Source organism: uncultured Phascolarctobacterium sp. (assembly GCF_934190775.1).
Lineage (GTDB): Bacteria > Bacillota > Negativicutes > Acidaminococcales > Acidaminococcaceae > Phascolarctobacterium_A.
The window spans coordinates 1-57,671 of record NZ_CAKPTG010000014.1 but is presented as its reverse complement, the minus strand read 5'-3'; the positions used below and the strand labels follow the sequence as shown (position 1 = coordinate 57,671).

50 protein-coding genes, 1 tRNA gene, 4 riboswitches and 1 other annotated feature (1 of these 56 running past the window's edge) are annotated in these 57,671 nt (G+C 45.9%); of the genes, 42 read left to right on the top strand and 9 right to left on the bottom strand.

The window, feature by feature from the left end; genetic code table 11:
• Nucleotides 1-293, bottom strand: partial view of an AAA family ATPase gene (locus Q0G26_RS08340; RefSeq protein WP_293829803.1) — the start only. The gene continues 1,294 nt to the left of window position 1, outside the view; only the first 293 of its 1,587 coding nucleotides appear in the window; its start codon is at nt 291-293; its stop codon lies beyond the left edge, outside the window.
• Nucleotides 294-454: 161 nt separating this feature from the next.
• On the opposite strand from Q0G26_RS08340, the gene Q0G26_RS08335 reads away from it, so the two are divergent.
• The 13 genes from Q0G26_RS08335 (at nt 455) to meaB (ending at nt 16,353) form a co-directional block, all read left to right on the top strand.
• Nucleotides 455-901 carry a hypothetical protein gene (locus tag Q0G26_RS08335; RefSeq protein WP_293829801.1) on the top strand — a complete coding sequence of 149 codons (447 nt, stop codon included), beginning with the start codon at nt 455-457 and terminating at the stop codon, nt 899-901.
• Nucleotides 902-904: 3 nt separating this feature from the next.
• The gene (locus Q0G26_RS08330; RefSeq protein WP_293724131.1) at nt 905-1,192 is read left to right on the top strand and encodes a hypothetical protein; all 288 of its coding nucleotides are present in this window, start codon (nt 905-907) and stop codon (nt 1,190-1,192) included.
• A gap of 102 nt (nt 1,193-1,294) precedes the next feature.
• Nucleotides 1,295-1,369, top strand: a tRNA-Gly gene (locus Q0G26_RS08325).
• A gap of 177 nt (nt 1,370-1,546) precedes the next feature.
• Nucleotides 1,547-2,830, top strand: coding sequence for a trigger factor (gene tig, locus Q0G26_RS08320; RefSeq protein WP_293829799.1), 1,284 nt, complete (start codon nt 1,547-1,549; stop codon nt 2,828-2,830).
• Between the two features lie 36 nt (nt 2,831-2,866).
• A complete protein-coding gene (clpP, locus tag Q0G26_RS08315) occupies nt 2,867-3,460 on the top strand; it encodes an ATP-dependent Clp endopeptidase proteolytic subunit ClpP (protein ID WP_009144839.1) in 594 nt (197 codons plus the stop codon).
• 25 nt (nt 3,461-3,485) lie between these two features.
• A complete protein-coding gene (gene clpX, locus Q0G26_RS08310; protein ID WP_293829798.1) occupies nt 3,486-4,733 on the top strand; it encodes an ATP-dependent Clp protease ATP-binding subunit ClpX in 1,248 nt (415 codons plus the stop codon).
• Between the two features lie 125 nt (nt 4,734-4,858).
• Nucleotides 4,859-7,192, top strand: coding sequence for an endopeptidase La (lon, locus tag Q0G26_RS08305; RefSeq protein WP_293829797.1), 2,334 nt, complete (start codon nt 4,859-4,861; stop codon nt 7,190-7,192).
• On the top strand, nt 7,185-7,835 hold the full coding sequence (gene yihA, locus Q0G26_RS08300; protein ID WP_293694025.1) for a ribosome biogenesis GTP-binding protein YihA/YsxC: 651 nt from the start codon (nt 7,185-7,187) through the stop codon (nt 7,833-7,835). The genes lon and yihA overlap by 8 nt, the downstream gene beginning before the upstream one ends.
• A 5-nt stretch (nt 7,836-7,840) precedes the next feature.
• Nucleotides 7,841-8,878: an AbrB family transcriptional regulator gene (locus Q0G26_RS08295; RefSeq protein ID WP_293829795.1), complete on the top strand. Its 1,038-nt coding sequence runs from the start codon at nt 7,841-7,843 to the stop codon at nt 8,876-8,878.
• Nucleotides 8,879-9,512: 634 nt separating this feature from the next.
• Nucleotides 9,513-9,688, top strand: a riboswitch (cobalamin riboswitch).
• A 397-nt stretch (nt 9,689-10,085) separates the two neighbouring features.
• Nucleotides 10,086-10,508, top strand: coding sequence for a hypothetical protein (locus Q0G26_RS08290; RefSeq protein WP_293829793.1), 423 nt, complete (start codon nt 10,086-10,088; stop codon nt 10,506-10,508).
• Nucleotides 10,509-10,746: 238 nt separating this feature from the next.
• Nucleotides 10,747-12,972 (top strand): acyl-CoA mutase large subunit family protein, encoded by a 2,226-nt coding sequence (locus tag Q0G26_RS08285; protein ID WP_293829792.1) that lies wholly within the window; start codon nt 10,747-10,749, stop codon nt 12,970-12,972.
• Nucleotides 12,972-15,167, top strand: coding sequence for a methylmalonyl-CoA mutase (gene scpA, locus Q0G26_RS08280; RefSeq protein ID WP_293829791.1), 2,196 nt, complete (start codon nt 12,972-12,974; stop codon nt 15,165-15,167). Before Q0G26_RS08285 ends, scpA begins: the two co-directional genes overlap by 1 nt.
• A 10-nt stretch (nt 15,168-15,177) precedes the next feature.
• Nucleotides 15,178-16,353 (top strand): methylmalonyl Co-A mutase-associated GTPase MeaB, encoded by a 1,176-nt coding sequence (gene meaB / locus Q0G26_RS08275; protein ID WP_210684981.1) that lies wholly within the window; start codon nt 15,178-15,180, stop codon nt 16,351-16,353.
• A gap of 327 nt (nt 16,354-16,680) precedes the next feature.
• Nucleotides 16,681-16,813, top strand: a riboswitch (adenosylcobalamin (AdoCbl) riboswitch).
• Between the two features lie 349 nt (nt 16,814-17,162).
• Here the strand turns inward: meaB and Q0G26_RS08270 are convergent.
• Nucleotides 17,163-18,095 carry a LysR family transcriptional regulator gene (locus tag Q0G26_RS08270; RefSeq protein WP_210684980.1) on the bottom strand — a complete coding sequence of 311 codons (933 nt, stop codon included), beginning with the start codon at nt 18,093-18,095 and terminating at the stop codon, nt 17,163-17,165.
• Between the two features lie 301 nt (nt 18,096-18,396).
• Here Q0G26_RS08270 and Q0G26_RS08265 point away from each other — a divergent pair, with 301 nt between their 5' ends.
• The 3 genes from Q0G26_RS08265 to Q0G26_RS08255 all read left to right on the top strand — a co-directional run bounded on the left by Q0G26_RS08265 (nt 18,397) and on the right by Q0G26_RS08255 (nt 20,509).
• Complete coding sequence (locus Q0G26_RS08265) at nt 18,397-18,576, top strand: hypothetical protein (RefSeq protein ID WP_293821792.1); 180 nt, start codon at nt 18,397-18,399, stop codon at nt 18,574-18,576.
• 441 nt (nt 18,577-19,017) lie between these two features.
• Nucleotides 19,018-19,215, top strand: coding sequence for a hypothetical protein (locus tag Q0G26_RS08260; protein WP_021720459.1), 198 nt, complete (start codon nt 19,018-19,020; stop codon nt 19,213-19,215).
• 16 nt (nt 19,216-19,231) lie between these two features.
• The gene (locus tag Q0G26_RS08255; RefSeq protein ID WP_293811456.1) at nt 19,232-20,509 is read left to right on the top strand and encodes an SLC13 family permease; all 1,278 of its coding nucleotides are present in this window, start codon (nt 19,232-19,234) and stop codon (nt 20,507-20,509) included.
• 531 nt (nt 20,510-21,040) lie between these two features.
• On the opposite strand, the gene Q0G26_RS08250 is transcribed toward Q0G26_RS08255, so the two are convergent.
• From Q0G26_RS08250 to Q0G26_RS08235, 4 genes are all read right to left on the bottom strand, one after another.
• Complete coding sequence (locus Q0G26_RS08250) at nt 21,041-21,370, bottom strand: AzlD domain-containing protein (RefSeq protein ID WP_293829790.1); 330 nt, start codon at nt 21,368-21,370, stop codon at nt 21,041-21,043.
• Complete coding sequence (locus Q0G26_RS08245) at nt 21,367-22,062, bottom strand: AzlC family ABC transporter permease (RefSeq protein ID WP_293829789.1); 696 nt, start codon at nt 22,060-22,062, stop codon at nt 21,367-21,369. Before Q0G26_RS08245 ends, Q0G26_RS08250 begins: the two co-directional genes overlap by 4 nt.
• Nucleotides 22,063-22,136: 74 nt before the next feature.
• Complete coding sequence (locus Q0G26_RS08240; RefSeq protein ID WP_293829788.1) at nt 22,137-23,204, bottom strand: LacI family DNA-binding transcriptional regulator; 1,068 nt, start codon at nt 23,202-23,204, stop codon at nt 22,137-22,139.
• A 48-nt stretch (nt 23,205-23,252) separates the two neighbouring features.
• Nucleotides 23,253-23,981 (bottom strand): glycerophosphodiester phosphodiesterase, encoded by a 729-nt coding sequence (locus Q0G26_RS08235; protein ID WP_293829787.1) that lies wholly within the window; start codon nt 23,979-23,981, stop codon nt 23,253-23,255.
• 256 nt (nt 23,982-24,237) lie between these two features.
• Between Q0G26_RS08235 and Q0G26_RS08230 the strand changes: the two genes are divergently transcribed.
• The 4 genes from Q0G26_RS08230 (at nt 24,238) to glpK (ending at nt 28,921) form a co-directional block, all read left to right on the top strand.
• Nucleotides 24,238-25,272, top strand: a complete 1,035-nt coding sequence (locus Q0G26_RS08230; protein WP_293829786.1) for a C4-dicarboxylate TRAP transporter substrate-binding protein — start codon at nt 24,238-24,240, stop codon at nt 25,270-25,272.
• Nucleotides 25,273-25,386: 114 nt separating this feature from the next.
• The gene (locus tag Q0G26_RS08225; protein WP_293829785.1) at nt 25,387-25,869 is read left to right on the top strand and encodes a TRAP transporter small permease; all 483 of its coding nucleotides are present in this window, start codon (nt 25,387-25,389) and stop codon (nt 25,867-25,869) included.
• Nucleotides 25,869-27,146 (top strand): TRAP transporter large permease, encoded by a 1,278-nt coding sequence (locus Q0G26_RS08220; RefSeq protein ID WP_210684972.1) that lies wholly within the window; start codon nt 25,869-25,871, stop codon nt 27,144-27,146. The genes Q0G26_RS08225 and Q0G26_RS08220 overlap by 1 nt, the downstream gene beginning before the upstream one ends.
• Nucleotides 27,147-27,418: 272 nt before the next feature.
• Nucleotides 27,419-28,921 (top strand): glycerol kinase GlpK, encoded by a 1,503-nt coding sequence (gene glpK, locus Q0G26_RS08215; RefSeq protein ID WP_293829783.1) that lies wholly within the window; start codon nt 27,419-27,421, stop codon nt 28,919-28,921.
• 187 nt (nt 28,922-29,108) lie between these two features.
• On the opposite strand, the gene Q0G26_RS08210 is transcribed toward glpK, so the two are convergent.
• Complete coding sequence (locus Q0G26_RS08210; RefSeq protein WP_293829781.1) at nt 29,109-29,897, bottom strand: transporter substrate-binding domain-containing protein; 789 nt, start codon at nt 29,895-29,897, stop codon at nt 29,109-29,111.
• A 156-nt stretch (nt 29,898-30,053) separates the two neighbouring features.
• Nucleotides 30,054-30,998, bottom strand: a complete 945-nt coding sequence (locus tag Q0G26_RS08205; protein ID WP_293829779.1) for a cation diffusion facilitator family transporter — start codon at nt 30,996-30,998, stop codon at nt 30,054-30,056.
• 75 nt (nt 30,999-31,073) lie between these two features.
• A riboswitch (NiCo riboswitch) is annotated at nt 31,074-31,168 on the bottom strand.
• A 295-nt stretch (nt 31,169-31,463) separates the two neighbouring features.
• Here Q0G26_RS08205 and Q0G26_RS08200 point away from each other — a divergent pair.
• Nucleotides 31,464-32,243 (top strand): transporter substrate-binding domain-containing protein, encoded by a 780-nt coding sequence (locus tag Q0G26_RS08200; protein ID WP_293829777.1) that lies wholly within the window; start codon nt 31,464-31,466, stop codon nt 32,241-32,243.
• Nucleotides 32,244-32,382: 139 nt separating this feature from the next.
• On the opposite strand, the gene Q0G26_RS08195 is transcribed toward Q0G26_RS08200, so the two are convergent.
• On the bottom strand, nt 32,383-33,357 hold the full coding sequence (locus Q0G26_RS08195; protein ID WP_293829776.1) for a M14 family metallopeptidase: 975 nt from the start codon (nt 33,355-33,357) through the stop codon (nt 32,383-32,385).
• 254 nt (nt 33,358-33,611) lie between these two features.
• Between Q0G26_RS08195 and Q0G26_RS08190 the strand changes: the two genes are divergently transcribed.
• The 21 genes from Q0G26_RS08190 to Q0G26_RS08090 all read left to right on the top strand — a co-directional run.
• Nucleotides 33,612-34,919, top strand: coding sequence for an MATE family efflux transporter (locus Q0G26_RS08190; RefSeq protein WP_293829775.1), 1,308 nt, complete (start codon nt 33,612-33,614; stop codon nt 34,917-34,919).
• A gap of 124 nt (nt 34,920-35,043) precedes the next feature.
• Nucleotides 35,044-35,175: riboswitch (adenosylcobalamin (AdoCbl) riboswitch) on the top strand.
• An 85-nt stretch (nt 35,176-35,260) separates the two neighbouring features.
• The gene (gene nikB, locus Q0G26_RS08185) at nt 35,261-36,202 is read left to right on the top strand and encodes a nickel ABC transporter permease (protein ID WP_293829774.1); all 942 of its coding nucleotides are present in this window, start codon (nt 35,261-35,263) and stop codon (nt 36,200-36,202) included.
• 6 nt (nt 36,203-36,208) lie between these two features.
• On the top strand, nt 36,209-37,045 hold the full coding sequence (gene nikC, locus Q0G26_RS08180; protein ID WP_293829773.1) for a nickel transporter permease: 837 nt from the start codon (nt 36,209-36,211) through the stop codon (nt 37,043-37,045).
• A 77-nt stretch (nt 37,046-37,122) separates the two neighbouring features.
• On the top strand, nt 37,123-38,688 hold the full coding sequence (locus tag Q0G26_RS08175; RefSeq protein ID WP_293829772.1) for an ABC transporter substrate-binding protein: 1,566 nt from the start codon (nt 37,123-37,125) through the stop codon (nt 38,686-38,688).
• 25 nt (nt 38,689-38,713) lie between these two features.
• On the top strand, nt 38,714-39,508 hold the full coding sequence (locus Q0G26_RS08170; protein ID WP_293829771.1) for an ABC transporter ATP-binding protein: 795 nt from the start codon (nt 38,714-38,716) through the stop codon (nt 39,506-39,508).
• The gene (locus Q0G26_RS08165; protein WP_293693031.1) at nt 39,498-40,478 is read left to right on the top strand and encodes an ABC transporter ATP-binding protein; all 981 of its coding nucleotides are present in this window, start codon (nt 39,498-39,500) and stop codon (nt 40,476-40,478) included. The genes Q0G26_RS08170 and Q0G26_RS08165 overlap by 11 nt, the downstream gene beginning before the upstream one ends.
• Before the next feature lie 1,238 nt (nt 40,479-41,716).
• Nucleotides 41,717-44,089 (top strand): heavy metal translocating P-type ATPase, encoded by a 2,373-nt coding sequence (locus Q0G26_RS08160; RefSeq protein WP_366517761.1) that lies wholly within the window; start codon nt 41,717-41,719, stop codon nt 44,087-44,089.
• Between the two features lie 243 nt (nt 44,090-44,332).
• Nucleotides 44,333-44,542: a FeoA family protein gene (locus tag Q0G26_RS08155; protein ID WP_363186546.1), complete on the top strand. Its 210-nt coding sequence runs from the start codon at nt 44,333-44,335 to the stop codon at nt 44,540-44,542.
• Nucleotides 44,543-44,559: 17 nt separating this feature from the next.
• Nucleotides 44,560-44,781 (top strand): FeoA family protein, encoded by a 222-nt coding sequence (locus tag Q0G26_RS08150; RefSeq protein WP_021720435.1) that lies wholly within the window; start codon nt 44,560-44,562, stop codon nt 44,779-44,781.
• 13 nt (nt 44,782-44,794) lie between these two features.
• Complete coding sequence (feoB, locus tag Q0G26_RS08145; RefSeq protein ID WP_293829766.1) at nt 44,795-46,942, top strand: ferrous iron transport protein B; 2,148 nt, start codon at nt 44,795-44,797, stop codon at nt 46,940-46,942.
• A 14-nt stretch (nt 46,943-46,956) separates the two neighbouring features.
• Entirely contained in the window at nt 46,957-47,127 is a 171-nt protein-coding gene (locus Q0G26_RS08140; protein WP_009144802.1) for a hypothetical protein, read from the top strand.
• A 1,269-nt stretch (nt 47,128-48,396) separates the two neighbouring features.
• The gene (locus tag Q0G26_RS08135; RefSeq protein WP_293829765.1) at nt 48,397-49,608 is read left to right on the top strand and encodes an OFA family MFS transporter; all 1,212 of its coding nucleotides are present in this window, start codon (nt 48,397-48,399) and stop codon (nt 49,606-49,608) included.
• Between the two features lie 182 nt (nt 49,609-49,790).
• Nucleotides 49,791-50,354 (top strand): hypothetical protein, encoded by a 564-nt coding sequence (locus Q0G26_RS08130; protein WP_293829763.1) that lies wholly within the window; start codon nt 49,791-49,793, stop codon nt 50,352-50,354.
• Nucleotides 50,355-50,499: 145 nt separating this feature from the next.
• Nucleotides 50,500-51,039, top strand: a complete 540-nt coding sequence (locus Q0G26_RS08125) for a hypothetical protein (protein WP_293829761.1) — start codon at nt 50,500-50,502, stop codon at nt 51,037-51,039.
• 146 nt (nt 51,040-51,185) lie between these two features.
• Entirely contained in the window at nt 51,186-51,725 is a 540-nt protein-coding gene (locus tag Q0G26_RS08120; protein WP_293829759.1) for a hypothetical protein, read from the top strand.
• 222 nt (nt 51,726-51,947) lie between these two features.
• Nucleotides 51,948-52,229 carry a hypothetical protein gene (locus Q0G26_RS08115; RefSeq protein WP_293823864.1) on the top strand — a complete coding sequence of 94 codons (282 nt, stop codon included), beginning with the start codon at nt 51,948-51,950 and terminating at the stop codon, nt 52,227-52,229.
• A complete protein-coding gene (locus tag Q0G26_RS08110; RefSeq protein ID WP_210683839.1) occupies nt 52,222-52,458 on the top strand; it encodes a hypothetical protein in 237 nt (78 codons plus the stop codon). The genes Q0G26_RS08115 and Q0G26_RS08110 overlap by 8 nt, the downstream gene beginning before the upstream one ends.
• Nucleotides 52,442-52,723: a DUF4160 domain-containing protein gene (locus Q0G26_RS08105; protein WP_210683840.1), complete on the top strand. Its 282-nt coding sequence runs from the start codon at nt 52,442-52,444 to the stop codon at nt 52,721-52,723. Before Q0G26_RS08110 ends, Q0G26_RS08105 begins: the two co-directional genes overlap by 17 nt.
• A 130-nt stretch (nt 52,724-52,853) precedes the next feature.
• On the top strand, nt 52,854-53,348 hold the full coding sequence (locus Q0G26_RS08100; protein WP_293829757.1) for a hypothetical protein: 495 nt from the start codon (nt 52,854-52,856) through the stop codon (nt 53,346-53,348).
• Nucleotides 53,349-53,376: 28 nt separating this feature from the next.
• The gene (locus Q0G26_RS08095; RefSeq protein WP_293829755.1) at nt 53,377-54,696 is read left to right on the top strand and encodes a hypothetical protein; all 1,320 of its coding nucleotides are present in this window, start codon (nt 53,377-53,379) and stop codon (nt 54,694-54,696) included.
• A gap of 72 nt (nt 54,697-54,768) precedes the next feature.
• Nucleotides 54,769-54,982: a binding site (T-box leader), on the top strand.
• Between the two features lie 41 nt (nt 54,983-55,023).
• A partial coding sequence (locus Q0G26_RS08090) for a valine--tRNA ligase (protein ID WP_293829753.1) occupies nt 55,024-57,671 on the top strand: 2,648 nt, incomplete at its 3' end.

Genomic DNA, 57,671 nt, shown 5'->3' with positions numbered 1-57,671 from the left:
ATGTCGAAGTGGAGCACATCGTATTTATTAAGATGTTTCGTGAAGCCAGGTATTTGGCTGATAGCAAGACCTTGAAAAAGTTCAGAAGCATTAGCACCTTTGCTGTAATATGCAGTGAGCATATCTGCGGTAACTGACTTGCCGAAGCGACGAGGGCGGCTGTTGCAAATGAAAGCCTGTAAGGTGCCGAGCATTTTATTTGTGTGCTTAATTAGAGAGGTTTTGTCAATATAAATTTCAGAAGCTACTGCTGCTTTAAATGCTGAACAGTCAGGATTTACAAATAAGCCCATAGCGCTATTCTCCTTTGCCGATTTGTTATTTTTAGTATAAAACAAGGTTGTCCTTATTGCAAGTAACGTAAAATGGAATGGTTAATGTATACATGCTTTTTTGTTGAAATAATCTGCAAGTTAGAGTAAAATATGACTATAAACCATGAGGAGGTATCAGTATGTCTGAAATCTTAGCGGAAGCAACTTTTCCGAGCGTAATCCATAATAATGAAGTTTGCGAAGAAATCGTTAAATGGGGCAATAAGAATGGTTTCCCCCTGCAGAAAGCAAAATTATATAATAAAATGGATGGTTATGTAGGCTTTTCTCCTGATAATTATTTTATCAAAGCAACTCGCCTGCCGCCTGTTCCCGGTGGCTGGAAGGTTGTTGTTGAAAAATATGAGGCTGAAAGCCGTATTATTCCTTTGAATGTTAAGTCCGGCACCAATGAAGTTAACCGTTTCATCCTGAAAATGATGGACGAATATGTTAAAGAAGGTCTGAAAATGGAGCTGAGTGACGAGGTTTATGAATCCTACGGCACTTACCTGCGCGATTTGAAGGTTACCGGTCACACTGTATTGATTAACACCTTTGAAGACTTTATCGAAAACATGCGTTAAGCTATGGCCGGTGTTTTGGAAAAACAGCTGGCGCGGGCTCTGGATATGCGCCTGGCGGTTTTTGCATCTAAGGCAGCAAGCGGCAGCTTGCTGCAGGATGAAATGTCCTTGCGTGCTGCTGCCTATATGGCCAGCGAAATCATTATGCCCTGCTGTTGTATGATGTGCAACAAGGCTAAGCTGGAAGCATTGCTGTCACAGACGAAGCTTTGTGCAGAAAACAAGGAGCTGACGCAGCGTCTGGCAGCGCTTGTTTATGATGATTTGGCGCGTTGTAATGGGTTGGGATAGGGCTTGGGAAAAAAGTTAAAAAATCTCAACTTTTTTCAAAAAAAGGTGTTGACAAAAGTCGCCTGATGCCTTATACTTATATTCGTTGCTGATGCACACGACGCGGAAATAGCTCAGTGGTAGAGCACCTCCTTGCCAAGGAGGGGGTCGCGAGTTCGAATCTCGTTTTCCGCTCCAATTAAAAAATTGCCCGACAGATTGAGTCTGTCGGGTTTTTTGGTATTGTCAAGAAGCGAGCATTGTGATATGATATTATGAGCGATTTGTGTCAGCACATTTTCGCTAAGGAAGGCTGACAGTTTAATCCGATTATATTATTTTTTACCCACATAAATTTAAGGGAGGATTTTATTAATGAACGTTACTGTTGAAAGAGTAGAAAATGAGGCAACTTTAAAAATTACCGCTCCGGCTGCTGAGGTAAATGCAGGCTATAAAAAGGCTGTACAAAAAATTGCTGACCAGGTAAACATTCCTGGCTTCCGTAAAGGCAAAGCTCCGCGCGCTATCATCGAAATGCACTATGGCAAAGAAGCTGTAAAACAAGAAGCTTTTGAAATCGTTGCTAACAAAGCATACAGCGAAGCTCTGGACCAGGAAAAACTGATTCCTGTATCCGATCCTAAAGTTGAAGAATCTACCTTCGAAGAAGGCAAGGATATGGAACTGACCATTAAAGTAACCCTGAAACCGGAACCGGAACTGGGCGAATACAAAGGTCTGCATGTAGAGAAAAAAGAAGTTGAAGTAACCGACGAGCAAGTTGACGCTCAAATTAAAGACATGATGGGCCGCGACGCTAAAATGGTAGTTGCTGAAGAAGGCGCTGTAATTGAAAAAGGCGACTTCGCTATCATCGACTTTGCTGGTACCGTTGACGGCGAACCGTTCAGCGGCGGCGAAGGCAAAGGCTATCCTCTGGAAGTTGGCTCCAACTCCTTCATCCCCGGCTTCGAAGATCAGCTGGTTGGCCTGTCCAAAGGCGATTCCACTGACGTAGAAGTAACCTTCCCGGAAGATTACTTTGTTAAAGACCTGGCTGGCAAAGAAGCTGTTTTCAAAGTAAACATCCAGGACGTAAAACGCAAAGAGCTGCCGGAACTGAACGACGAATATGTTGCTTCCAAGACCGATTTCAAAACTGTAGAAGAGCTGCGTGCTAATTACAAAGAGCGTATGCAAAAAGCTGCTGAAGCTAACGCTAAAGCTGAATACGAGCATGAACTGATTGACCTGGCTGTAGCTAACGCTAAATTCAGCGTTCCGGAAATCATGATCGAAGACAAAATCAGCCAAATGGTTGACGAAATGAAAATGAGCCTGGAAAGCCGTAAAATGAGCCTGGATATGTACATGCAATACACTGGCCTGGACATGGCTAAAATCCGCGAAAACCAACGTCCGGTTGCTGAAGAAAACGTTAAGACCGACCTGGTTCTGGACGCTATCGCTAAGGCTGAAGACATTCAGGTTGATATGGCTGACGTTGATGCAGAAATCGCTGCTATTTCCGCACAACACGGCGCTGCTCCTGAAGAAGTTAAGAAAATCATCAAAGGCAACGGCACCATGGGCCTGCTGTTGGCTAACATCCTGCGCCGCAAAGCTGCACACGTTGTTATTGACAGCGCAAAATAATTTGGGGTTATACTTACAGTAAAGGGGTGTGACAAAATGAATTATGTGCCTATCGTTGTTGAACAATCTAGTCGTGGAGAACGTTCCTATGATATTTATTCACGTCTTTTGAAGGATAGGATTGTTTTCGTTACCGGTCCGATTGATGACAATATGGCAAATGTTGTCATTGCTCAGTTATTGTTCCTGGAGTCCGAGGATCCGGACAAAGACATCCATCTGTATATTAACAGTCCTGGTGGCAGCGTAAGCGCCGGCATGGCTATTTATGATACGATGCAGTATATTAAGCCTGACGTTTCTACTATCTGCATGGGCATGGCTGCCAGCATGGCATCCGTGCTCCTGGCAGCAGGCGCGCCGGGTAAGCGTTTTGCATTGCCGTATTCCCGTGTTATGATTCACCAGCCCTTGGGTGGTGCACAGGGCCAGGCAACGGAAATTGAAATCCATGCCCGTGAAATCCTGCGTATCCGTGAAGAAATGAACCAGGTACTGGCAAAGCATACCGGTCAGACAGTGGAAAAAATTGCTGCTGATACTGAGCGCGATCATTATCTGACAAGTAAAGAAGCTAAGGAATATGGCCTGATTGACGAGGTTGTTTCCCGTAGTAAATCTGCAGAGTAAGATATACTATAAGGAGATTTAAAATATGAGTTTTAATGAAGGACATGATGGAAACCCATGCTGTTCCTTTTGTGGCAAGCGTGAAGGTCAGGTTAAAAGACTGATTTCCGGTCGTGGTGTTTACATCTGCGATGAGTGTGTCGATTTCTGTAAATCAATGCTTGAAGAGGAAAAAGAAAGCGATGCTGCTGAACAGTTGGTGAATGCTGATCTGCCTAAGCCTCAGGAAATCAAGGCAATCTTAGATGAGTATGTTATTGGTCAGGATGAGGCTAAAAAGACCTTGTCTGTTGCTGTATATAATCATTACAAAAGAATCAATTATGAAATCCAGAACCCGGGGTCCAAACGTGACCTGGAGCTGCAGAAGTCCAATATTCTGATGCTTGGTCCTACCGGTAGCGGTAAAACACTGCTTGCCCAGACTTTGGCAAAGATTTTGCAGGTTCCCTTTGCTATTGCTGATGCTACTACCTTAACGGAAGCAGGCTATGTAGGCGAGGATGTTGAAAACATCCTGCTCAAGCTTATCAGCAATGCAGATTATGATATTGAAGCTGCTCAGCGTGGTATTATCTATATCGACGAGATTGATAAGATTGCCCGCAAATCTGAAAACGTTTCCATTACCCGTGATGTTTCCGGTGAAGGTGTGCAGCAGGCTCTGCTGAAAATCCTTGAGGGTACTGTTGCCAGCGTTCCACCTAAGGGAGGACGCAAGCATCCGCATCAGGAGTTTATCAATATTGATACAACCAATATCCTGTTTATCTGCGGTGGTGCTTTTGCAGGACTGGAGCATATCATCAATGCCCGTGTTGGCAAGAAAAACTTGGGCTTTGGTGCTGATATCCGCCGCAAGGAAGAGGTTGATAACGAGGCTGTATTTGCCAAGGTATTGCCTGAGGATATCATGAAGTTCGGTATTATTCCGGAATTTGCAGGACGTATGCCGGTGGTAGTAACGCTCAATCCTTTGGACGAAGCTGCTCTGGTACAAATACTGACTGAGCCGCGTAATGCTTTGGTTAAGCAATACCAGCGTTTCCTGGAAATGGACGGCGTAGATTTGGAGTTCGAGCCTGGTGCTTTGACTGCTATTGCTGAGGAAGCATTGAAACGTAATGCCGGAGCGCGTGGCCTGAGATCGATTATCGAATCTACCATGCGTAACGTAATGTATGATGTTCCTTCCCGTGATGATGTAACAAAGTGCATTGTTACTGAAGCTACTATACGCCAGCATTGCGAACCACAAATGATTACAAAATAACAAAATATCTAAGGGGGAAGGATTATTATACCTTCTCCCTTATTTTATCGCTATGACAGGTATATGCTTAATGGCGTACTGTCAATAAATTTCTCTCTTGTTTTGGGAGCTGAAGGAGGGATTATATGGCTAATTTGATAATTACAAAGCCCCTGCTGCCTTTGAGGGGCATCTTGATTTTTCCAGGCATGATTGCCAATATTGATGTTGGCAGAGAAAAATCTATGGCTGCTATTGATGCTGCTGAGAATACAGATAAGCAGATTATCCTGGTTGGGCAAAAGCAGCCGGAACAGGAAAATGTTACTGCTGACGATTTGTATACATGGGGTGTTTTGGCAACCATCAAGCAAAAACTGCAGCTACCTAACGGTGCTGTACGTTTGCTGGTAGAAGGCTTAGAGCGCGTACATGTGCTGCATGCGGCAGAGGTTAATGAGAATGAGCAGGATTTCTTTGTTGGCGAGGTAGAGGTTGTGCCGGCTGATGATGCAGTAGATGCTGAAGCGGAAGGCCTGCGTCGCTTGCTGCTGGACGCCTTTGAGCAATGGGTTCTGCTTACGAAAAAGGTTAATCCTGATACAGTGCAGTCCTTAAAATCGCGTGCTGATGTAAGCAAGGTTCCTGATATTATTGTCGGCTACCTGCCGCTGGCGTTAAACGAAAAGGAAAATCTGCTGGAAACAGCACCGCTTAAGCAGCGTTTACGCAAATTATACGAGATTCTTGTGCGCGAGCAGGAAATTGCTGACGTAGCTAAAAATATTTCTGACCAGGTACACCAGCAGGTGGAGCAGAATCAGAAGGAGTATTACCTGCGCGAGCAAATTAAGGCTATCAGCAAGGAGCTTGGCGAAAACGAAGACGTACAGGCAGAAATTGCTGACTATAAGGAGCAGATGTCCAAGCTGAAGATGCCGCAAAACGTGGCAGAAAAAATCAATAAGGAGCTGGGACGTCTGGCAAAAATGCCGCCGATGACACCGGAGGGAGCGGTAATCCGTACCTATATCGATTCGCTGCTTTCGTTGCCCTGGGGCAAATTTACCAAGGATAATTTTGATATAGATAAGGCGCAGGACGTTCTTGATAAGGATCACTACGGCCTGAAAAAGGTTAAGGAGCGTATCCTGGAATATCTGGCAGTACGTGCGCTGTCCAAAAGCACACGTGGACCGATTCTGTGTCTGGTAGGACCTCCGGGTGTAGGCAAAACAAGCCTGGCAAGCAGCATTGCCAAGGCTATTAAGCGTAAATTTACCCGTATTTCTTTGGGTGGTGTGCGTGATGAGGCTGAAATCCGCGGTCATCGTCGTACCTATATCGGTTCTATGCCGGGACGCATTATTCATGGTATGCAGACCTGTGGCTGCATGAATCCGGTTTTCCTGTTGGACGAGATTGATAAAATGGCTTCTGATTTTCGTGGCGATCCGGCTTCTGCTCTTTTAGAGGTGCTTGATCCGGAGCAGAACAACAGCTTTAGTGACCACTTTATTGAATTCCCGTTTGATTTATCGCATGTATTCTGGATTGTAACGGCAAATGCTGTAGATACTATTCCGCCGGCTCTTTTGGACCGTCTGGAAATTATCCAATTGAGTAGCTATACTGACGAAGAAAAGGTTAAAATTGCCCAACTGCACCTGTTGCCTAAGGAGCTGAAGCTGAACGGCCTGGAAAAATACAAGGTGAGCGTCAGCGAGAAGGCTATCCGTCGTGTAATTCACGACTACACCAGGGAAGCAGGCGTGCGTAACCTGGAGCGCAAGCTGGCAGGTATCTGCCGCAAGGTTGCCTTCAAAATTGTCAAGGGCAAGGGTAAGGGAGCACAGGTAACAGAAAAGAATCTGGAAAAATACCTGGGACCTGTTATTTATCTTGATGATGATATCAGCCTGAAATCCAGTGTCGGCGTTGCCAATGGCCTGGCCTGGACTAGTGTTGGCGGTGAGCTGCTGAAGGTAGAGGTACTGGCGTTTAAGGGCAAGGGCAATCTTACACTTACAGGTCAGCTGGGTGATGTAATGAAGGAGTCGGCTCAGGCCGGTTATACCTATATCCGCAGCCGTGCGGAAGCTCTGGGGATTGCAGCCAACTTTGGTGAAACGATGGATATCCATATCCATCTGCCGGAGGGTGCTGTGCCGAAGGACGGTCCGTCTGCCGGCGTAACGATGGTTACTGCCATGGTATCAGCGCTGACAGGTAAAAAGGTTAAGGGCAGGCTGGCGATGACCGGCGAAATCTCCCTTTCCGGTAAGGTATGGCCTGTTGGCGGTATCAAAGAAAAAATGCTTGCCGCTTATCGTTATGGCGTGAAGACAGTGCTGCTGCCTAAGCGCAATATGCAGGATTTGGACGAGCTGCCGGAAAATGTTCGCAAGGAAATGCAGTTTATACCTGTTGAGCATCTTGATGATGTTTTGAAGCTGGCATTGGAGGATCAAAATGAGTAAAGATAATTGGGATATTATCCGTGCTAAGTATGTGGCCTCTGCAGTACGTGCAGACCAATATCCGCAGCCTTCTCTGATTGAAGCTGCTTTTATCGGCCGCAGTAATGTAGGCAAATCATCGCTTATTAATTCACTCTGCCGCCGCAACGGCCTGGCACGCGTAAGCTCTACTCCGGGTAAAACGCAGACCATCAACTTTTACGAGCTGGAGGCTAAGCGTGTAGTTGAGGGTGAGGATGAAAGAGCTTCCTTTTATCTGGTAGATTTACCTGGCTATGGCTTTGCTAAAACAAACCATAATAATAAGGACCAATGGTCAGGTTTTATCAGCAAATATTTATCCGGCAGTGAAAACCTGGGTGTTGTCTGCCAGCTGATTGATATCCGTCATAAGCCTATGGACAGCGATATGGAATGCTTCAACTGGCTGCGCAGCTGTGGCCTGAAGGTGCAGGTTGTGCTGACCAAGTCTGATAAGCTTTCGAAAAATGCTGCTATGTCTCAAAAGGCACTCTTTAAGCGCGAAATGGGCCTGAAGGAGCATGAGATTATTACCTATTCATCTTCGCAGCACACCATGCGTGGCGAGCTGATTGAGCGCATCATGAATGCTTTATCCGCTAACGGTGTAGAGCAGGAGTAAAAATCATGTTGTTAAACCGCTTGTTGCTTTTTATTATGGCGCTTTGCCTGGGCAGCCTGCTGGTGCGGATGCATATACCGATTCCATTTTTGCTGGGTGGCCTGTTGACTGCTTTGCTTTGCAAAACGCTGACGCATCGCAGCGATGTGAGCTGGCCTAAGCAATGGCGCGAATATGCTTTGATGGTTGCCGGTTATGGTATTGGCTCTACCTTTACCTCTGACACCTGGAATAACTTTTTGGCTGAGCTGGTAGGTGTAGCAGAAGCAACGATAGTTATTTTGGCTGCAAGTATGGTATTGGCCGTTATTACGGCAAAGCTGGCGCGGGAAAATCTTAAAAGCTGTGTCATGGGAATGCTGCCTGGCGGCATGACGCTGACGATGCTGCTTTGCGAGGATGACAAGGAGGTTAATCCTAATGTTGTCATGGTAATGCAGATTCTGCGTCTGTTGGGCGTGGTGATTACTGTGCCGTTTCTTGTCATCTGGCTTTTGCATGCGCAGGTGACAGGCAGCAGCGTAGCGTTGCCGAACCATGGCGGTATACATTGGCTTGTTGTTGTGCCTCTGTCTGTTTTGGGTAGCTTTATAGCGAAGAAGATACATATGCCGACGCCGAGACTGTTGGGACCCATTTTGGCGACAGCTGCCTTTGACGTCTTGGCTGGCAGTGTGCAGCCGGTGCCGTTTTGGCTGATGGCAGCAGCTCAGGCAAGTATTGGCTTGTTCATGGGGATGCAGCTTGATGCGGACCGCATTATCAAAACTAAAAAAATGGTACCCTATGTTCTTATCGGTACAGCAATACTTATTGTTGTGAGCATTGGCATGGCTAATGTGCTTGCCGCACGCTACGGCTTTTCGCTGGTAACGGCGTTTTTGGCGATGGCACCCGGAGGCATAGCCGAAATGTCTTTGGCCGGTATGAGTATGGGTGAGAATGTTTCGATTATCCTGACCTATCAGCTGGTGCGTGTGCTGGTGATAAATATCTTTATCCCGCCACTCTTATCATGGTGTTTTAAGGATAAGCAGGCATAAAAGTATAGAGGATTGTAGGAAAATTTTTCATGACTTTAGAAAATTTTTTCTTACAGTCCTCTTTGCTTTTCAATGTTAAATCCTTGTAAAGTACCATGCTGTAAGGCTTTAGAGCTTCCCAACCACTTAACGGGACACAAAAAGTCCATAGTGGACAAAAACGTCATAAGGTGTTATACTAAATGCATGTTAAGGCAATACCTTAAAATAATAAAGAAGGGATGATATAAAAATGACTTTTGAAAAATTTGTTGAGACTCTGTGCAACTTTAAATGGTATATGATTCACTGATTTCAGGAGGTGAGAATAATGCTGGAAAAATTCATCAAAGCTTTGTATGAAATGAATTTCTACTATATCCATTAACAGGTGGTATAAAAAATGCAAATCGCTAAACCGTAAGAACGCTTGCAGCTGGGCTGTAGGCGTTTTTTGTTGCTAAAAAGCCTGCTTTGACTGGAAAATTGAAGATTTTACATTGTGTTATATGTGAAATATACACAAAGAATAGCTAATCGAGAATGGAGTCAACTACACATGAGAACTCTCTATACATGGGATTAAAGCACAAAAATAAAAATCCTTGAAAAAGGTTGACAAGATAAATAGGAACTGCTATAATTAACACAACAAGTTGATATTGATATTACAGGTGCGAAAGCTCAATAGAGAAGCCGGTGAAATTCCGGCACGGTCCCGCCGCTGTGACGTGGAGCGTGTTTCGTTTATACCACTGGAGGGGTCCTCTGGGAAGGTGGAACACGTGAAGAAGCGAAGCCAGAAGAACTGCCTGTAAGATGCATCGTCGTTTGACCTGCGAGAGACGGGGAGAGATGTCGTAGAGCTGTAGTATAGGTTTGTGCGCCTAGTAGCTTTTGATATTTCGCCGTTTTTCAAAAGTCCCGCCCGTATTGGGTGAAGGATTCTTTTTGAGAAACGGTTTTCTGTTTCTTATGCCATTGAAGGTCACGTGATGGCTGTGACCTTTTGGAGAGTGGCCGGGCCATCGATGCTATCTGTCATACTTGTCCGCGATACTGGACATATCGTGTTTTTCAAATCCCATTCTCAAATTTTTCTTTTAGCTGAGAACATTTCCTTTCTCCTCTCAAGTACGACAGCGTAGGGGTGCGCTGTCGTGCTGACAATCCAGCCATCACAAATGTGGTGGCTTTATTTTTTGCTGTTTAAAGGGAGGTAATTGATATGAAAGAATTATATTTGGCAGGCAAAATTGCTGAACTGCTTGCAGCCTTTGAAGGTATGAAAGGCGTTGAAGAAGTTGTTGCCGGACGTGCCAAGGCCAGCGGAGAGCTGGAAGTAAAGTGCGTACGCGTGCAATATAACCCCAAAAAGACAGATATCTGCGAGCTTTTGAAACAATACTTCAATGAAGGGGTAAATCCCTATATCATCGCAGAAGATCCTTTGGAACAGGCTGCTGTTATTTACAAGGCAGCTGAAGATGTTCCGCAGATTGAATACTATGCCCGTTTTATGCAGAACCGTGGCGCAGAGCCGGGTGCTGCTTTAGGCAACATGATTCTTAATGATACCATGCCTGAGGAAAACGAGCTGCGCAGAGTCCAGATTAATTACGGACGTCTGCAGGAGTTCCTGGCAGATTAAACTGCCTGTTATTTTGTTATATACGGCCTGGACAACCGTGACCGTGTATATAAATGCTGTTTGCTTCTTAAAATCTATCCAAGCAAGGATGCGGCATATGTCCCCTGATGACCGGGTGAGAGCGGTCGGATAGCAGCTGCATCAGCAGACGAGATTGGCTGGAGGTGATATGCGTTTCAGCTTGGTGCTGTGAGCTTTTTCACAGTAATGATTAAATTATTAAAGGAGGATTATTTGAATGGCTGATGAACAACAAAAAACTGCAGCAGTCGTTGATGGCGAAAGACCGTTGACAGACAAAGAACTGGAAGCCATGTTGCGTAAGTCAGAGAAAGTAACCGAATTCCCGGAGGTAACTTTTGATGAATTTACCGAACCCACCTGGGATGAATGGGTGGAGGCATGTAATGCACTGTTGAAGGGTAAACCCTTTGACAAAATCATGTACACCAAAAACTACGAGGGCATTACCTTTGACCCGATTTATACTCGTAAAGGCACTGATGCAATTCTGCCGACCAACGATTATCCCGGTATGGGCGATTTCCTGCGTGGCGCAACTGTTAACGGTTATGTACACGAGCCCTGGGGCATTGCACAAGCTTGCGATGAAACCTTGCCGGCTGATAACAACGAGCTGCTGAAGGAAGAAATTTCCAAAGGCTCCACTGTTTACAATATCAAATTTGATACTGCAACCAAAAACGGCGTAGACGTTAAAGATGCAGAAAAACCTGGTGATATTGGCGTGAACGTTACTACCGTTGAAGATATGAGCGTTCTGCTGAATGGTCTGAAACTTGACAAATATCCTATTATGATGTACACCGGCGCTGGCGCTAAAAATCTGCTGGCTCTGACTGTAGCTGCTTTGAAGGGCGCTGGTCATGATGTAAAAAAACTGCGTGGCGTTATCGGCGGCGATCCAATCGGCGAGCTGGTAAAAACCGGCAAAACCGCAACCTCTCTGGATGCTTTGTATGATGAAATGGCTGAAACCATTAAATTTGCTAAAGCTAATACTCCGGAAGTTCGCACTGTTTTCATCAACAGTGATGCTTACACCGATGGCGGTGCAGAAGCAGTACAAGAAGTTGCTTACACCTTCGCTACTGCTGTTGAATATGTACGTCAAATGCAAAAACGTGGCGTTGAGCTGCACGACATTGCTAACTCCCTGTACTTCTGCTTCAACCAAGGTGCAAACTTCTTCATGGAAATCGCAAAACTGCGTTCTCTGCGTATGATCTGGGCAGCTATTATGGAAGCATTCGGTGCTGAAGAAGCAGATCGCGCTATTAAGGTTCATGGCCGTTGCGCTCGCTTCACCAAAACCGTTGTTGACCCGTATGTAAACATGCTGCGTAACTGCACCCAAACCTTCTCCAGCGTTGTAGGTGGCGTATGCACCTATGACAACCCGCCGTTTGACGAGTTGATTCGTAAAGGTGACGTATTCTCCCGTCGTATCGCTCGTAACCTGCATGTAATGCTGCAAGAAGAATTTGGTATGCTGAGCCCGATCGATGCTGCCGGCGGTTCCTGGGGCGTTGAAACCCTGACCAAGCAGATTACCGAAAAAATCTGGGCTGAGTTCCAAAAGGTTGAGGAAATGGGCGGTATTGTTAAAGCTCTGGAAGCTGGCTATCCGCAAGCACAAGTTGCTGACGTTTTGGCTAAACGCTTCAAAGCTCTGGAAATGCGCAGCGATCGTGCTGTTGGCGTAAACATGTACCCGAACATGACCGAAGAACCGTTGGAGCGCCGCGAAGAAGACACTCCGAAACTGAAGAAAGAACGCGAAGCTGCTGTTGCTGCTTACGTTGCTGATATCGACACCAACTACCTGGCTGGCAAGCTGGCTGCAGTTGAAACTGTTGAAGGCGCAATCGAAGCATTCAGCAATGGTGCTACTATCGGCCAGGTTGCTGCTGCATCCTGCAAGGCTGAAGCTCCGGAAACCGTTGAAGCAATCGCTGCTCATCACTGGACCGAGCGCTATGAAGCACTGCGTTTCGAAACTGAAGACTATGTTAAGAAAACCGGCAAAAATGTTGAAGTATTCCTGTGCAACATGGGACCGATTCCTCAACATAAAGCTCGTGCCGACTTCTCCACCTCTTTCCTGCAGGTTGGTGAATTCAACGTTCATCTGAACGATGGTTTCCAAGACGGCGAAGATGGCGATCAATACGAAAAATGCCTCAAAGCTTTCAAAGAAGGCGACTACGATGTTGCAGTTATCTGCTCCACCGATGCTACCTATCCGGAAATCGTTCCGAAACTGGCTCCGATGATTAAAGCAGCTATGAAACCGTCCGCTACTCTGTTCCTGGCCGGCGCTGCTCCGAAAGACATGGAACAAGTTTACAAAGATGCTGGCGTTGACGATTTCATCAGCGTAAAAGCTAACTGCTTCCAAACTCTGAAGATGCTGCAAAAGAAGAAAGGGATGATTGAATAATGAGCATTAATCCGGATTTCACTAAAGTAGCCCTTCCTGATCATCCTTCTTGTTCTTATGACGAATGGAAGAAGAATCTGGAAGAAAAAATGGGCGAAAATTACGATGCCCTTTACGATACTACCTTGGAACGTATTCCTAAAGCTCCGCTGTACACCAAGGATATCTATGATAAATGTAACCATTTGGACTTCATGAGCGGTATTCCTCCGTTCCTGCGTGGTCCTTACTCCACAATGTATGTATTCCGTCCGTGGACTGTACGTCAATATGCAGGTTTCTCCACTGCGGAAGAATCTAACGCATTCTATCGTCGTAACCTGGCTGCAGGCCAAAAAGGTCTGTCCATCGCGTTCGACTTGCCGACTCACCGCGGCTATGACGCTGATAACCCGCGTGTAGTTGGTGACGTTGGTAAAGCAGGCGTATCTGTTTGCTCCATGCTCGATATGAACATCCTGTTCTCCGGTATTCCTCTGGATCAGATGTCCGTATCCATGACCATGAACGGCGCAGTTCTGCCTGTACTGGCATTCTTCATCGTATCCGGTGAAGAGCAAGGCGTTGATAAATCCATCATGGCCGGTACCATTCAGAACGATATTCTGAAAGAGTTCATGGTACGTAACACCTACATTTATCCGCCTGCTATGTCTATGCGTATCATCGGTGATATTTTCGAATACACCACCAAATACATGCCTAAATTCAACAGTATTTCCATTTCCGGTTACCATATTCAAGAGTGCGGCGCAACCTGCGACCTTGAATTAGGCTACACTCTGGCCGATGGTATGGAATATATCCGTACTGGTGAAGCTGCAGGCCTGCCTGTAGACGCATTCGCAAAACGTCTGTCCTTCTTCTGGGATATGGGCAAAAACTACTTCATGGAAGTTGCAAAAATGCGTGCTGCTCGTGTTCTGTGGGCTAAAATTCTTAAGAGCTTCGGCGCTAAGAACCCGAAATCCATGGCACTGCGTACTCACAGCCAGACTTCCGGCTGGTCTCTGACCGAACAGGATCCGTTCAACAACATCTCCCGTACTTGTATGGAAGCTATGTCTGCTGCTCTGGGCCATACCCAATCCCTGCATACAAACGCACTGGACGAAGCTATCGCACTGCCGACTGACTTCTCCGCTCGTCTTGCTCGTAACACCCAGCTGTACATCCAGGATGAAACCAAAGTCTGCAAGATTATCGATCCGTGGGGCGGTTCCTACTATGTTGAATACCTCACCAACGAAATCATTCGCCGTGCTTGGGCTCATATCCAGGAAGTTGAAGCACTCGGTGGTATGGCAAAAGCTATTGCAACCGGCCTGCCGAAGATGCGTATTGAAGAGTGCGCAGCTCGTCGTCAAGCTAACATCGATAGCGGTAAAGAAACCATCGTTGGCCTGAACAAATATCGTCTGGCTAAGGAAGATCCGCTGAATGTACTGTCCATCGATAACACCGCTGTACGTAACGCTCAGATTAAACGTCTGGAAAAACTGAGAGCAGAACGCAACAACGACGCTGTTGCACGCGATCTGGAAGCTATTACCCGCGCAGCAGAAACCCGTGACAACGGCAACCTGCTGGAAATGGCTGTACAAGCTGCTCGCGACCGTGCTTCCCTCGGTGAAATTTCTGACGCAGTTGAAAAAGTATCCGGTCGTTTCAATGCTGTAATCCACACTGTATCCGGTGTATACTCCAGTGAATTCAGCGGCAACGATGACATGGAAAAAGCTACCAAACTGGCTGATGAGTTTGAACAACTTGAAGGCCGTCGTCCTCGTATCTTCCTGGCTAAAATGGGCCAAGACGGTCATGACCGCGGACAAAAAGTTCTGGCAACCTCCTTCGCTGATATGGGCTGGACCGTCGACGTTGGTCCTCTGTTCCAGACTCCGGAAGAATCTGCACAAGACGCTGTAGATAACGACGTTGATATGGTTGGCTTCTCCTCCCTGGCTGCCGGTCATAAGACCTTGCTGCCGGCAATCGTTGAAGAACTGAAGAAACGTGGCCGTGAAGATATCATGGTATGCATCGGCGGCGTAATTCCTGCACAGGATTACGACTACCTGTATGAACATGGTGCAGCAGGCATCTTTGGACCTGGTACCAACATTCCTAAGTGCTGCATCCAATTACTGCAAATGTTGGTTGACCGTGCAAAAGCTGAACACGCTGAAGACTGAGGTGATATAAATGCCTGAAACTGGTGAAAAAGATATTAGGCCGAGTTGGGTACCCCTGAAAAAAGACCCTAACTTTGCCTGCTCTGTAATGGGCGGGATTGACAGCGCCGTAAACGCTGTCAGCGAGGAGAAGTATAACCCTGTGGATAAAATTAGGAAATTCCCCTTGAGGAAAAAGCCTAGTCCGGAAGAGTTAATAAAAGGAGTCAGTGAAGGCGATCGTAAAACCTTATCTCAAGCTATTACTCTTATAGAAAGCAATGCGCCGAGGGATTTTGATAAAGCACAGCGTGTCCTGCAGGCTCTCCTGCCGCGTACAGGCAAAGCTTTGCGCATTGGCATTTCCGGTGTACCGGGTGCCGGCAAAAGTACCTTTATCGAGTCCTTTGGTCAGATGCTGTGTCATCAGGGCTATAAGGTCGCAGTTCTTGCTGTCGATCCTACCAGCTCTATTACCGGTGGCTCTATTTTGGGTGATAAAACGCGTATGCAGATGCTGTCGCGTGAACCTAATTGCTTTATCCGTCCGTCCCCTGCAAAGGGTACATTGGGCGGCGTTGCCCGTAAAAGCCGTGAAACAATGCTGCTTTGCGAGGCTGCAGGCTGTGATGTTATCTTAGTAGAAACTGTAGGTGTAGGCCAGTCCGAAATCACCGTCCGTTCGATGGTTGACTTCTTTATGCTGGTAGTACTGACCGGTGCCGGTGATGATCTGCAAGGCATCAAGAAAGGCATCATGGAGGTTGCCGACGCTATCGTTGTCAACAAAGCCGATGGTGACAATCTGCCTAAGGCTATCGTTACCCAGGGTGAGTATGAGCGTATGATTGAATTCATTCGTCCTGCTACCGAAGGCTGGAAAACTCACGCCTACAGATGCTCTGCTTTGACCAAGGAAGGGTTGCTTGAGCTTTGGGCAGTAATGCGCAAGTTCGAAAAAGTTACCAAAGAATGCGGTTCCTTCGACAAACGTCGTAAATCGCAGACTATTTCCTGGGTTAACAGCATGATTGACGAGCATTTACATAACCTGTTCTTTGAAGACCCGATGATTAAAGGACGCTTACCGGCAGTAATGGAAGCAGCTGTTAATGGCGTGGTATCCCCAAGTCAGGCTGTTACCGAGCTGATTAATGCCTTTGATATTGATCGTGCTTCAATGAGGCATCGCAATCAAAACAAATAAAGTCCGGCAAGAAAGCACCCCGTGGTGATTTTTGACCGGCAAAAACAAAAGGCTGTCACTGATGAAGCTTCATCAGCTGACAGCCTTTTGGCTTTTTAGATTATAGCTTAGAGGTACTGCTCAAGGATATTCTGGTACGGAAAATATGCTGAAATTTTGAGAGAAGTGTACAGGAAATGGGCTCTAAAAGAGTAAAAGATTCTATTTTTCTTGTTGTCAGCAAATGAGCGCATATTTAGTGAGATGTGTTCTTACAATATTTTTTTTGAGAACTTTTTCGCTAAAGTCTTGACATTCTTAATCGGACTGAGTATAATTAAAAGCAACAAATCAATATTTCGTATGAAGCACTAATTGGTGAAAATCCACACGGTCCCGCCGCTGTAACAGGCTTGCCTGAAGTCAGCAAAGTACTTTATACAAGCATATGCTTGACCTGCGAGCGACAGGAGAAGATGTTAACAGACAAGATACTGTTTATGTGAGAGTGGCAGCTATCTTAATTGTGCGCATTAACCGTCTTTGCTTGCAAAGGCGGTTTTTTTCAACTATCAAATGTGGGTCGAAATATTGATTTCCCAAACATTAGAACAAACTAAGCAAATCGGACAATTTGCTGTTCTGTTACGTAAAGATCTTTTCAAATTCTCCTTCTCCTCCAAATTTATCGTGTGTAGCTTGTTACAGGGGTGTGGCAATGCAACAATAAAAAAACCGCCAGGTAAGGCGGCTTTTTTATTGTCCTCAGTAAGGTAGAAACAATAAAAGCTTTGCAATCAAAAAAACCGCCGTAAGGCGGTTTTTGTCTTTTATAAAGAGGAGTTTTTCAGGACTTCATCCAGGTTGCATACCTGCTGTGAATTACGTGTCTTGGAATAGAATTTGAGGAAATGCTGGGCAACAACGGAAAGCGGTCTGTCCTTAACCTTTACAACGGTTTTGTAAACGTCAGCCTTGATGTCGGATATAGGACGGGTGATAAACTCTTCGCCAAGGTCCTCTCCGGGCTCTACAGGCACGATAGAAACGGCTGCCTTGACGCGTGTCCATTCCAAAGTAGTGCTGCGGGTGGTGCTGGTGCAGGTGATGCGCGGCACGATGGATGCCTGCGCACAGGCCTTAAGGAAGATTTCGGAGCAGCCGGAGCTGATGCTCAGAGGTACATCCTCTAATTCCTTAAGGGTGACAACCTTTTTGCTGTCATCCAGAAAAACAGAGTTTTTATGGAAAACGGCTGTAAGCTCTTCATCACGACGGAAGAGAACTTCAAAGTTATCCTGATGCTCTACCGGTACGCTCAAAATTCCCAGCTCGGTAATACCGTTAAGCATTTGCTGTGTCTGCTCGTTGATGCTTGCTTCGAACAGCTCACATTTGATATTAGGATAAAGAGCACAGAAATCCTTGAGGGAGGATTTGATGAATAAAGCACTGCGGGAGTTGGCAATGCTGAAACGCAGCGTACCTACAACACCGCCCATGATGTTTTCAATTTCGCTTTTGGCAAGATCCTCCAAAGCACACATGTACTTTGCTTTTTGATAGAGGACGCGTCCTGCTTCTGTCAGGAGAATCTGACGGCTGCCGCGGGTGGTAATTATAAGCTTGGTGCCGAAATAGTTTTCCAGGGCACGCAGCTGCTTGCTGAGGGCCGGCTGAGCAATATGCACGTAATCAGCCGCACCGGTAAAGCTACCGGCTTCAATAATTGCCAAAAAGTTTCTGTAATTGTCTAATTCCATGTTTGCAGACCTCCAACTAATACTAAACTTATGTAAAATAGAAACAGTAATAGATTCTAAATATGGGTATAATACAATTAGTTTATCATATTGCTAGTATATTTTCAAGAAATTCAACGATTAAGGCTATTATAGAACAGAAGAATGCCAAAAAGCAATAATAAAATGTCATATCTATAATTCCTATTAGCTATTTTTCTTATTAAGCAATATCTGTTATACTAAATGCGTATAAAGCAAGGGCCTTATACAGAGCAAATTGACAAATTGACTTATTCAAAGCAAAGGAGAGAACAAAATCATGGCTGAAACAAAAAAGGCAGTCGTAAACGAAACCGGTTTATTCGCACATCTGTGCCGTCAACGCAACGGCGCAGCAAAAGTATTCCCGCATTGTGGTGAACATGGCTTTGCCTTCACCAGAAGAGTACAGGGCTTCAAACTGAGTGAAGCATCCCTGAAAGCATTAAAAAGAGGTTAAGAAGAAAGATGAGCTTTGTACTGAACTATCTCAAAGAATTGGACAGAGAATACTATAGTAAATGGTTTAAGAATATTTTGCTTTAAGCTTTAAACAGCAGCATTATAATATGCCAGTCAGCGAGCGATGACGTTATAGCCTACCTCCTTGTACGTCGTTGGCAGACTGGCTTTTTGTTTGCCTAAAATATTCCTGGCGGATATATGAATAATGCTACATAGGTATTTTTATTCTGGCGATAATTGTCGTATAATATAAAACTGCCTGCTATAAAAAATAAGTAGAAATTAGTTCCGAAATATATTTAATTACTTTCTGAAATATACTTAATTCATATAACTTCTATTCCAACTAGGTATTTTTATTATTTTGGAATATGTTGTATAATCTCTAACAGTGAAAGGCACTCTCCAAAAGGAACAAGAAAGGAGCTGATAAGTTTTGGACATTGCACTTATCATGAATGATGAAAAAGAAGATTCTAAGATTCGGGAGTACCTGAAACAGGTAGACAAGAAATTTTACTATCGAGCTATCGAGAACAGGAAAAAGGAAGGTAAAGTCTTCCCGCATCGAGGCGAAGATGGTAAGCTCTTTGTAAACACTTTTCAATATGTAAACCTATTTAAGAAGAAATAAGTGGAGGGAAATTTTTATGACACCAGCAATTAAATGCTTGATTTTGTTAGCAGTAGTTGCACTGTTATTCGTTACCGAAATGATTCCGCTGGCAATGACCGCGGTTCTGGCTGCTATAGCCTGCAGTGCATTGGGCCTGGTTCCTGAGAACCAAATCTTCCTTGGCCTGGCAGATTCTACTGTAGTTCTTTTTGGCGGTATGTTCGTAGTTGGCGCTGCAATGTTTTACACTGGCCTTGCTCAAAAGGTTGGCGGCGCTGTAGTAAAGCTGTTTGGTACTAATGAAAACAGCCTGATGTTTGGTCTTATGGTTATTGCAGCAGTTATGTCTGCCTTCCTGTCTAACACTGGTACCACAGCTTGTCTGATTCCTGTAGTTATGGGTATCTGCGCACAAGCAAAGCTTTCTGCTTCCCGTCAGCTGATGCCGTTGGCTTTCGCTGCCGGCCTTGGCGGTACCTGCACCCTGATTGGTACCCCGCCGAACATTCTGGCAAACGTTGCTCTGAAAGCAGCTGGTATGCCGGAACTGCAATTTGGCTTCTTTGAATATGCTTACATCGGCATTCCTATTACCATCGCCGGTATCGTATACATGATGTTCCTTGGCAAATACATCCTGCCGGAAGCTAAAACCGAAGAGGTTGCTGAGGTAGAGCAAGAGATTGATGCTACCAACACCACTCCGAAAAAACAAATGATCTGCGGTATCATCATGGTTGGCGTTATTGGTTCTATGGCAACCAGCATCGTTCCTCTGGAACTGGCTGCTGTTGTCGGAGCGGTACTGTGCGTACTGACAGGCTGCATCACTGAAAAACAAGCCTATAACTCCATCGACTGGATTACCATCTTCCTGTTTGCAGGTATGATTCCTGTTGCAACAGCTATGAACACCAGCGGCGCTGGCAAGCTGATTGCTGAATTCACCGTAAGCCTGATGGGCGGTAACCCGTCTCCGTACCTGGTAACTGCTGTACTCTTTGGTTTGGCAGTTGTACTGACTCAGTTCATGAGCAACACCGCTTCTAAAGCTCTGCTGTGCCCGGTTGGCATTGCACTGTCCGCACAAATGGGTGCATCTCCGAAAGCTGTACTGATGGCAATCCTGATTGCTTCCAGCTGCGCATTCGCTTCTCCGGTAGGTACTCCTCCGAACACCCTGGTACTTGGCCCTGGCAAGTACAAATTCATGGATTATGTAAAATGCGGCGGCGGCTTGGTAGCAGTCAGCATGATTGTTGCAATCATCGTTATTCCTATCGTATGGCCGTTCTTCCCGACTGCAGCATAATTAATTAAAGATATAAGTCTTACCACCTTTCTTAAAATGCCTGCAACGCTCCCGGATGGGAGCGGGCAGCAGGCATAAATTGGATAGAGAACAATTATTATAGACGGGGCGGAAGCTGCCCTAACGCACAAAGCTTCAAAGATGCTTACACTTACAAATTCCTTCTTTCTGTATATATTTGCTTAGGGGACATTGGCAGTATATATAGGATATAAATGAAAAAACTACCCTTCGTCATGTTGGACAGAGCATGGCGGAGGGTAGTTTTGATTTTGCGTTTGCAAGCTGTTGACTGTGGCAGAAATATATTTTATTCGGAAGAAATCGAATCGGAAGGAGTCGAATAAAATGGCTTTTGGGGGACGAACTAAAGAGCAAAAGAAAATACAAGATATGTTGCTCAAAAAAGCACAAGATGTAACTCTCGTTTATGGCCGTAGGCGTGTGGGAAAAAGTGAACTGATTAAAGAGTGTCGGTGAAAACAACATTGAGATGCTGTTTTTACCGCTGTTTTAAACGCTATAATATTTTCACACAAACACATATTGCACCAGGAGCATGTAACCAATTGTGCCTGCTGCTATCGTCAGCAGCAAATTGCGCAGTTTTGCCTGCAGGATAACTGTCACTGCTACGGCGATGGCTTCAGGCAGGCCGTGACTGCCGGTCATAATTTGCGTATCCTTGAGGGAGTAGACAACAAGCATGCCCATAACGGCCGCAGGCAGCATTTTGCCTAAAAACGCTACTAATGGCGGCGTTTTTTTATTGGCCGGAAACAGGATGAAGGGCAGAAAGCGCGTCAGCATCGTACCTGCTACAACAGCGGCAATAGTTATGATTTGTTCTGTGAAGCTCATAATTTAATGCCTCCTTTGTAATAGGCAGTGATAAATACCAGCAGCATAAGCAACATAGCTGGCGGTATAAAGCTTTGCGGTCCGATGAGCACCAGGCAGACTAGCGGAATGACAATACCTAGGATAGCAGGAGTGTGGTTTTCTGTCGCTTGCCATTGGCTGACAAAAATTGCTGTAAAAAGAGCGACGAGCGCAAAGTCCAGGCCTTTGGTGTTGATTTGCAGGCTGTTGCCCAAGAGACCGCCGATAGTTGCACCTGCTACCCAGTAGATTTGGTTCAGCAGATTTACGCAGACCATGAAGCAGCCTTTATCGATGCCTTCAGGAATAACAGTATTACAGTTGATAGCGAAGGATTCGTCGCACATACCGAAAATAAGATAAAATTTCTTCAGGCCGGTATTCTTATATTTTTCCAGCATGCTCAGACCGTAGAACAGATGACGAGAGTTAATCATCAGTGCCATAAAAAAGCAGTACAGCGGATTGAAGGGACTAAGCAGCATTGTTACCAGGACAAACTCCATGCTGCCGGCAAAGACAAGAGCACTGGTAAAAAACGGGTACCAGGGCGAAAAGCCCTTGCTGCAGATGTAAAAGCCGTAGGAAATGCCTAAAAAAAGAAACGCTGCGCAAATTGGCAGCGTTAGTGGAAAAGCAGCTTTAAGTGCTTTGCTATATTTGGTGTTCATGATTATAACCTGCACAATTCTTTGAATTCATAGAAACTATGTAGGCTTTATTCTACAGTATCCTGCAGGAATTGTCAACGCTTGGGAGCAGGTCCGCTGCTGGCGCGGGCAACAAGACGGCATTTGTATTCTACATGGGTTATAGGTTCAAATTTGCCGTGGTGCTCATAGCTGGCAATTTCCTCCTGCAGCAGTTTAAAGGCGCTTTTACCGCATTCTGTGAGAGAATTATCGATAGTTGTCAGGCTGACTCCGCGTAGATGCGAGGGGAAAATATTATCGAAGCCGCAAAGGCTGATATCTTCCGGAATACGCAAGCCCCTGTCGATGATAGCATTGTAGGCGCCGTAGGCAACCATATCGTTGATAGCGACTATGGCTGTTGTTTCCGGCACTGCGTCAAGACAGCGGTTGGCAAGCTCATAGCCTGTGCTGTACTCTACGTCAACGTGCGAAAGCTCGTAGTCAGGGGTGATTTCCTTGGTGAAGAGGGCAAGCTTGGCACCTGCTTCCTGGCAGGCAGCCTCCAGACCCTGGCAGCGACGCACACGCGAGGTATGTTGGTCATTGAGTGTTGTCGAAAGATAGGCAACCTGCTTGTGTCCTAAATCCATAAGATGCTTACCGATTAGCTGTCCTGCAGTGAAGTTGTTCATATCGACAGTGGCAAGCTCCAGGTCACTGCGTCTGTCACCAATAGCAACAACAGGCAGATACTTACTCAGGTTGTACGCTAACTGTGGCTGTTGGGGAATCATGGCAAAGATAACGCCGGCGACATTGAATTTGCGTGCCTGCTCCATAATAAACTTTTCTGTATCCGTATCCCAATAGGTAGTGCGGACGGAGGTGACAAAGCCCTGCTTGCGGGCAACGATTTCAATACCCTGGATAATAGTAGTATAGAAAGGATTGAATAATGAAGGACAGATAATAATGATTAGTGTATCTGAGGGCTTTACTAGGGCATATGCTTTTTCCTTGCTGCTTTTGTAGCCAAGCTCAGCAGCGATGGCGAAAACCTGCTCCACGGTTTCGGCATTGAAGCGGTCGATGCTGCGCCTGTTGAGAATCATTGATACGCTGGCAGGTGAAAGCCCTGCTTTAGCGGCAATATCCTTCAGGGTGACCTTTTTAGGCATAAGTACAATCCTTTCTAATGTGAATTAGCGTAAAGCGGCGGAGCTGAATTATTTTTCTACAACCTTAGCAGCAATGTCAGGATAATTGGTAATCAGAACGTCAACTCCTGCATCAATCAATTCCTGCATCAGCTTGGCGTCGTTAGGAGTCCAGGCCTGCAGGCCTGCGTTGTGCGCGTGCAGGTCAGCAGCAACGCCTTCCTTGCAGCAGAAGTAGCTGCAGGCGTTTACGGTTGCAGCGCCTTGGGAGGCAGCGTAAGCGCCGACGTTCATCAGCCAGGTGTCCATCAACAGACCGCATTTTGCTTCCGGCATCAGCTTTTTGATTTTAGCGATGGTGTAATGGTTAAAGGAGGAATACCAGATCTGTTTTTCCAGACCGAATTCTTTAACCATGGCAATGAGCTTTTCTTCGATACCTTTATATTCAAAAACGCCGGTTTTGAGTTCAATGTTGGTAATCAGGTCAGTGGTTTTAACCCAGGTGAAATATTCGCGTAAAGTAGGAATGGTTTGACGGGGGAAGAAGCCCTTGACGTTAACGCCAACGGAAAGAGTTTTCAGCTCCTCCAGGGTGTAATCCTTCAGCCAGCCGCTGCCGTTAGTAGTGCGGTCGAGCTTTTCATCATGCATGATGACGATTTCGCCGTCCTTAGTAAGCTGGATATCTAATTCAATACCGTCAGCAACAGTTTCTTCTGCTACCTTTTGAAAAGCAAGCATAGTATTTTCAGGATAATAGCCGCTGAAGCCGCGATGCGCAAAAATTTGAACCATTTCTATTCCTCCTTAGATTTTTTCAACAATATTCAACAATATATTAGCACAAGAAAAGCTAAAAAACAAGTGGGACACGATAAGGCCAACAGGGATAAAAAACGGCCAAAACTGAGATTACACAAGGCTTTAGTAAAAATGCGTAAAATTATTGACAATTTTGTGTCACTCTGTTAATATGGTATCAGATTCAAATCGGGAATCTTTAGCACAACAAATTTCAACAAAATTCAACAAGGGAATTAGGAGGATGAACATGAAAAAGATCGTAGCTCTTCTGTTAATGTCTGTAATGATGTTGGCTCTTACCGGTTGCGGCGGTTCTGACAAAAAAGATGAAAAGGCTGCAGGTCCTGACAAAAAGGTTGTTTTGAAGCTGAGCCATGTATTTTCTCCCGATGAGCAGCTGTACAAATCCATGGAATTGGTTGCTGAACGTATCAACAAGAAAACCAATGGCCGTGTAGAAATTCAATGCTTTGGTCAAAACCAGCTGGCTTGCTATAAGGATGGCCTGGAGCAGGTTGCCAACGGTGCTAACTTTATTTCTGTAGAAGATCCGTCTTACCTGGGCGACTATGTACCTGACTTCAAACCGTTGGTTGGCCCGATGCTGTATCAATCCTATGACGAATATGAGAAGATGATTGAAACTCCGTTGGTTAAGGATATGGAAAAGAAGGCTGAAGAAAAAGGCATTAAGGTTCTGGCTTTGGACTACATCTTTGGCTTCCGTAATGTTATGACCAACAAGGTTATTACCAAACCTGAAGATATGAAAGGCCTGAAACTGCGTACTCCTGGCAGCAAGCTGTTCATTGATACCATCAATGCTATGGGCGCAACTGCTACCAGCCTGCCGTTCTCCGAAACTCTGTCCGGCGTTTCCCAAGGCGTTGTAGATGGTCTGGAAGGCTCCGAATTCACCAACATCGGCACCAAATGCTATGAGCACGTTAAAAACGTAGCTACCACCAAGCATTTCCTGGGTACCTGCGGCGTATACATTTCCACCAAAGTATTCAACAGCCTGTCTCCTGAAGATCAGAAGATCGTTGCTGAAGAATTTGCTTACGGCGGTAAAGAAATGACCAAGATTTCCACCGAATCCTATAACAAGGTTTATAAGGAACTGGAAAGTAAGGGCGTTAAATTCAACGATGTTGACCATGCTGCTTTCGAAAAAGCTACCGAGCCTGTATTCAAACAGATGGAAGAAAAAGAAGGCGCAACTCCTGGCATCTATGAAAAGCTGAAAGCTGAGCTGGCAAAAATCCGCGCTGCAAAATAAGCTGTAGATATTCTTTAACAGTCATAATGAAACACTAAGGAGCTACCACGCTGCATGCAGCGTGACAGCTCCTTCCTTTGCATAAGTATTACTATAAAAAATGGAGGTAAAATTTTGGGTAAAAACCTGAGCTTTGTGCTAAATAATCTGGAAGATTTAGTTGCTGCATTTTTCATCAGCATCACCACTATTCTTGTTGTTATCAATATTGTTCTGCGTTACGTTTTTAACTCCGGCCTGGTTTGGTCCGAAGAGGTTGCTACCGGCTGCTTTGTCTGGTCGGTATTCATTGGCGCTGTTGCTGTATTCAAGCATCGCGGTCACGTTGGCGTTGATATTATCGTTAAAAAAATGCCCCAGGCTATGCAGAAGGCTGTTGGTCTGATTACCGATATTATTCTTGTAGCGCTCAATGGCTACATGTCTTATCTTTCTTTTATCTATATTTCCAAATCCTATACGAAAATGACCCCGGTACTGGGTATTTCTTCCGTTTATATCAGTTCTTCCGTACTGATTGCTTTTGTACTCATGACCGCGTATTCTATTAAATTTGTCTGGCAGGATCTTGCCGGTTCCGGAAAGGAGGAAAAATAATGGCTTATTTGCCCGTCATCATCGTCTTTGTCCTTTATTTTTCCAGTATTCCTATCGCTTATGCGCTGTTCGGTGCAACGATTTCCTACTTTACCTTCCTGGATGCGACTTCTCCTGCACATTTGGTATTCCAACGCATTATTACCAGCACGCAGTCCTTTCCGCTGCTGGCAATTCCCTTCTTTATTATGGCAGGCTCCATTATGAACTATGCCGGTATCAGCGATAAGCTGATGAAATTTACCGACGTGCTCATGGGTCATATGACCGGCGGTCTGGCTCAGGTTAACGTACTGCTCAGTCTGCTGATGGGCGGTGTTTCCGGAAGTGCTAACGCTGACGCTGCTATGCAGAGTAAAATGCTTGTTCCGGAAATGGAAAAGCGCGGTTACGGCAGAGCCTTCAGTGCTGCGGTAACAGCTGCGTCCTCTGCAAGTACGCCTGTAATTCCTCCCGGAATTAATCTGATTATTTATGCGTTGATTGCCAGCGTATCCGTAACCAAAATGTTTATGGCAGGCTATGTGCCCGGCATTCTTATGGCAGTATCTATGATGATTGTTGTTGCCATTGTTTCCAAAAAGCGTGGCTACAAGCCTTCGCGTGAAAAGGCTGCTACATTCGGCGAAATTATGACTCAGCTTAAGGAATCTATCTGGGCGCTGCTCTTCCCCTTCGGTATTATCGCCGGCCTGCGCATGGGCATGTTCACTCCGTCCGAGGCAGGTGCTGTAGCTGTAGTATACTGCATCCTGGTAGGTGCCTTCATCTACAAGGAGCTGAAGTGGGAATATGCCTGGCCGATTATGAAGGAAACTATTTACGGTACCAGCTCTGTTGTACTGATTATCGTTGCAGCTTCTTTCTTTGGCTATTATCTGAACTGGGAGCGTATTCCGCAGCATATCACCTCCGCAATGCTTGATTTTACCCGCAATCCGTACATGATGCTGATGCTGGTAAATATCCTGCTGCTGATTTTGGGCATGTTCCTGGAGGGTGGCGCTGCACTGATTATTCTGGCTCCGCTGCTTGTTCCTGTTGTAACCAAACTGGGTGTAGACCCTGTACACTTCGGTATTATCTGTATTGTTAATATTATGATCGGCGGTCTGACGCCACCGTTCGGTTCGATGATGTTTACGGTTTGTGCGATAACGGAAACGCCGCTCGGCGAATTCTTCAAGGAGGTTTGGCCGTTTATCGTGGCGCTGCTTGTAGCATTACTTATTGTCACCTATGTGCCGGGGTTGGTTATGTTCTTGCCTAACTTGTAAGACGAAGGTTTACAGACGTGTGATAAGGCGCCGTATACTTCATCAGGATTCCTAGACGTACTAGAAGTACGCCGTCGTCATCCTTCTTCGTCTCCGTCACCTTCTCCCACGTCTTTGGCGAAGGTTTGCTGATGTGCGATAAGGCGCCGTATACATCATCAGGATTCCCGGACACATATAATTAAATATGCTTTTTCAGGAGCTGCTACGAAAGTGGCGGCTCCTTATGTTTTGTGTTATACTTAAAAATATCAAGGAAAGGTCGTGAAAGCATGAAGAATAAATATATCATGGCGTTGGATTTGGGAACTACCAGCTGCCGTTGTATTTTGTTTGACAAGCAGGGAGAAATCTGCAGCGTAGCACAAAAGGAGTTTACGCAGTATTATCCGCAGGCAGGCTGGGTGGAGCACGATGCCGAGGAAATCTGGGCAACCCAGGTAGGACTGATGTACGAGGCAATGAGCAAGCTGGATGTTACTCCGGCTGATATTGCCGGCATCGGTATTACGAATCAGCGCGAAACTACCGTTGTTTGGGACAAGAACACCGGTCGTCCCATCTGTAAGGCGATTGTCTGGCAGTGCCGTCGTACTGCGGAATACTGTGATCTGCTGAAAATCCGTGGCTATGCCAATATGTTCCGTGAAAAGACAGGCCTGGTGCTGGATGCTTATTTCTCCGGTACTAAGCTGCACTGGATCCTGGAAAACGTACCTCACGCACGCGAGCAGGCAGAGTCAGGAAAGCTGCTGTTCGGTACCATCGACAGCTGGATTATCTGGAAGCTGACCGGCGGTAAGGTACATGTTACGGATTATTCCAATGCTTCGCGTACATTGATGTTTAATATTCATACCCTGCAATGGGATGAAGAAATCCTGACGGTTTTGGGCATTCCGCGTCAGATGCTGCCAGAGGTTAAGCCTTCCAGCTGTGTATACGGTACAACTGATGCCAAGCTTTTTGAGGCACAAATTCCTATTGCAGGTGCTGCAGGTGACCAGCAATGCGCACTTTTTGGTCAGACATGTTTTGCCCCCGGCGAAGCTAAAAACACCTATGGCACCGGCGGCTTTATGCTGATGAATACCGGCGAAAAGCCTGTGGACAGCAAAAACGGTCTTGTTACGACTATTGCCTGGGGTGTAGACGGCAAGGTGGAATATGCGTTGGAAGGTTCTATTTTTGTTGCCGGCGCTGCCATTCAATGGCTGCGTGATGAGCTGGGCCTGATTCGCAATGCTGCTGAATCCGAGGCTATGGCGAAGTCTGTGCCCGATTCCAACGGCTGTTACATGGTGCCTGCCTTTGTAGGCTTGGGGGCGCCGCACTGGAACCAATACGCGCGTGGTGCGATTGTCGGCCTGACGCGCGGAGTTAACCGTAATCATATTGTGCGTGCAACGCTCGAAGCTATAGCTTATCAGGTGTACGACGTACTTAAGGCTATGGAAGAGGACAGCGGTATTAAGCTGAGCTCGCTGCAGGTTGATGGCGGTGCGTGCGCTAACAGCTTCCTGATGCAGACGCAGGCGGATATTATCAATGTTAAGGTAGAACGCCCTAGCTGCATTGAAACGACTGCTATGGGCGCTGCTTATCTTGCAGGTCTGGCAGTAGGCTATTGGGATGATAAGGAAATGATTAAGGGCAATCACGTTATCGAGCAGACCTTTATGCCCGATATGGATGAAGAAAAGCGCAATCATCTGCTGCGCGGCTGGCACAGGGCGGTGCGTGCGTCCTGCATCAGGCTGCATCCGGAGGAGTAAACTAAATAAAAATATACAGCAAAAAGCCTTGCAGCTTGGACTTACTGCAAGGCTTTTCTGCTTTTGATGAGTTGAGTGTTTGTTAGCCGGCGTTAGGGGATGCCGGCCGATAAGGAGTATTATTATAGGAGTATTATAGGGGTGTGATATATAAAAGCTCTAAGCTTTTAGCTGAGTTAGGGGTGTATCAGGACTGTTTTTCAATATCGCCGAAGTAGAAGTTGATGAGTTTTTTGTATTCACCGCTCTTTTTGTAGTCGCTCAAAGCAGCGTTGAATTTTTTAATCAGCTCGTCATTTCCTTTTTCAGCGTAGACAACAAGGTCATCCTGGCGTTCGGAATGGCCTACAACCTGCAGGCAATTGTCGTCATCGGTGTGCGTCATATAGAAAGCAGTAGTGAGGTTACCGCAAATAGCGTAGTCAGCTTCGCCGGTTTCTACTGCATGTAAAGCACTGGCATTTTCAGGATATTCAACAATGATGCTGCCGGGGAAGGATTTTGCTACACGTACAGCAGATGCACCTTTTTTAATAGCAACCTTGCGGCCGTTCATGCTGTCGATGTCTGCCTTAAGGTTGCTGCCCTTTTTGACAACAATGGAGAAAGCAGCCTTGGCATAGGAATCACTTGCGGCATAGTCAATGGAACGTGCCTTGGTTTTACTGAAGTTGTTCATGGCAATATCATATTTTTTGTGGTTAAGGCCGGGCAGAAGCTCGTCGAACGGGGTGTTGATAAATTCAACTCTGTCATAACCCATTTTTTTAGCCACATCGTTGATTAAATCGATATCAAAGCCGGTAAATTTATTTTGCTCTTTGAGATAAAGCTCAAAGGGCGGAGAAGCAGGTGATGTTGCCACACGCAGTACCTTGTCGGCGGCAGGTGCTTGCGCTGCCTGTTTGTCGCTGCCACAGCCGGCGGATAAAAGCAGGCACAGCATGCTGACAAGAATAAATAATATCTTTTTCATTAGCAGATACCTCCAGATAATTTATTAAATTAATTACTCATATGAGCGGTTGTTCATTGGTTGCCTAAATTATATACCCCCTTTCTAGGGATTGTCAAGAGGGTATATCAAAAATATTATTAAAAATTATTGTGTATATAAATAAGAAGCGTTTGTTTAATTATGCAGATTGTGCGGACGTAAATCCGGCGGCAGCATAGTGCAGGCTTCGTGGCTGTCCTCGCTCAAAGGATTGACATGAACCATGCAATGTTTTACCAGCGGGAAGTTGGCTTCAACAGCAGTGTGGACCATTTCAGCGATGTGATGTGCCTGCAGTAGGGTAAGGTTATCCTTGACGCTGATTTCGATATCAACATAAATACGGCTGCCGAAAAGACGGCTGTGCAGACTGTCAAGATGCTCTACGCCGGGAACGCGGGCAACAAGGTCTTCCATTGCAATGGTAGTTTCTTCATCACAGCTGCGGTCTACCATCTTATCCATGGAATCCTTGAATACTTCGTAGGCAGCGTATAAAATCATCACGCAGATTACTAAGCTGGCAATCGGGTCTAAAATAGGATAGCCCATGCGTGCGCCCAAAATACCGATGAAAGCGCCGACGGAGCTCATAGCGTCACTGCGATGATGCCATGCTTCCGCCATCAGTGCGCCGGAATTGATTTTTTGCGCAGCGTTGCGGGTGTACCAAAACATTGCTTCTTTGGCAACAATGGAAATAATTGCTGCCCACAGAGCAAGCTGTCCGGGGATTTCCAGCTCAGCCGGATCACCTACAATTTTTTCGTAACCGCTGTAGCCGATAAGCAGGGCGATAATCGTCAGGATTATTGCCAAAAGAATAGCGGCAATACATTCAATACGTTCGTGGCCGTAGGGATGCTCTTCATCCGAAGCCTTGTTGGAAAATTTTACGCCGGCCATAACAATGAGGGTACCGAAAACATCGGACGCGGAGTGGATACCATCAGAAACCATGGCGGCGGATTGGGCGACGAAACCGGCAATTAGTTTGCCAAGCGACAAGAGCAGATTACCGATAATACTGTTGATGGAAACAATCATAGCGATTCTTTCAGCATCGTTTTCAAATTTCATAATAAAACCTCCTAAAATGGTCTTTGCATTTGTGCAGGCCTTTGACATACAAAAAACGCCTGCGAGATAGTAGTTAACTGTCCCGCAGACGTTGCGTCAAAGTCTGCTGCCCAGAGGGCCCGGCTGCAAAAACCCGGAAGAAGGTTTACCGCCTGATCAGTTTGTACTGTAGCTAAATTGCAGTGCAAAGAGATTATCTGAATTATAAGCGGTTAGCAAAGGCTTTGTCAAGAGGCTTTTGTAAATTTTCTTACAGTTTTCAGAAGAAAATTTCCTGCATAGAGATTAATTGCTAACCATAGCTTGAGGTTAACAAAGGTTTACTTTATTGGATAATGACTAGCAGTAAGAAAATCATACAAATACATGAATAAATGTTGACATATCATTCAGAAGAGATATAATAAGGGTATTAGTACAAATCGTATAGCTTATCAATAATATTATAGTAGTGGAGGTAATGGTATGAAGAAATTTTTTATGCTGATGTTCTGTGTTGTTATGGCCTTTGCTTTGGCCGGTTGTGGCGGCAGCAATGAGAAAAACGCATCTCAGGCACCGGAAGGCAAGGTACTGAAGGTGGCAACAGATGCGAACTTTCCGCCTTTCGAATTTTATCAGGAGCAAAGCAAGGTACATACAGGTTTTGATATTGCACTGGCAAAGGCAGTGGCTAAGCAGATGGGTTATGAGAAGGTTGAGTTTATTAATGTTGATTTTAAAAATATCTTAACAGGTCTGCAGGATAAAAAATATGATATGGCTGTTGCTGCTTTAAGTATTACACCGGAGCGTGAGCGTTTAGTTGACTTCAGTGAAGCTTATGCAGAGGACGGCTATAAGGTTATTGTAAGCAAAAATGCCAATTTGGGGGATGATTTTGCAGCCTTGGCAGGCAAGACCGTTGTTGCTGAGGAAGGCAGCTATGCTGAAGAGCTGTTGAAATCCAAGGCTAAGGATGTTAAGGTTGTGCCTGTGCGCGATACGGAAGCAGGCATTAAGCTTGTCGCTGAGGGTAAGGCTGATGCACTTGTTGCTTCTAAAATAGTTGCCAGCTTTTTCATCACTCATAATTATGGTGCTAAAGTTAAATTTGCCGGTGAGACCATATTAGATAAAGATAAATACGGTATTGCAGTCGCCCATGGCAACCAGAAAATGGTGAAGAAGGTTAACGAAGCGCTGAAAGAGGTTAAGCGCAGCGGTGAATACAAAAATATATACAGCTCTTACTTTGGTAATTAAGCTTTAAGCTGTCATATAACTATTAAATTGTTGATTTTATTGCGCAACAGATGCTGATGTCTGTTGCGCATTTTTATGCAGTTAAGCTGTTACTTATAAAAAAATCCGGTCTGTATTAACAGACCGGAAAAATTAATTATTACTCTTCGTCATCAAATTCCTTGATGGTGCCGTAGGCTACAAGAATAGTTCCCTTGGGAGATGCCAGTGCCGGGCAGACGTAAAGGATAACGCCTGTCTGCTCGGCGTAATATGTTGTCAGCGTGTTGCCGAAAACGTCGGTGATGCGTCCCAAAACCTGGCCTTCTTCAACAAAATCGCCGCTGTGGATGTGGTGCAGCCAGCAGCCTGTTTCCAAAGCTTCCAGATAAATAAGGTTTTCTACATCACGCGGAGAGTGATGGCGTGGCTTTACAGGCAGGGAGAACATTTTCAGCTTGCGCAGGATGTTGCGGATATCATCCTTGTAGGCTTCGATATCCTCATGCAGGCAGAGGCCGGCGCCGCCGCGTTCAATCAGAATAGAAGGCAGGCCGGTGCTGGCGGCGTAGTTATAGGCACCGCCGGTTGCCAGCGAGCGTACCATATATTCCATATCGAGTACGCGCGCCACGGAACGGGATTTCTTTTCTACTTCAGGCGTAGGCTGGCCGGGGTAGTAAACATAGGGATGCAGGCTTTCGTGGATATCGCCGCTGTGCATGTCTACATAAAAATCGGCAATAGAGAAGAAGTTATTGCTGATTAAATATGCAGTTTTATCGGCAAGCGTTCCCGTGGGGTCACCGGGGAAAACGCGGTTCAGGTTTTTGCCGTCTTCGGGCACAATCATTTCGCGGCGTGCCCAAAAGCCCTGGATGTTTACCGGGTGCATCATAATCAGGCAGCCGACAACGTGCTCGGGCTCAATATCGCGGCCCAGCTCCATTGCCGCTGCGATACCGGGGTATTCGCCGCCGTGGATGCCTGCAGTAATAAGCAGGGTGGGGCCATCTTTTTCGCCGTTGATAATAGTCAGAGGGATTTTTACATTGGTGTCCGGGACCGGCAGGTACGTGCGCAGTTTAGCGCCACGTTCAACAGTCAGTCCACATACCTTTAGTGTGTCAGACATGAGCTCACTCCTTTGATATATTTCTCATACTTTTTATAATAATTTTACCATTAGCGACTGCTAACCGTAGCTAAAAAAATTAAGCAACGGCATACAAATTATTCTTTGAAGGAGATTGGCAAAATTTCCGCAGAAATATTTTCTAGCAATTGCTGTTTTTTTACTTGCAATAAATTATAACATATGATAAGCTATTCACACAAGATAATTTTTAAAATAAAATTTAGTGCGAATAGACAAGGGAGGTAGATAGAGTGAACCTGCTGACTGATAGGGAATACTTGGGGCTGACAGTACCATTTATGCTGTCGACAATGACGCAGCCTTTGATGGGTGCGGTAAATACGGCAGTAATGGGGCAGCTTCCGAATCCTAAATATATTGCTGCAGTTTCCCTGGGCGCTATCTTGTTCAACAATTTATATTGGTTATTTGGTTTTTTACGTGTGAGTACTACCGGTTATGCGGCACAGGCCTTTGGCGCTGCCGATAAAAGACTTGGTATGCTCGCCTTTTTTAAGCCTTTGGTTCTGGCAATGCTGATAAGTGCCTGCTGCATTCTTTTCCAGAAGCCCATTTTGGAACTGTATCTGGCCATGATTGGCGCTGCACCGGAGGTCAACGAGCTGTGCCGCGATTATTATTACATCCTTATCTGGGGCGCACCGTTGGTGCTTGGCAACTATGTAGCCCTTGGCTGGCTCATGGGGCAGACGCGGGTGCGGGCGAGCGTGTTTATGCAGGTTTCCATGAACGTGCTGAACATGGCGCTGAGTATCTGGTTCGTTTTCTGGCTGCATATGGATATTACCGGCGTGGCTGTTGCTACCTTGCTCAGCCAGCTTTACGGCGGCATCCTGAGTGTAGTACTGATGTACTATTATGGTGATTTTGATTATAAAGCATTGCCTTGGGGCGAGTTGCTTGACTGGCGCGAGTTTATCGGCATGCTGCAGGTGAACGTTAACCTGATGATTCGCACTGCCTGCCTGCTGACTGTAAATAATATTATTGCGGCGGTTGGTGCTTCCTTTGGTACTGTGGTGCTGGCAGCCAATGCTGTACTGCTGCAGCTCAAGGATATTATGAGCTACCTGATTGACGGCATGGCAAACGGCGCGGCGATTTTCAGCGGGCGTGCGGTAGGAGCAAAGAACGGCAAGCTGTTTGCCGCTACCATAAAAATGACCTTCAAATGGCTGGTAGTGCTGGTCGCTATCCTGATGCTTGGTTACCATTTGGGCAATGAATTTTTCATCCGCCTGTTTACCAATATTGAAGAGGTTTTAGCAATGGCCGTGACCTACAATGTTTTCGTTTTGTTCTATCCTGTCTGCGCCGGTATCGGCATGGTGCTTTACGGAGTTTTCTGCGGAGCTACCAGAACCGCACCGGTACGCAACATGATGCTGATGGCACTCTTAGTATTTTACCTTTTGCAGTGGCAGCTGGTGCCGCTTTGGGGTAACAGCGGACTGTGGCTGGCCTTGCTGGGCTTTATGCTGTCTCAGTCAATAATACTTTTATTCTATTTGTCTTCTTTGAGAAGAGAGTTTGCATAAGCAACCCTTTTGTAACAAATTTGTTGCAAATAATGAGAATTAATGCTATTATAGATTTATAAGTGTCAGCCTATTCTTTTTTGCCGATATAAAGACCTTTTACAAATCTATACTCTTCTGAGGTGCCTGCCTATGCAGGTAATAATCGGAATACGGTGCAAATCCGTAGCGGTCAAGCCACTGTGATGCCGAAAGGCTAAGTCAGGTTGATTTCCTCAGTTGATATATTCCTGCTAGCGACGGAAATATATATAATTACAATTGTGCACATTGTAAGTATGTACCCTTTCTGCGCTCATTTTGCAGGAAGGGTAATTTTTTTTTGATGGAGATGATGTGCTTTGACGAAAAAGCAGCTTCTGTCCCGTTTGGGACAGATCATCCTCGTTTTGCTGGGCATCAGCTTTATTACTTTTGCTTTGGTAATGCTGGCCCCTGGCGATGTAGCTCGTCAGATGATTGCAGGTAACGAGGATATTATTGTTAGTCAGGCTGAAATTGATGCACTGCGTGCAGAATTAGGTCTTGACAAGCCCTTCTTCTTCCAATATTTGGATTGGTTGGGCCGTGCGCTGCATGGCAACCTCGGTTTCTCCTTCATGGCTAAAAAGCCTGTTGTTGAGGAACTGTTCGAGCGTCTGCCCGGTACTATCTTATTGTCTCTGGCTTCCATTGCAATGATGTTGGTGGTGTCTATTCCTGCCGGCATTTATTCTGCAGTTAAGCGCGGCGGCTGGTTTGACTATATAGTACGCAGCTTTACTTTCCTTGGCGTATCAATGCCCGGCTTCTGGGTTGGCTTGATGCTGCTGTGGATTTTTGGTCTGCAACTTGACCTGTTGCCTATTGTCGGCGGTACGATTGGTGTTGACACGATTATCCTGCCTGCGGCAACGTTGGCCTTTGCAATGTCTTCCAAGTACACACGTCAGGTGCGTGCTGCTATTCTGGAAGAGCTGCATCAGGACTATGTTGTCGGTGCACGTGCGCGTGGTATGAGTGAAAGCCATATTCTGTGGAAAGAGGTTCTTCCGAACGCTTTGCTGCCGCTGATTACTTTACTTGGTTTGTCTTTAGGTAACCTTCTGGGTGGTGCTGCGGTTATCGAGATTGTTTTCCAATGGCCCGGTCTTGGCCGTCTGGCAATTGAAGCAATCACCTACCGTGACTTCCAACTGGTTCAAGGTGTTGTTGTGTGGATTGCGTTGATGTATATGGTTATCAACCTCATTGTTGATATCTCTTATAACTATCTTGATCCGCGTCTGAGAAAGGTAAGGTAAGAGCAGATGGAAACAATTATTAATGGTTTAAAAACCAACCGTGCTTTTGCTGTAACCTCAGTTCTGGTATTGGTGCTGATTGCTATTGCTTTTGCGGCACCTGTTCTTGCTCCGTATGATCCGACTCATGCAACAATGCAGGATGCTTTCATGGCACCGGGCGGAAGCCATCTGTTTGGCACAGATAAGCTGGGCCGTGACTGCTTCAGCCGTGTGCTTTATGGTGCGCGTGCTTCCCTGAGCGGTGTATTGTTCCTGGTAGCCAGCGTATTTATCGTTGGTACTTCTATGGGTGTTATTTCCGGTTATTTCGGCGGTAAGGTTGATATGGTTATCATGCGTATTTCTGATATGATGATTTCCTTCCCTGGCATGATTCTGGCTATCGCAGTAGCCGGTATTATGGGCGGCAGCCTTCTCAACGCAGTAATCGCGTTGACGATTGTCAGCTGGACAAAATACGCGCGTTTATCCCGCAGCCTGGTACTGCAGATTAAACGTCGTGACTATGTAGAAGCAGCAATCGTTAACGGCGGTACCTCACCGCATATTCTGTGGGTACATATCCTGCCGAATATCCTGCCGATGATGGTTATTACCGCAGCAGCAGATATCGGTGCTCTGATGATGGAACTTGCAAGTCTGTCCTTCCTGGGCTTCGGCAGCCAACCGCCTGCTCCTGAATGGGGCCTGATGCTGAATGAAGGTCGTCAGCAGCTGCAGACTGCACCGTGGCTGATGTTCTTCCCCGGTTTGGCAATCTTTGTTACCGTTATGATTTTCAACCTTTGGGGCGATAATCTGCGTGATGTGCTTGACCCGCGTAATGACGTACAGGATTAATTATTTTTGCCTTAATTTTTGATATCCGGCAGAAGTCTGCCGGGTTAAATGAGTATATGAAATGGAGAGATGACTAAATGAAAAAAATGTTTAAAGCTACCGCAGCAGCGGCTATGATCGGTTTACTGGCATTTGCAGCAGCAGGCTGTGGCGGCGACAAAAAAGCTGAGCACAAGGAAGTTGTAAAATTTGGTGTTACCAACTTCGCTGACTCCCTGGAAACCACCGATAACTACTTTGGCTGGATTGTAATGCGTTACGGCCTGGGCGAATGCCTGGTTAAATTCGATAAAAAAATGAATGCTGTTCCTTGGCTGGCTGATAAATGGTCTATTTCCGACGATAAACTGACCTGGACCTTCCACATCAACGATAAGGCTTGCTTCTCCAACGGCACCAAACTGACAGGCGAACTGGCAGCAGCTTCTATCCAACGTACCTTTGACAAAGCAGCTCGTGCAAAATCCATGTTCCAGTATGAATCCATCAAAGGTGAAGGCCAAAACGTAATCATCAAAACCAAGACTCCGGTACCGACTCTGCCAGGTATGCTTGGTGACCCTCTGTTCATCATCGTTGATACTCAAACCATTAAAGACCGTGATACCGCAAAACAAGGCGCTATCTGCACCGGTCCTTATGTAGTAAAATCCTACAGCAAAGCTAAAGCTGAAATGGTTAGAAACGAAAAATACTGGGATGGCGCTGTTCCGTTCAAAGAGGTTGATATCCTGACCATTGACGATCCTAACACCCGTGCTATGGCTCTGCAAAAAGGTGAAATCGACTTCGCTATTAACATTGCTGCCGGCGATCTGCAGCTGTTCAAAGACAAAAATAAATACAACATCTCCAATATCGCTTCCCTGCGTGACGTACTTGCTCGTATGAATGTACGTCCGGATAAACCGCTGGGCGATATCAAAGTCCGCGAAGCTCTGCTGCGTTCTCTGGACCGTGTAACCTACAACAAGGTTCTGCTGAAAGACACCTTCGTTCCCGGTGGTCCGTACCTGCCGCCTTCTGTTGACTACGGTTATGATGAACTGTATAAATACGACAAAAACCAATACAATGTTGAAAGCGCTAAAAAGCTGCTTGCTGAAGCTGGCTGGAAAGATACCAACGGCGACGGCTTTGTTGATAAAGACGGCAAAAACCTGGAGCTGGACTTCGTATTCTACAGCGGCCGTGCTGAGCTGCCTCTGTATGCAGAAGCTACCCAGGCTGACGCTAAGAAAGTCGGCATTAAAGTTAACCTGAAGAACGTTGACTACAACGTAATTGATGGTATCGGCCGTAAAGGCGAATTTGACCTGCTGATTTCCAACGTACTGACTCTGCAGGCCGGCGATCCTGAAGTATTCATGAACATGTACCTCAAGACTGGTCAAGAACAGAACGGTTCCGGCTACAGCAATCCGAAATTTGATGCTCTGTCCGATAAACTGGGTGTAGAATTTGATCCGGCTAAACGTCGTGAGCTGATTATCGAAATGCAAAAACTCATCCTCGACGATGCAGCCTCTCTGGTATTCGGTCATCCGCAAACCAACATGGTTTCCAACAAATCCATTGCTAACGCAGAAATCCTGCCTTGCGATTACTACTGGCTGACCAAAGATATCAAATCTGCTAACTAATAATTTACAAAGAAGGTAACGCTTAATGCTACTTGAAGTAAAAGATTTAGACATCAGCTACGGTGACAAGCTTACCGTAACCGGTGCCAGCTTAGAATTGGATAAGGGCGAGATTATGTCCATCGTCGGCGAGTCCGGCAGTGGCAAAACTACCGTTATCCGCGCTATTATGGGTTGCCTGCCCGGTGCCGGCCGCGTTAGCCGCGGCAGCATCACCTTTGACGGCAAGGATGTATTGCAAAATACTCCTGAAGAGTGGCGCAAAATGTATGGCAGCGAGATGTCCATGATTTTCCAGGACAGCGGCAACATGATTAATCCTATCCGCCGCATCGGCCAACAGTTCATTGACTATGTTCAGGCTCATCAGCCGGACAAGTCCAAGGACCAGGCTTACAAGATGTGCTGTGATATGCTGACTAACGTGCGTCTGCCGAACCCGGAAAATATCATGAACAGCTATCCGTTTGAGCTGTCCGGTGGTATGCGTCAGCGTGTTGGTATCGCTATGGCCATGATATTCAGCCCGAAAATTCTTCTGGCTGATGAACCGACCAGTGCGCTGGACGTAACTACTCAAGCTCAGATTATCCGCCAGATTGTTGATATCCGTAACGAATATGGCGTTGCTGTTATCATGGTTACGCATAACCTGGGCGTTGCTTCCTATGTATCCAACAAGCTGATGGTTATGAAGGGCGGTCATGTTGTGGAATATGGCAAGCGTGAAGACGTTATCGGCAATCCGCAGGATGATTATACGAAGCAGCTGCTGAAGGCAGTACCAGTCATAGGAGGGACGACATATTATGAGCAATAATGAAAAACCAGCCTATGAGCGTACAAAACTGGTACTGGAGATTAACCACCTGACCAAAAAATTCGCAGTTGATGGCGGTAAGTTCCTGACTGCCTGCAACGATATCAACCTGCGTGCCTATGAAGGCCGTACCCTGGGCATTATCGGTGAATCCGGCTGTGGCAAGAGTACTCTGGTGCGTACTTTGCTGCGTATTCACCCTGCTACCAGCGGTGAAGCTATTTTCGAAGGCCATGATTTGATGCAGTCTAAGGGTGAACAGCTGCGTCAGGACAGAAAGAACATCCAGATGGTCTTCCAGGATCCTACCGCTGCTTTCAATCCGAAGATGCTCGTTAAGGATATCCTCACCGAGCCTTTGAAAAACTTCGGCCTGATTAAAAACAGCGAGGTAGACGCCAAAGCAGCAGAGCTACTGGAAATGGTTGAGCTGCCTGCTGAATTTAAGGATCGCTATCCGCACAGCATGTCCGGCGGTCAGCGTCAGCGTCTGGGCATTGCCCGCGCTCTGGCACTGGAACCGAAGATTATTGTCTGCGACGAAGCAACCAGTGCACTGGACGTTTCCGTACAGGAAAAAATCTGCGAGCTGCTGTGCCGCATTCAAAAAGAAAAAAATATTACTTACCTGTTCATTGCTCATGACCTTGGTTTGGTAGATTTGATGTGCCATCAGGTTGCGGTAATGTACTTAGGTAATGTTGTAGAATGGCTGGAGCACGGCCGTATTGCAGAAAGCTGCAAGCATCCGTACACCAAGGCACTTATGGGTGCTGTATTTAAGGTAGACTTCAAGCCGGGTGAAAAGATTGAGCCGTTGGAAGGCGAAATCCCGAGTCCGCTGGACCTGCCGCCGGGATGTCCCTTTGCCAGCCGCTGCGAGCACTGCACCGAGCATTGCGTGCAGGTTAAGCCTGAGCTGAAAGAGGTTGAGCACGGTCATTGGGTTGCTTGTCACTTGTTTGACTAAGGCAGTCCTGGAGCATTATGCGTAAGCATAGAGCTTCTATGAAAGTAATTTTCTCCATCAATTTTTATAGTGGGTACGGCGAATGCTGTACCCATTTTTTTCTTAGGAATTTTTATCACTAATTTTACAAGTGAGTATTGACTCATACGTTATTTGTGTTATAATATAGGTATCAAAGAATTTACTGAAAGGTGTTGTCACCTTTCCTATTATTTTTTACACAATATATGAATGAATACTCATATGAGTAGTGAGACAACCTAAAAAGAAAGGTGGTAGATATAATGAAGCAAGATTTAGAGGATATCCGTAATGGTGCCGGCGATGTACGAGCTTTCAGACACATCGACGGTCATATTAATAGTGTAGAAGATTACAGCAAGCATCCAGAAGGCTGCACCTGCGGTCACTGCGGCAAGGATCATGATCACAAAACTATGGGACATGTGCCCAAGCACACTCACGGTGATGCCTGCGGTTGCGGCCACGATCATGAACATGACCATGAAGAACATTCCCATGAGCATGGTGATGACTGCTGCTGTGGACACGACTACGGACATGAGCATGAAGAACATTCTCATGCACATGGCGACGAATGCGGTTGCGGACATGACCACGAGCATGAACACGCTCACGCACATGGCGATGAGTGTGGCTGCGGTCACGACCACGGACATGAGCATGAACATGCTCATGCACATGGTGACGAGTGCGGTTGCGGACATGACCACGGACATGAGCACGCTCACGCACACGGTGACGAATGTGGTTGCGGACATGATCATGAGCATGAACATTCCCACGCGCACGGTGACGAGTGCGGTTGCGGACATGATCATGAGCATGAACATTCCCACGCGCATGGTGACGAGTGCGGTTGCGGACATGACCATGAGCATGAACATGAACATTCTCATGCACATGGTGACGAATGCGGTTGTGGACATGATCACGAGCATGAACATGAACATGAACATGAACATGAACATGAACATGAACATTCTCATGCACATGGTGACGAATGCGGTTGCGGACATGACCACGAGCATGACCACGAACATGCTCACGCGCACGGTGACGAGTGCGGTTGTGGACACGACCACGGACATGAGCACGCTCACGCACATGGACATCACGTTCCCGGTCATCCTGCTGACTGTAATTGCGAAATCTGCCATCCGCATGAGGAATACTGCGATGTGTGCGGTGAAAGCCTGGCTAATTGCACCTGCCGTATGCCGGATGCCGACAAGGTAAAACGTGTATATATTCTGCAAAACCTTGGCTGTGCTAACTGCGCTGCCAAGATGGAATACAAAATCAAAGAGCTGCCGGGCGTAACCTATGCCAACGTAAGCTTTGCTACCAAGCAGCTGCGCCTCAGCGCTGCTGACCACGAGGCTTTGCTGCCGGAAATTCAGAAAATCTGTACCTCCATTGAATCCGACGTAGTGGTAGTACCGCGTGACCGTCGTCCTAATTTGGGCGGTAAGAGCAGAGTATATCTGGTGCAGAATCTGGACTGCGCTAACTGCGGTGCCAAGATTGAACGTGCGTTGAACGCTATGCCTGAGATTGATGAAGCTACCCTGACCTTTACTACGAAAAAGCTGCGCGTAAGTGCTAAGAATTACAACGGTTTGCTGGAGAAAATGCAGGCTGTAACCGATAAGGTAGAAGAGGGCGTTGTGCTGCTGGAGGCTGAAAGCAAGCCTTCTCTGGCGCCTGAGCTGGAGGAACGCAAAAAATCCGGCGGTATCCTCTCCGAACTGAGCGAAAAGCAGACGATTATCGAAATCGTACTGGGCGGTGCTGTGTTCATCATCACCGAATGGCTGGGCTTGGTGCCGGAAGCGTATCATATGTACTTCCTGATTTTTGCTTATATTCTGCTGGGCGGACGCATTGTGCTGACTGCCTTGAAGAATATTGCGAAGGGTAATGTATTTGACGAAAACTTCCTCATGACCGTTGCAACATTGGGTGCGTTTGCTATTCAGGCCTGGGAAGAGGCTGTTGGCGTTATGTTCTTCTATCGCGTGGGCGAATATTTTGAGCAGCGTGCGGTAGAAAAGAGCCGTGGCCAGATTATGGACGCTGTTGACCTGCGTCCTGAGGTTGTCAACCTGCTGGTAGGCGAAGAGGTGAAGGTTATTCCTGCCGCTGACGCACACGTAGGCGACATTCTGCTGGTACGCGTAGGCGACCGTATTCCTCTGGATGGCGTTGTTATTGAAGGCGAAAGCCTGGTAGATACCTCTCCGGTAACCGGTGAGCCTGTGCCTGTAAAACGCAAATACGGCGATGAGGTTGTTTCCGGCTGCGTTAATACCTCCGGTATGCTGAAAATCCGTGTAGAAAAGGTTCTGGAGGAGTCCATGGTAACCCGAATTCTGGACAGCGTGGAGAACGCTGCTGCCAGCAAGCCGACCATTGACCGTTTTATTACCCGCTTCGCACGTATCTATACTCCGTTTGTTGTTGCTGCTGCAGTACTGACTGCTGTGATTCCGTCCCTGATTACCGGCGACTGGAATAAATGGATTTACACTGCGCTGACCTTCCTCGTTATCAGCTGCCCCTGCGCACTGGTGCTGAGCGTGCCGCTGGCCTTCTTCTCCGGTATCGGCGCCGGCTCCAAGTATGGCATTCTCTTTAAGGGCGGCGTTGCTATGGAGGCTTTGAAAAACATTGCTGCCGTAGTTATGGATAAAACCGGTACCGTTACCAAGGGTAACTTCGTACTGCAGAAGGTTAATGCTGCCGAAGGCATGAATGCCGACGAGCTGCTGCGCCTGTGCGCAAGTGCAGAGCTTGTTTCTACCCACCCGATTGCTGTAAGCATCGTAGAGGCTGCTAAGGCTGAAAAGCTTGAGCTTGTACGTCCTGATAAGTTTGAAGAAATTGCCGGCGAAGGCCTGGTTGCGTACTTTGGCGCACGCAAGGTTCTGTGCGGCAATACCAAGCTGCTGCAACGCTTTAACGTTGAATACGGCGGCTACACTCCTACCGAAAGCGGTAGTGAGGTGCTTGTTGCCGACAATGGCTTATACATGGGCCAACTGCTGATTAACGATACCTTGAAGGAGGATGCCAAGGAAGCAATTGCTTCTTTGAAGGCACAAGGCCTGGTAACTGCTATGCTCACCGGCGATGCGCAGAAGGAAGCGCAGGCTGTGGCTAAGGAAGCAGGCATTGACGAGGTGCGCGCTCAGCTGCTGCCGCAGGATAAGCTCAGCGAGCTGAACATGCTGCGTAACAAGTACGGCCCGGTTATGTTCGTCGGTGATGGCATTAACGATGCGCCTGTTCTGGCTGGTGCAGATGCCGGCGCTGCTATGGGCAGCGGCGCAGACGCTGCGATTGAGGCTGCAGACGTTGTGTTCATGAATTCCGAAGTGAAGGCTATTCCGCAAGCGATTGCGATTGCGCGTGCAACAGGTGCGATTGCCTGGCAGAATGTAATTTTCGCTTTGGCAGTGAAGGTTGTCATCATGATTGCAGGCCTTATGGGTTATGCTTCCATGTGGGCAGCAGTCTTTGCGGATACCGGCGTATCGCTGCTGTGCGTACTGAATTCTATCCGTATTCTCTACAAAAAGATATAATAAAAAGCTATAGCTAATATGCTAGTTTGGTTTACGTCGGCTGACTATAAAGTCAGCCGATATTTTTTGTAAACATGACAGCACAAGCTAACTAAATTTGTAAATTAGCATAGGATTTTACAAAAAATGCTTGACAAAATTTTATAGCTGACGTAAACTTTCAATAGTAGTTAGGAATGCCTAACTACTAAAAAAATCGTATCAAGTTAGTATCTGCTAACAAATTCTTTGGAGGGAATTATGATGCCTTTATTAATGGCCCGTCGCGGCGAGACTAACAAGATCAGCGCTGTTCGCGGCAAGGATGAAATCAAACGCTTTTTAGCTAACCTGGGCTTTGTAGAAGGCTCAGCTGTTACTGTTATTTCTGAAATTGACGGTAATCTTATCGTCAATGTGAAGGATGCCCGCATTGCCCTGAGCAAGCAGATGGCAGCTAAAATATTTATCTGATGTATGTGGAGGATGCTATGAAAACATTAAAAGAAGTTCCTGTTGGTGAAACAGTTACCGTTGCCAAGCTTGTTGGCGAGGGTGCGGTAAAAAGACGTATTATGGATATGGGCGTGACTAAGGGTGTGAGCGTATTCGTACGCAAGGTTGCACCGTTGGGCGATCCGGTGGAGGTAACCGTGCGTGGTTATGAGCTGACACTGCGTAACGGTGAGGCCGAGCATATCGTTGTAGAATAATTGGAGGGGAAAGATGAAACAGATCAAGATTGCCCTGATTGGTAACCCTAACTGCGGCAAAACAACAATGTTTAATGATTTGACCGGTTCCAACCAATATGTTGGTAACTGGCCTGGCGTAACTGTAGAGAAAAAAGAAGGCGGCCTCAAAGGTCATGATGATGTAATTATTACCGACTTGCCCGGTATTTACTCCCTGTCTCCGTATACTCTGGAGGAGGTTGTTTCCCGTAACTATCTGCTGCAAAACGATGTTGACGGTGTACTGAATCTGGTTGACGGCTCTAACATCGAACGTAACCTGTATCTGACTACTCAGGTTATGGAGATGGGTTATCCCGTAACTATTGCGTTGAACATGATTGATATCGTGCGCAAGAACGGCGATAAAATTGATACCGCTAAGCTGGCTGCCGAGCTTGGCTGCGAGATTGTGGAAACCTCCGCACTGCAGGGTGAAGGCACCGGTGAGGCTGCTGAAAAGGCTATTAAGGCTGTCGGCAGTGCTGCACCGAAGTATATGCGCTTCAGCAGCGAGGTTGAGAATGCATTGACAGCTATTGCCCGCGAAGCAGGCAACAAGGTTCACGGTATTAGCGAACGCTGGCTGCTGGTAAAGCTGTTTGAGCGCGATAAGAAAATTGCTGCTGCTTTGGGCCTGAGTGAGGGTGAACAAGCTAAGATTGAGGAAATCATTGCAGCCTGCGAGGAAGCAATGGATGATGATTCCGAAAGCATTATTACCAATGAGCGTTATAACTACATTGGCGAGCTGATGGGCAAGGCTGTTGTCAAAGGTCAGACCGGTCTGACGATTTCTGATAAAATCGACAGCATTGTAACCAACCGTTTCCTGGCACTGCCGATTTTTGCGATTATTATGTTCCTGGTTTACTACATTGCTGTAGAAACTGTAGGTACTGTTGTAACCGACTTCACTAATGATACACTGTTCGGCGAATGGATTCAGCCTTGGGTGCAGGAGCACATGGAGGCTGCCGAATGTGAGGATTGGCTGGTATCTCTTGTTGTTGACGGTATCATCGGCGGCATTGGCGCACCGATTGGCTTTGCTCCGCAGATGGCAATTGTCTTCCTGCTGTTGAGCTTCTTGGAGGACTGCGGTTATATGGCGCGTGTTGCCTTTATTATGGACCGTTTCTTCCGTCAGTTTGGCATGAGCGGCAAGAGCTTCATTCCTCTGCTGATTTCTGCAGGCTGCGGCGTACCGGGTATCATGGCTTCTCGTACTATTGAAAACGAAACCGACCGTCGTCTGACTATCATGACTACAACCTTTATCCCCTGTGGCGCTAAGCTGCCTGTTATTGCTTTGCTTTCCGGCGCTATTATGGGCGGTGACTGGTACATGGCTCCGATTATGTACTTTGTCGGCTTCTTCGCTGTAATTACTGCTTGCATCATTCTGAAAAAGACTGAGCTGTTTGCCGGTGATCCTGCTCCGTTCGTTATGGAGCTGCCGCCGTATCATCTGCCTGCTGCCAAGAACGTGCTGCTGCATACCTGGGAGCGTGTTGCGGGCTTCCTGAAAAAAGCCGGTACTATTATCTTCCTGTGCTGCGTTGTTATGTGGTTCCTGGCAAGCTTTGGTGTTGACGAAGGCTCTGTTGCTATGGTTGATACCGAAAAGAGCTTTGTTGCCTACATCGGTAACGGTCTTGCTCCTATCTTTGCTCCTCTGGGCTTTGACAGCTGGCAGGCTGTGGCTGCTGCCTTCTCCGGCTTTGTGGCTAAGGAGTCTATTGTCAGCACGATGGCTATTCTTTCCGGTCTGGCTGATGCAGCTGAGGATGAGCCTGATTTGTGGACTGCTGTTATGGCGTTCTTCCCGAGTGCGGTTGCAGCGTTCTCCTTCCTGGTGTTCAACCTGCTGGATTCTCCCTGCCTGGCAGCGATTTCCACTATGAGCCAGGAGATGAACAGCAAGAAGTGGACTTGGGCAACTATCCTCTTCCAAAACCTGTATGCTTACAGCATCTGCCTGATGGTTTACCAGTTCGGCAGAGTGTTTGTCGGTGGTGAAGCGTTCAGCTTCGGTACTGGTGTAGCTGTTGTTTTCCTGATTGCGTTCCTGTATCTGCTCTTCCGTCCTGCTAAGAAATATAACAAAGAGACTGTTATGAGTATTGATGCAAAATAAAAGAGGTGTTTCGTATGGCAACCTGGATTATTGGTCTGATTATTGTTGGTTGTGTGTATTTGGCATCCAAGCAGGTCATCAAGGCACATAAAACTGGTGGCTGCATTGGCTGTGATGCCGGCGGCGGTAAGGCTTGCTGCCCGCATTGCAAGCATACGACAACTGTAAATCTTCGTAAGAAATAATTTTAGTATGATGAGTATTGAAGGGCCGCGCGTTCGCGCGGCTCTTTTTGTGTTTGTTAGAGCGTTCTGCTGTCCTTCTTGCCTCTCCTAGGGGAAAGGTGGCATCGCGAAGCGATGACGGAGAGGGGTTGTGTGCATCGCAATTGATATATCGCGTTGCAACGAAAAATTTTCCCGCGAATCGCTTGGCGAATTATGTATTATGACATGTGCCCCCTTTAGTCGCTAGCGCGACAGTTCCCCCGAGGGGGAACCAAGAATGTGCTAATGAAGTTTAACGAAAAAGCTATTAGTCTTGCCTGCCCCTTGGGGAAGGTGCCGAACGAAGTGAGGCGGAAGGGGGAAGCAAAAGCATCGCAATTAAATATCGCTCCAGTCAGTAGCAATTTTCCTATGCCTTAGGGCATAACGCAAATTTCGTGCGGAAGCAAGACGGAACTTCGGTAAAATTTGTCAGATGGTAACAGTAAGTTACGTCCCCTTGTTCCTGTGCTTCCAAGCACTCATTTGCTAAAATTGCTATTCCTTACACGATATATTAATTGCTCGTCATGGCTTTCTGCTAGCCTTCTAGCCTCTCCTAGGGGAGAGGTGGCATCGCGAAGCGATGACGGAGAGGGGTTGTGTGCGTCGCAATTGATATATCGCGTTGCAACGAAAAATTTTCCCGCGAATCGCTTAGCAAGTTGTGTATTATGACATGTGCCCCCTTTAGTCGCTAGCGCGACAGTTCCCCCAAGGGGGAACCAAGAATGTGCTAATGAAGTTTAACGAAAAAGCTATTAGTCTTGCCTGCCCCTTGGGGAAGGTGCCGAACGAAGTGAGGCGGAAGGGGGAAGCAAAAGCATCGCAATTGATATATCGCAACCCTTCCGTCTGCTCGCAAAGCTCGCAGCCACTTTCCCTTTCAGGGAAGATATAATGATATATTGAAACTCTAACTTTATATATGCTCCCTGCAAGGGAGCTGGCATCGCCGTAGGCGATGACTGAGGGTTGTGCCCCATAGGGGAAGGGGGCTTTTTTCCTACACTATATAGTATCAAAATATTAACCAGATACTATATGTTGACATCTGGCAAAAATCATGTATAATAGAGTCATAACCTAATGCAGTCTGCTTTCTGACGGATAAGTGGAATTGACCACGTGGAGGCAGATGAATGTATGCGCCGACCGTCTGGGCAAAATCGCCCAGACGTTTTTTCTTTATAAGGAGCAAAAGAGAAAGCCCGGGTGACTAGGTAATACTTATAAAGAGAGGTATTCATGATGCAACAGACAAAAAACAGATGGCTGATCGTGCTGGCAGCCATCGGCATTCACATCAGCATTGGCAGCGTATACGCATGGAGTGTACTGACGAAGCCTATTATGCAGGCTATGGGTTTTTCGCTGAAGGAGGTTACCTGGACCTTTTCGCTGGCGATTTTGTTCCTGGGTACTTCCGCAGGCTTTTTGGGAACGTATGTTGAAAAATACGGTCCTCGCCGCAGCGGTTTGATATCCATGTGCTTTTTCATAAGCGGTTTGCTGGGTACAGCCTATGCACTGACACAGCACAGCCTGCTGCTGTTATATCTTTTTTACGGCGTTATCGGCGGTATTGGTCTGGGAACAGGCTATATTACGCCGGTGTCTACACTGGTGAAGTGGTTCCCAAATAATCGTGGTCTCGCAACTGGCCTGGCGATTATGGGCTTCGGCTTTGCCAGCCTCGTTGCAGGTCCGTTGATGCAGATTTTGATTGCTAAATACGGCCTGGTAGAAAACTTTGTGATTTTGGCCTGCATTTATGCAGTAGTTATGACTGCTTCCGCGCTTTATCTGGAGCCGCCGAAGCAGGAAACTGTAGCAGGCAAGGGACAGTTTAAAGCGCAGATGCCTGAGCATGTGCAGTACACTGTGAAGGAGGCTATGCACACCTGGCAGTTTTATGCTTTATGGTGGATTTTCTTTACGAATATCACCTGCGGTATCGGCCTTTTGGCTGTAGCATCGCCTATGGCACAGGAGGTTATCGGTATGTCTCCGATTGCAGCGGCGTCTATGGTTGGTATCATCGGTCTGCTGAACGGTGGCGGTCGTATTGTGTGGTCCACTATTTCTGACTATATTGGTCGCGCAAATACCTATCTGGCATTTTTCGTGATTGAGATTGTGGCCTTCTACCTTTTGGGTGGCGTAAATGAAAGCTTTATGTTCCAACTTTTGGTATTCATTATCATCACCTGCTACGGCGGTGGCTTTTCCTGCATGCCGGCGTACCTTAGTGATTTGTTCGGCACGAAGCAGCTGAGCGCAATCCACGGACGTATTTTAACAGCGTGGGGCCTGGCAGGTATTGCGGGACCGCTGCTTTTATCCGTAATTTACGAGCGCACACACAGCTACAGCTTTACCCTGTACTTCTTCAGCGCCTGCTTTGTAGTAAGCCTGCTGCTGGCAGCAGTGCTCAAGCTGAAGGGCAAAACTGCCTGAGCTGTTGCTTGAAGAAGCAAATTCCATTACAAAATCGCTTTTTTAGCTAAAAAAACGAAAAATTTTTAAGCGTCCTACCCTAAAACTGCTTTTGGGGTGGGGCGCTTTTTCGCTCCCTGGCATATAATAAACGTAGAGAAAAGCAAAAAGCTTAAGCAGATGTAAAAAAGGGGGAGTAGATTATGAAAAAGCATTTTAAGTATTTGGCAACGGCAGGCTTGATTGCAGCGTTGCTTTTGGCGGCAGGCTGCGGCGATGATGCCAAGGACAAGAAGAAAGTTGATAAGCCGGACACTAAGACAGAGCAGAAGGTAGATAAAAAAGCCCAAGCACCGGTGGTTAAACCGCCAGAGGGAAAATATTACAGATATCCTTCCTATCTTGATGATGTAACCAAAACGCCGGAAATGACACCTGAGATGATTAAATATGTAGATGATTTTGCTTCGACCGTAAAATTGGCGCCGTCTGAAAAAGGTAAATTCCTTAATGATTCACGCATTAATAGACCTAATGAAGAATACCATCGTATCTGGCTGCATGCCAATGGCAGCAATCATAATCGCAATAACAAATTTAAAAATTCTAAGGGGAAGGAAGTTTATCAGCAGGAGGTTTATCACATCCGTATGTCTGTAAAGGCAGATACCAATAAAGTTATGTATGTTGAGTATTCTGTTTATGAGCAGAATGAGGCCATTCCGGATGGCAAGAGCAGAACAATCATGAAGAAGGTTTTTAAATAAGTTGCTTTAGCATAAATCGATAAAAATTTTTAAGCGTCCTACCCTAAAATAGCATTTGGGGTGGGGCGCTTTTTCGCCATCGGGCATATAATAAGCGTAGAGAAAAGCAAAAAGCTTAAGCAGATGTAAAAAGGGGGCGTACATTATGAAAAAGCATTTTAAGTATTTGGCTGCGGCAGGTTTGATTGCTGCGCTGGTTTTGTCGGCGGGCTGCGGAGATGATGCCAAGGACAAGAAGCCTGCGCCTGAGCCCGATAAGAAGGTGGAGAATGTTGTAGTGAAACCTCAGGACGGAAAATATTACAGATATCCTGATTACATTAAGGATGTGACAAAAACACCGAAGATGACACCGGAAATAGTTAAGTACATTGATGATTTTGCTTCGACGCTTAAATTTCACCCGGATTCCAAGGGAAAATTCACCAATAACTCCCTGATAAAGAATCCGGAAGAAAAAATTCACTATATCAATATGTCTGCTCTTGGTCCAAATCATAACAATAAGATAAAGTTTAAAAATTCCAAAGGTAAGGAAGTTTATCAGCAGGAGGTTTACAGCATCAATATGACGATAGATGCCGCTACCGATAAATTAAAGTCTGTAAGATGCTCTATTTTCGAACAGAATCCGGATATTCCTGACGGCAAAACTACATATGTGGTGAAAAAAAGATTTGATTGACCTGCTTTAGCATAAATCGATAAAAATTTTAAGCGTCCTACCCTAAAACGGCTTTTGGGGTGGGGCGCTTTTTCGCTCCCTGGCATATAATAAGCGTAGAGAAAAGCAAAAAGCTTAAGCAGATGTAAAAAAAGGAGGCGAAGTTTATGAAAAAGCAATTGAAATATCTGACTACAGCAGGTCTGCTGGTAGCGCTGCTTTTGGCGGCAGGCTGCGGCGATGATGCCAAGGACAAAAAGCCTGCGCCTGAGCCCGATAAGAAGGTGGAGAATGTTGTAGTAAAACCTCAGGACGGAAAATATTACAGATATCCCAGTTACATTAAGGATGTGACGGAAACACCGAAGATGACACCTGAAATAGTTAAGTACATTGATGATTTTGCCTCGACGCTTGAATTCCACCCGTCTTACAATGGTAAATTCGTCAATGATTCCAAGATAAAGAATCCTAATGAAAAATATCATGCTGTTTATCTGTATGCCCTTGGACCCAAGCATAACAAGAAGATAAAGTTTAAAAATTCCAAAGGTAAGGAAGTTTATCAGCATCAGGTTTACACCATCAATATGCAGATAGAGGCTGCTACCAATAAATTAACATCTGTACTATGCTCTATTTTCGAGCAGAATCCGGATATTCCTGATGGCAAAACTACATATGTTGTGAGAAAATCCTTTAATTAAGTTGCACTTTGAAATGGTGTTATGGTCTTTGCTAAGAAAGAAATGCTTATCTTCACAAGCTGCCGATGGAAAGCAGTATATCTGGCAGTGTTGTAAGTGAACTGCTGCGAGCCGCTGCGCGTGAGCGTGGCGGCTTTTTGAAGTGATAAATAGTTATCAAAAGTCTATTCGTGTGATATAATTTGAGTAGGGATGATCAGCAATTTATGAGGTGGTGAAAATATGGAGAACAAAGATACAGCTTATTTGAGTAATAAGGGTGGATTTACGATTTTTTCTTATGGTGGTTATGATTTTCGTTTTAAAACATCAGATAGGTTAGTGAAGTATTTAAAAGTTAAAGAATGGGATGCTCCATATGGATACATTGTTGTTGATTGTTTGCACGAAAAGTTAGGTGTGGTTGAAGACTATATTGATTTGCTTCCCATGCTGGATAACTTATATTTTAATGCTAAGAAATTTTTAGCGCCGATAAAAAAAGTGGAGGTGCGTTATGGCTGATGTTCAAAAATTAGCAGATGCTGCTGAGGTTATCGTTCAAGGATATGCGTTTATTGATAGGGGCGAGGGTGTAACTGTTATAAATTTGCATAAGCCTGATCATGCTGCTTATTTCTATAATAATGAGCTTGTAGAAACTAATATGGATGATATCGAAGCGTATAAGGTCAACAAGCTTTATCAGGCTAATGTGAAGTATATGGAGAAGGATTATGCCAAAGTACTTTGATTTTAAAGTTTGCGGATATTATCTTTATTTTACAAGTAAGTGCATTATTGAATGTATGCATGTACATGCTAGTGATAAAAGACTTTCAGAAGCGGGTTCCGCAAAGTTTTTTGTAAAGGGTAACGGCGATACAGAACTGATGAAGCAAGGTACGTTAAATGATTTGGATGTACGTAAAATACAAGGATTTATCAAAGAACATTATGTAGAAATGTATGACTTGTGGTCAGCATGGAGTGATAATGGATATTATAGGGGAAAGTAATAATATGCCTTTGATTTGGGAGATGGCTAGGGAGAAAGAGCTTGTGGTAGCTGTGCCGTTTTTGCCATAACGTGTGTAGTATAATGCAAATTAAGATGAATTAAAAATATTCTTGTTGGAGGTGTAGCTCATGTCAGGAATAGGTCCATGTTTAATTTTTCTTTTTTTAGCGCCAATTATATTCGTTGCGTTGATTGCATTCGATTCCGCTAAGAAAAGGAAGCCTGAGCAAGACAATTCTTCTATTTGTGATAATACTAGAGCAACTGAGCTTCCTAGCTCTAGTCCTATTGCCAAAACAGATGCTTATGCTGTGTCTGCTTTGAAGAAAGATCGCTATAATCCTAATAATAAAGAAACTCGTACTTTAGAATTTAATAGAATATTAAGTGAAAATAATAATGAGAGTAAGCGTGTAGCTAAAAAACAAAAAGATTATAGCTTAGTTAATGATGCGTATTATAAAGCTTATAACGAAGTGGAATCAATGATGACAGATTATAATGCAGCTAAAGAAATTACTAATAATCGTGCGGATTTAGCTACTTTTGAAGATGGCTATCATTTTGATAATTATGCTGAAGATTTTAAACAGGACACTGACAGCAATAATGAGAATTATTGACATAATATAAGTTTTGGAGGTTAAGTGTATGTCTGACACAAGTAACACTAATAATTTTGAATTTCCATTTCAAAAGAAGCATATTAATGCTTGCTCTAGTGTTGGAGAATTATTGCCTCTGTGGAAATTAGCACATAAGTGTGAAGTTAATACTGATTATATTGCTGGTAATGTACCTGCTTATGCTTTTTTGCCTGATGGGATAATTAACGAAGAAAGTTTTGCTAAAAGTTCGCCAAGAGTTTTGTTTATTGCTAAAGAGGCTTATTGGTATGGTGAACATGATGATGATAAGGCAGCTGCTAAAAATGCTGAAACTGTTATGTTTTGGCATCGCAGGGTAGCTTATGGTGAAGTGCCGGAAACGATATTCTCTAAGCGTCTTTCTATGCTGGCTAATGCTATTTTTAATGATGATTTTAAGACGATAAATAAAGACCATACCGCTTTGCGTTCTGTCGCAGTTATAAATTTGAATAAGCGTGGAGGGTTTGTTGGTTGCGTATGGAAAACTTTAGAGGAATATGTAAAACGGTATGCTGAATTTATCAGCCAAGAGATAGAATTAATTTCTCCTGAATTAATAGTGTGTTGTGGAGATGGAGTACGCTGGCTGTTAGAAAATTATATTCGATTAGATAAGCAAATCAAGGTTATTTCATTGTATCACCCTAGCTGTTGGAGTATTAGCGATGAAAAATATCTTCAGATGCTGCAAAAAGCTCTTGCAGGTAATGTGGTAAGTGGTAGTGAAACTCTTTCCGTTATAGAAAATGCAATTGAAAGTGAAAATAAAAACCTTTCTGTTGATAAAGATATAATTGAAAGCGAAAATATAGAACTTCCTGCTACGAAAAATGTAATTGAAAAAGAAGATTCGGCTAGAAGTACTTATATGAAGATGTATGGTGCTGGGACTACATTCCAATTTAACAAAAAAGCAAATGTTTATTATGATACGTTAGCACGCAGTCCGCAAAACTATCCATATATAGGTTTATATACGGATAAGGCAGTAAGAGCTATAGGTAAGGTGAATGCTATTATTGTAACTGAATTTGCAGATAATGTATTACTGTATCGTGCTGAACAGGGTGAAATAACAGATGAACGTAAGCAGACGATACTTGAAGCTATAGAGGATGGTAAAAAGTATGGTTACAATTTGCTTAGATGTCCGCATAAATATTTTTTTGTTGAGCAATTTTTCCAGACGGAATATAAAAAGACTTCGTATGGTGGAGCACGATTTGTTAAAGTGTTTGATTTAAACAAATTGCTGGGAATTGATGAATTGCCTTCAACAGAAGAAATAGCCAATATACTTGCTGAAAAAACATGGGAGTGAGAATAATTGCTTTATTTCTCCTCTTGACAATCCCACCTGTTCCTTGCTAAGATATAGAGTATAGCAAAATATTTACAGGCAAGGAACGAGAGGCTTATCTCCGTAAAGCAACTAAAGAGAAGCAGCGGTTGGTGCAAGCTGTGTGGCGGTGAGGTGAGTGTAGCTCGGGAGCTGTTTTGCTGAACATTGCAGTAGGCAAAAACGTGCGCACACGTTACGTGCATTGAGTGCCTTGTGCCACAGAGCATAAGGAAGATAGGTGGTACCACGATTATTCGCCCTGTCCGTAAAGGACAGGGCTTGTTTATTTTAAGGAGGAATTTTTTTATGTGTGAAGAGCATAATATCCCTAAGGTTTATGATCCTGCTTCCGTAGAGAAGAAATGGTATAAATTCTGGGAAGAGCATCGTTATTTTCATGCCGAAGTAGAAGAAGGCAAGGACGCTTTCAGTATTGTTATCCCCCCACCGAACATCACCGGCCAGCTGCATATGGGCCATGCGCTGGATAACACCCTGCAGGATATCCTGATCCGCTGGCACCGCATGATGGGCCACAACACCCTGTGGATGCCCGGCTATGACCATGCAGGTCTGGCAACCCAAATTAAGGTTGAAGAGGTTATCAAAAAAGAGGAAGGCAAGACCCGTTACGACCTGGGCCGCGAAGAGTTCCTAAAACGCGTTTGGGAATGGAAGGAGCAATACGGCGACCGCATTATCAACCAGCTGAAGCATTTGGGCGTTTCCTGCGACTGGGAGCGTAAGCGCTTCACCATGGACGAGGGCTGCTCCAAGGCTGTTCGTGAGGTTTTCTGCACTCTGTTTGAAAAGGGCCTGATTTATAAAGGCACCCGTATCACCAACTGGTGCGTAAACTGCAACACTGCACTGAGCGATATCGAGGTTGAGCATAAGGACGATCCGGGCCATCTTTGGTACATCAACTACCCGGTAGTTGAAGAAGAGGGCCGCAGCCTGATGATTGCTACCACCCGTCCGGAAACTCTGCCCGGCGATACTGCAGTAGCAGTTAACCCGGAGGACCCGCGTTATGGCGATTTAGTTGGCAAAACTCTGCGTCTGCCGACTACCGACAGAGTTATTCCTATCATCGCTGATAGCTATGTTGATACCAAATTTGGTACCGGCGCTGTAAAAATTACTCCGTCCCATGATCCTAACGACTATGAGATGGGTATCCGCCACAACCTGCCTAGCATCGTTGTTATCGGCATGGATGGCATTATGACTAAGGAAGCTGGCAAGTACGAAGGCATGACTCGTGAGGAATGCCGTAAGGCTATCGTTGCTGACCTGAAGGCTGATGGCTATCTGGTTAAGGTTGAAGAGCATTCCCATGCTGTTGGTCACTGCCAACGCTGCGGTCATGCTGTTGAATCCCAGGTTTCCACTCAATGGTTCGTTAAGATGGAGCCTTTGGTTAAGGCTGCTGTTGATTGCGTTGAAGACGGTCGTACCCAATTCGTACCGGAACGCTTCACCAAAACTTATACCGGCTGGATGGATAACATCCGTGACTGGTGTATCTCCCGTCAGATCTGGTGGGGCCACCGCATTCCTGTATGGTACTGCGATGACTGCGGCGAAATGAGCGCCAGCCGTACCGATTTGACTGTTTGCCCGAAATGCGGCAGCGCACATATCCATCAGGATGAGGATGCACTGGATACCTGGTTCAGCTCCGCTCTGTGGCCGTTCTCTACCATGGGCTGGCCTGATAAAACTCCGCTGCTGAAGCAATTCTATCCGACAAGCGTACTTGTAACCGGTTACGATATCATCTTCTTCTGGGTTGCCCGTATGCTGATTATGGGTATGGAATTTATGCATGAGATTCCGTTCGACAAGGTATTCATCCATGGTCTGGTACGCGATAGCCAGGGCCGCAAGATGTCCAAATCCCTGGGCAATGGCATTGACCCGCTGGAGGTTATTGACCAATACGGCGCTGATACCCTGCGCTTCATGCTGATTACCGGCAACACCCCGGGCAACGATATGCGTTTCTACTGGGAGCGTGTTGAGGCAACCCGTAACTTTGCCAACAAGATCTGGAATGCTTCCCGTTTCGCTCTGATGAACATGGAAGGCTACGATGCCAACGCTAAGCTGGCTCCGTACACTCTGGCAGATAAATGGATTCTGTCCCGCCTGCAGCATACCGCCAAGAGCGTTACCGAAATGCTGGAGAAGTTCGAGCTGGGCGAAGCTGGCCGTATGATTTACGACTTCATCTGGGGCGAGGTTTGCGACTGGTATATCGAGCTTGCAAAACCGCGTCTGTATAATAAAGAAAACGCCGAAGAGCGTGCAACCGCACAGCATGTTCTGGCAACCGTACTGACCAGCGCTATGCAGCTGCTGCATCCGTACATGCCGTTCATCACCGAGGAAATTTACCAATGCCTGCCGCATGAAGCAGAAAGCATTATGATTTCCAAGTGGCCTGAGGCTGATGAAGCTCTGATGGACGACGAGGCTGAACGTCTGATGGGCGCAATTATGGAAAGCATCAAGGCTATCCGTAACATGCGTGCAGAAGTTAACGTACCGCCCGGAAAGAAGGTTCCGGCAACCATGCTGGCTGCTGCTGACCTGAAGGATGGCATTGAGGCTAACGCTGACTACATTCACCTGATGGGCGCTATCAGCGAGCTGACCGTGCTGGCTGACAATGCTGCTAAACCGGAAAATGCTATGGCTGCAGTTGTAGCAGGCATTGAGGTTTATCTGCCGCTGGCAGGCCTGATTGATGTCGAGAAGGAAAATGCCCGCCTGAACAAAGAGCTGGCTGCTATCGACAAGGAGCTGAGCCGCGTAGAAGGCAAGCTGGGCAACGCCGGCTTCCTGGCTAAAGCACCTGAGGCTGTTATCGAAAAAGAGAAGGCTAAGGCTGAAGAGCTGAACGGCAAAAAGGCTGCGATTAACGAGCGCCTGGAATACCTGAAGAC

Bases quoted from the DNA above. Each gene is read 5' to 3' on its own strand.
- Q0G26_RS08335 (WP_293829801.1), top strand. From the start codon at position 455: ATGTCTGAAATCTTAGCGGAAGCAACTTTTCCGAGCGTAATCCATAAT.
- Q0G26_RS08330 (WP_293724131.1), top strand. From the start codon at position 905: ATGGCCGGTGTTTTGGAAAAACAGCTGGCGCGGGCTCTGGATATGCGC.
- tig (WP_293829799.1), top strand. From the start codon at position 1,547: ATGAACGTTACTGTTGAAAGAGTAGAAAATGAGGCAACTTTAAAAATT.
- clpP (WP_009144839.1), top strand. From the start codon at position 2,867: ATGAATTATGTGCCTATCGTTGTTGAACAATCTAGTCGTGGAGAACGT.
- clpX (WP_293829798.1), top strand. From the start codon at position 3,486: ATGAGTTTTAATGAAGGACATGATGGAAACCCATGCTGTTCCTTTTGT.
- lon (WP_293829797.1), top strand. From the start codon at position 4,859: ATGGCTAATTTGATAATTACAAAGCCCCTGCTGCCTTTGAGGGGCATC.
- yihA (WP_293694025.1), top strand. From the start codon at position 7,185: ATGAGTAAAGATAATTGGGATATTATCCGTGCTAAGTATGTGGCCTCT.
- Q0G26_RS08295 (WP_293829795.1), top strand. From the start codon at position 7,841: ATGTTGTTAAACCGCTTGTTGCTTTTTATTATGGCGCTTTGCCTGGGC.
- Q0G26_RS08290 (WP_293829793.1), top strand. From the start codon at position 10,086: ATGAAAGAATTATATTTGGCAGGCAAAATTGCTGAACTGCTTGCAGCC.
- Q0G26_RS08285 (WP_293829792.1), top strand. From the start codon at position 10,747: ATGGCTGATGAACAACAAAAAACTGCAGCAGTCGTTGATGGCGAAAGA.
- scpA (WP_293829791.1), top strand. From the start codon at position 12,972: ATGAGCATTAATCCGGATTTCACTAAAGTAGCCCTTCCTGATCATCCT.
- meaB (WP_210684981.1), top strand. From the start codon at position 15,178: ATGCCTGAAACTGGTGAAAAAGATATTAGGCCGAGTTGGGTACCCCTG.
- Q0G26_RS08270 (WP_210684980.1), bottom strand. From the start codon at position 18,095: ATGGAATTAGACAATTACAGAAACTTTTTGGCAATTATTGAAGCCGGT.
- Q0G26_RS08265 (WP_293821792.1), top strand. From the start codon at position 18,397: ATGGCTGAAACAAAAAAGGCAGTCGTAAACGAAACCGGTTTATTCGCA.
- Q0G26_RS08255 (WP_293811456.1), top strand. From the start codon at position 19,232: ATGACACCAGCAATTAAATGCTTGATTTTGTTAGCAGTAGTTGCACTG.
- Q0G26_RS08250 (WP_293829790.1), bottom strand. From the start codon at position 21,370: ATGAGCTTCACAGAACAAATCATAACTATTGCCGCTGTTGTAGCAGGT.
- Q0G26_RS08245 (WP_293829789.1), bottom strand. From the start codon at position 22,062: ATGAACACCAAATATAGCAAAGCACTTAAAGCTGCTTTTCCACTAACG.
- Q0G26_RS08240 (WP_293829788.1), bottom strand. From the start codon at position 23,204: ATGCCTAAAAAGGTCACCCTGAAGGATATTGCCGCTAAAGCAGGGCTT.
- Q0G26_RS08235 (WP_293829787.1), bottom strand. From the start codon at position 23,981: ATGGTTCAAATTTTTGCGCATCGCGGCTTCAGCGGCTATTATCCTGAA.
- Q0G26_RS08230 (WP_293829786.1), top strand. From the start codon at position 24,238: ATGAAAAAGATCGTAGCTCTTCTGTTAATGTCTGTAATGATGTTGGCT.
- Q0G26_RS08220 (WP_210684972.1), top strand. From the start codon at position 25,869: ATGGCTTATTTGCCCGTCATCATCGTCTTTGTCCTTTATTTTTCCAGT.
- glpK (WP_293829783.1), top strand. From the start codon at position 27,419: ATGAAGAATAAATATATCATGGCGTTGGATTTGGGAACTACCAGCTGC.
- Q0G26_RS08210 (WP_293829781.1), bottom strand. From the start codon at position 29,897: ATGAAAAAGATATTATTTATTCTTGTCAGCATGCTGTGCCTGCTTTTA.
- Q0G26_RS08205 (WP_293829779.1), bottom strand. From the start codon at position 30,998: ATGAAATTTGAAAACGATGCTGAAAGAATCGCTATGATTGTTTCCATC.
- Q0G26_RS08200 (WP_293829777.1), top strand. From the start codon at position 31,464: ATGAAGAAATTTTTTATGCTGATGTTCTGTGTTGTTATGGCCTTTGCT.
- Q0G26_RS08195 (WP_293829776.1), bottom strand. From the start codon at position 33,357: ATGTCTGACACACTAAAGGTATGTGGACTGACTGTTGAACGTGGCGCT.
- nikC (WP_293829773.1), top strand. From the start codon at position 36,209: ATGGAAACAATTATTAATGGTTTAAAAACCAACCGTGCTTTTGCTGTA.
- Q0G26_RS08175 (WP_293829772.1), top strand. From the start codon at position 37,123: ATGAAAAAAATGTTTAAAGCTACCGCAGCAGCGGCTATGATCGGTTTA.
- Q0G26_RS08170 (WP_293829771.1), top strand. From the start codon at position 38,714: ATGCTACTTGAAGTAAAAGATTTAGACATCAGCTACGGTGACAAGCTT.
- Q0G26_RS08165 (WP_293693031.1), top strand. From the start codon at position 39,498: ATGAGCAATAATGAAAAACCAGCCTATGAGCGTACAAAACTGGTACTG.
- Q0G26_RS08160 (WP_366517761.1), top strand. From the start codon at position 41,717: ATGCCGGATGCCGACAAGGTAAAACGTGTATATATTCTGCAAAACCTT.
- Q0G26_RS08155 (WP_363186546.1), top strand. From the start codon at position 44,333: ATGCCTTTATTAATGGCCCGTCGCGGCGAGACTAACAAGATCAGCGCT.
- Q0G26_RS08150 (WP_021720435.1), top strand. From the start codon at position 44,560: ATGAAAACATTAAAAGAAGTTCCTGTTGGTGAAACAGTTACCGTTGCC.
- feoB (WP_293829766.1), top strand. From the start codon at position 44,795: ATGAAACAGATCAAGATTGCCCTGATTGGTAACCCTAACTGCGGCAAA.
- Q0G26_RS08140 (WP_009144802.1), top strand. From the start codon at position 46,957: ATGGCAACCTGGATTATTGGTCTGATTATTGTTGGTTGTGTGTATTTG.
- Q0G26_RS08135 (WP_293829765.1), top strand. From the start codon at position 48,397: ATGATGCAACAGACAAAAAACAGATGGCTGATCGTGCTGGCAGCCATC.
- Q0G26_RS08130 (WP_293829763.1), top strand. From the start codon at position 49,791: ATGAAAAAGCATTTTAAGTATTTGGCAACGGCAGGCTTGATTGCAGCG.
- Q0G26_RS08125 (WP_293829761.1), top strand. From the start codon at position 50,500: ATGAAAAAGCATTTTAAGTATTTGGCTGCGGCAGGTTTGATTGCTGCG.
- Q0G26_RS08120 (WP_293829759.1), top strand. From the start codon at position 51,186: ATGAAAAAGCAATTGAAATATCTGACTACAGCAGGTCTGCTGGTAGCG.
- Q0G26_RS08115 (WP_293823864.1), top strand. From the start codon at position 51,948: ATGGAGAACAAAGATACAGCTTATTTGAGTAATAAGGGTGGATTTACG.
- Q0G26_RS08110 (WP_210683839.1), top strand. From the start codon at position 52,222: ATGGCTGATGTTCAAAAATTAGCAGATGCTGCTGAGGTTATCGTTCAA.
- Q0G26_RS08105 (WP_210683840.1), top strand. From the start codon at position 52,442: ATGCCAAAGTACTTTGATTTTAAAGTTTGCGGATATTATCTTTATTTT.
- Q0G26_RS08100 (WP_293829757.1), top strand. From the start codon at position 52,854: ATGTCAGGAATAGGTCCATGTTTAATTTTTCTTTTTTTAGCGCCAATT.
- Q0G26_RS08095 (WP_293829755.1), top strand. From the start codon at position 53,377: ATGTCTGACACAAGTAACACTAATAATTTTGAATTTCCATTTCAAAAG.